This window comes from Flavobacterium endoglycinae (assembly GCF_017352115.1).
Lineage (GTDB): Bacteria > Bacteroidota > Bacteroidia > Flavobacteriales > Flavobacteriaceae > Flavobacterium > Flavobacterium endoglycinae.
In genome coordinates, this window is sequence record NZ_CP071448.1 from 1,671,028 (window position 1) to 1,728,698 (window position 57,671).

The window sequence follows — 57,671 nt, forward strand, 5'->3', positions numbered from 1 at the left end:
CCGATAAATAATCCGAATAAACTGGAATTCCTTCCTGTGAATAAGAATAAAAAGAACAAATTAAAAAAATGAATAAAACCCTAGTTTTAAATTTCATAAAGGCAATTTTGTATTTGTATAATTTTCACTCTTGCAATTTAATACGAATTATTTGAGAAGAGTCTTAATTATTTCATTAAAAAATCAAATATAGGTATTAGTAGAAAATAACTTTAGTAAATTTGCAAAAAATTACTACCATGACAAAAATCACTATAAAAGAGACTCAAAATCCAACTATCTTAAAGTTCGAATTTGAGGACTTTATTACTCAGAATCAAAGTTTTGAATTCAAAAATATCGACGAAGCACAGGCTTCTCCGCTGGCGCAGCAATTGTTTTATCTGCCATTTGTAAAAACAGTTTACATTTCAGGAAATTTTATCGCAATTGAACGATACAGTATTGTTGATTGGGATGATGTAAAAGATGCAGTTGCGGAACAAATTACTGCATTTGTAGACAAAGGAGGCGTTATTGTTAAAGTTGATGAAAACAAACCTAAAAAGCAGCCTATTACGGTTTATGGAGAAACTACTCCAAATCCAGCGGCTTTAAAATTTGTAGTGAGCAGAATGCTTACCAGAACAGCTGTTGAATACAAAAATATCGATCAGACAGCTTCTTCTCCACTGGCACAGGAATTATTTAAATTCCCGTATGTAAAAGAAATCTTTATCGATGAAAATTATATTTCGGTAACGAAATACGAAATCAACGACTGGCAGGAAATCACATTGGAATTAAGAACGTTTATTAAGCAGTTTATTGAAAACGGCGGAACTGTTCTTGATGAAAGTTTGATCCAGACTACAGCCAAAAATGACACTGCAAAAGATGAAGCTTTTGACAAGCTTGATGTAACTTCTCAGCAGATTATTAATATTCTAGAAGAATACGTAAAACCAGCCGTAGCTGCTGATGGTGGAAATATTGCTTTTGATTCTTATAATGAAGATGATAAAACAGTAAAAGTAATTCTTCAGGGAGCTTGCAGCGGATGTCCATCTTCTACATTTACTTTAAAAAGTGGTATCGAAAATATGCTGAAAAGCATGTTAAACGATGAAGCTATCAAAGTAGAAGCTTTAAATGCATAAATACATTTTGTATTATATTGAAAAAGCATCTCTAAAAGAGGTGCTTTTTTTATTTCCTTATTTTATTAGTTATCAATTATTTATTTTAAAATTAAAATTGTTTTTCAGCAAAAACTGTTAATATTGTAATCTCAACTAATACACCAAAAACATGGGATTAACGTCATTTTTTAAGAATTTATTTGGTCCTGCCAAAGAAACAGCAGAAGATTTAGCGGATAAAGCAGAAACTACTGCGGAAGAAACAATTACTAAAATTAAAGAAGTTGCAGAACCTATCTTGGAAACCGCAGCCGACTTTGCAAATGAAACAAAAGATGCGATTATCGACTATGCAGACAAAGCTTCCGACGTAATAGAAGACATCATTGATTCAATAATCGATGATGCAGATACTCACAAAACAGCTGCAGAAACCGTCTTTGATGTAAGCGAGGAATCTGTAACAGAACTTAGTGAAGAATCTGACAAGTAAAGACGATTCGTATACTTCGAAAAACAAATTATTTTTATATTTGCAGCACTAATATACCTTCTCTTTTGAGAAGGTTTTTTTATTCGAAATAACATGGACATGAATCCGGATCAGCTGGGTAATTACGCTACAACATTTATCAATGTTTTAATTGATTATTCGCCTAAATTAATCTCTGCATTCCTAATATTATTTATTGGATTGTACGCTATTCGATTAATAAATCGAATTATTAGAAAAATAATGGTTAAGAGAAATCTTGACCCAACTTTAAGGAATTTCCTTGCCGATATTTTGCTTTGGGCATTACGAATTTTATTGTTTGTAACCTTCATTTCAAAACTCGGAATCGAAACTTCGTCATTCGTTGCCATTTTGGGAGCAATGGGTCTTGCTGTTGGTTTATCATTACAAGGATCACTTTCTAACTTTGCAGGAGGAATGCTGATTATTGTTTTTAAACCTTTTAAAGTTGGCGACACTATCGAGGCTCAGGGAGTTGTTGCTACCGTTTTAGAAATTCAGATTTTTGTAACCAAAATGCTAACAGGAAACAATCAGACTGTTTTTGTGCCAAATGGCGCTTTATCAAACGGAACTATTATTAATTACTCGATGCAGGGAGAAAGAAGAGCCGATTTGACTTTTTCAATTTCGTATGATTCCGATATTAAAAAAGCAAAAGATATTCTTTTAGAGGTTTTACATAAAAACCCAAAAGTACTTGAAAATCCCGCACCTGAAGTTTTTGTAAAAAACCTATCAGCAAGTTCTGTAGATTTTGCAGTACGTCCGTGGGCTAAAAATGCTAATTATGGAGCTGTTTTTTCTGAAACACTTGAAAATTGTAAAGCAGCTTTAGACGAAGCAGGAATTTCGGTTCAGCCGTTTACAATTCAAAAATAAACTTATTGTTTTTTTGATGGCGTTGTCATCATAAAATCTTTTAAATAATAAGGCTCAAAATAAGCGACATCTACAGTGTCGCTTTTTTGATATTTATCATAACTGATTTTACTCATTTCATTTGCCGAAGGAAATTTGATATCTTCTAAAAACACGAAATTATCTTTGGTTAAAACTGATTTGCATTTCTCTGCACAATCTCCCACAAAATAGATTTTTTCAGTGTATTCAGAAAATGAATCTTCTGTAATAATTTCTGCTTCAATAGCTCTTTCTACTTCTAAATTGGCATTAAAAACCTCGCTGTAAACTTCCATTCTTCGGGCATCAAGCATTGGAATAATTTTACCTTCAGAAACAGCTGCTTTTGAAGCTAATGTTTGTAAAGTATCAACGGCAATTAACGGAATATTTAAAGCATAACACAATCCTTTTGCCGCTGAAACACCAATTCGTAAACCCGTATAAGAACCTGGTCCCTGACTTACAGCAACAGCATTTAAATCCTGTACTGATATTCCTGATTCAGCAATTACTTCTTCAATAAAAACGTGAAGTTTTTCGGCATGCGAATATCCTTCTTCAGCGATTTCTTTACACAAAATAGTTTCTCCGTTTTTTGCAATGGATACTGAACAATTTTTGGTTGCTGTTTCGATGTTTAGAATGAAAGACAATGTGTGTAATTTTAAAATTTAATATAAAAAGAAGTTATTTTTTAGAAGTCTCAGCTGTTTTAAGTTTTACTTTATCTCCTGAATTCAGGTCTTTAGAAACAGTGGTATAAGGCCCAGTAATTACCACATCGCCTGGTTTTAATCCTGACATTACTTCAATATTAGTATCGTCTTGAATTCCAGTTTTAATGATTCTGATTTTAGCTTTATCACCAACTTTTACAAAAACGCATTCGAATTTCTTATCGCTTTTCGGAGCTGCTTTTTTCTCATTTGGATCGTCAACTTTAAAATCTTTTACAGCAGTTGTGTCTGATTTCACGACAACCGAACTAATCGGCACTGCCAAAACATTTGATTTAGTTTTTGTAATGATATCAACTGTAGCCGTCATTCCAGGTCGGAATGGTGAATACGCTTCTGGTTTTCCTTCTAATAAATCTTGATACGATTCTTTCAGGATTCTCACTTTAACTTTAAAATTCGTTACCTGATCTGAGGTTAATGTTGTACTTGCCGAATTTGAAATACTGGTTACTACACCTCTAAATTTCTTTTTTAGATAAGCATCAACTTCAACATTGGCTTCGTCTCCAATTTTAATTTTTACAATGTCGTTTTCGTTTACATCAACTTCAACTTCCATGTTATTAAGATTGGCTACTCGCAAAAGTTCTGTTCCCGCCATTTGCTGCGTTCCCAAAACACGTTCTCCTAATTCTACATTTAATACTGAAATTGTACCATCTGCAGGAGAATAAATAGTAGTTCGTCCTAAATTGTCTCTGGCTTCTGTAACAGATGCCGAAGCACTTTCAACATTATAATAAGCGCTTTGTTTGGTTGCTTTTGCGACTTCATACGTAGAAATGGCTTTATCCCAGTCAGATCTTGAAATTACGCCTTTATCGTATAACGTTTTATTACGTTCATAATTTGCTTTTGCTTCTTTAAAACTGGCATCTGATTGTGTCAAACTAGCTTTGGTTCCGGCCAGATTAGCTACAGAACGTTCTAATCCAGAAGTATATAAATCAGGATTTATCTTTACTAATAAATCTCCTTTTTTTACAACTTGACCTTCTTTTACGTTTAGCGCGATAATTTCGCCGGAAACCATAGATGAAAGTTTTACTTCTATCTCAGGCTGAATTTTACCTGTTGCCGAAACAGTTTCGATAATAGTCGAAGCCGTTACTTTTGAGATTTCTACTTCTTTCCCTTTATCTTTATTTCCTAATGCTCCAGTTTTGGAAAGAATTAATAAAACAATAATAAGAAATACTGCGGCAGATAAGAAGTAAACTAATTTTTTTGACATAATAAATTATTTTGCAATAATTGGTACAATTGGAATTCCAAAATAGAATTCAAGTATTTTTATTTTGAACATGTAATCGTACTTTGTTCTAATAACGTCTGATTGTGCGTTTGTAAGCAATGTTTGCGCCTGTGTAAAATCAAATGAATTCATCAAGCCTACATCATACTTTTCTTTAGCATAATTGTAAGCCTGTTGTCTCGCTTCTAGCGTAACAGTCGCTGATTCATATGTATTTAAAGATGCTTTTGCATCTGTAAATGCTGTGTAAACATTACGCTGCAAATCTAAACTTTTTTGCTCTAAATCTATTTTAGATTTCTCTAAAGTTACTTTATTTCTTTCAACGTTATTTTTTGCCGAGAAACCATTAAAGATAGGAACACTTAACTGAAATCCAAAATTATGTCCTTTGTTATCACTAAACTGATCAAAAACCGGATTTGGCCCTGCATAAATTGGATTTCCTCCAGCATCAGTTCCAATTAATCTGTCGCTATAACTCGCACTTGTACTAAATTGATAAAATCCTCTAAGTGTTGGCTGATACGCACCTTTTGCAATGGTAACGTTTTTTTCCGCTATTTCCAGATTGGTCTGTGCTAATTTTAATTCCGTTCTGGTTTCTTTTGCTTTATTGTAAATATCAACTGGACTTTGAGCCATGATATTATTTTCGTCTTTTGCATTTGTGTCATCAACAACATCAAAATCTGCAAATTCTTTTAATTGAAGAAGCTGTGCCAAACTTAATTTAGAAATTAATAAGTTGTTTTCAGAAACTGCAATATTTTGTTTGTCAGTCGCAACAGTTGCTTTTAAATCAAATAAATCACCACGCGGAATTGTTCCTGCACTTACCATTTCTTCAGAACGTGCGTAACGTTTTTCATCAATAGCAAGTTGTTCTTTCTTCACTTTTAAATCTTCTTTATTAGATAAAATTTGAAGGAAAGCATTCGCCACGTTCAAAGAAATATCTTCCTGCATTTTTAACAATTGGTATTTTGAAGCCACAATAGAAAGCTGTGATCTACGATATGCATTTTGATTTTGAAGACCTTTGTAAATATCAACATTTGCATTTACGGCTACAGAAGAATATTGTGTAGTTTGAGTAGTCGCAATGTTGGTAACAGGGTTAACGTTCAAACCGATATTCCATGAATGCGATGCATTTCCATTTACTGTTGGAAGAAAGCTTCCTAAAGCACCTCTTTTGTCAATAGTAGCCGTTTTTACATCTAACTCTGACAGTTTTATGGTGATGTTATTATCTAATGCATATCTCACACATTCTTCTAAAGTCCATTGTTTTGTTTGTGCCTGACTGGTTAATCCAAAACCGAATAGCATGGCAAAAACAAGGGTATTATATTTATTTATTTTCATATATTTTTAATAAAGTGCGGTTTGTGAATTACGCAAATTTAACATTTTTTAAAAACCAAAAAACTCTTACAATTTTAATTTTCTTTTTTATCCTTCTCGTCAATTAAACCTTGATTCCAGATTTTAATTTTATCTGTGTTTTTAAGACCGCTTTTTACCTGAATGTAAATTCCGTCGCTTACCCCTAAAACCAAATCTCTTCTTTGGAATTTTTGAGGAGTTGTTTCTACCTCAACGTAAGGTTTTTGTGTTTTCTTATCAAATTGAACCAATGATTCTTTGATAGCCATAACTTTTTCGGCTTTTTCAAGAATGATAGAAGCGTTGGCACTTAAACCTGCTCTAATAAATGTTTCATCTCTATTTTGAAGTGAAGCTTTTATTTCAAACTGGATTGCTCCATTTTCTGTAACTCCTTTCGGCGCGATATCGGTTAAAACAGCATCGAATTTTTTATTTTCAATAGCTCCTACTGTGATTTCAATAGGCATTTTTTCTTTAATTTTTCCAACTTCAGACTCATCTATTTTTCCAATAAAAATCATTCTTCCCACATCGGCAACGCTTGCAATTGTAGTTCCTTCGTTAAAGTTGTTACTTTCAATAACCTGATTTCCAACTTTTACAGGAACAGCCAGAACCATTCCGTTAACTGTTGAACGGATTAAAGTATTTGCATAGCTTCCTAATGAAGAAGTTGTTCCTGTTTTTACGATATCCAAACTTTGCAGTGCCGCTTGGTAATTTTGTTTTGCTTGTTTGTAAGCTAATTGTGCCGCATCAAAATCATTAGCAGAAATTACATCTTTGTCAAAAAGCGTTTTTTGTCTCTGATAGATTTTTTCCTGATTGTCTAAAGCAATTTTTGCAGTCTGTACTTGATTTTGTGTACTACTTACATTTGATACGTTTGCTACTACTCTAATTTTAGCAATCATATCTCCCGCTTTGATTTTTTCTCCAGCTTTAATATAAACTTGCTCAATAATTCCTGAAATGTTTGGTTTGATTAAGACCTCTTCGTCAGGCTGAATATTTCCGGTAGCGATCGTATTTTTTACGATTGTTTTAATTTCCGATTTTTCTGTTTTAAAAACAACTGGCGACTCTTGATTCTTTGCGTACAAATAGTAAAGTGCGCCAAAAAAAATGATGGCAATAAAAATTAAAATGGTTACGGTTATTCCTTTTTTCATTTGTTTTTGGTTTAATCGATTATTTTTTTGATTGATAATTTATTCTGATCGTAAAGCATCTACAGGCTTCACACTTATTGCGGTTTGCGCTGGGATAAATCCTGCCAGCAAACCAGATCCAACTAATATTATTAAGGCAACAAATACCACTCGCAGATCGACACTTGGATTAGCAAACATCGTGTCACTTCCCGGCGGCATCGATTCTAAAGCCATATTTAAAAGTGCAATTACTCCTGTTGCGAAAGCAATTCCTAACATCCCTGAAACGATCGTTAAAAAGATAGATTCTGTTAAAATTTGTCCGCGGATTGCTGCTGGTGTCGCTCCTAAAGCTCTTCTGATTCCGATTTCTTTAGTACGTTCTTTCACCACAATCAGCATAATATTTGAAATCCCGATTACTCCCGAAATCAAAACTAATGATCCTACGAAGTAAGCAATTACATTTAAAATATTAAACAAACTTTGTACTTTGTTGAATTGTTCATACAAGTCAAAATTTCCAACGGCTCTGTCATCACTTGGATGTATAGAGTGCAATGACTTAATAATTTCAAGGATTTTTGGTTTTAAATCAGTAATAGAAGTTTCATCTTTTGCTGTAATCGCCATCCATCCTACTTTATCTCCATAGTTGAAAGCCTGTTGAAATGTAGTAAACGGAATAAAGATATTTTTCTGCTCCTGTTCTGCATTTCCTCCCTGTTGTTTGGATTTATAAACACCGACCACCATAAAATTGATGCCGTTTATTTTGATGTAAGTTCCTATTACTTCTTCCTCTTTTCCGTATAATTCGCTGATAACTCCTTTACCAATCACCGCTACTTTTCGTTTTTCCTGAATATCCTGCTGGTTCATAAACCTTCCTTTTTCTATATCCATCGGCTGCTGTTTGATTAGCTCTGGATAATCGCCATAAATAGTAAAAGAAGAAGTTTTAGTACCACGAACGACGTTATTAGTTCCATTAAAATCCCCCAATTGATTTCTTGGTGAAACGTATAATAAATCTGGAAGTGCGGCTTTTAAAGCTGCCACATCGCTGTTTCTAAAATCATAACGTCGTGTTTTTGGCAAACCTTTATAGGCTTTAGAAGTTGTCTGGCTCCACATAAACATGGTATTTGTGGCAATTCCGTCAAATCCTTTTTTTACACCGTTTTCCAATCCTTTTCCAGCTGCCAGCAATATTACCAAAATAAATATGCCCCAGAACACTCCAAATGCAGTCAGAATGGTTCTGAATACATTGGCCGTCAATGCCTGTAAAATCTCGTCCCAATTATCTTTACTAAACATAATTTATTCGTCTCTAAGTGCTACAATAGGTTTAATTTTGGCTGCTCTGTAGGCAGGGAAAAATCCGGCTGCGGCTCCAGCAAACACTAACAAAAAGAGTGTTGTTAAAGCCACACTGAAATCAACTTCTGGATTTCTAAAATATTCACTCTGAACCATCGGTCCCACAAATTCCAAAAGCATTAAACTAGCTAAAAGACCTGTAAATCCAGCAATTGTCGTAATAAAAATAGATTCGTGAAGTATCATTGAAATAATCGAAAACGGAGAAGCTCCCAATGCTTTTCTAATTCCGATTTCTTTTGTTCTTTCTTTTACAATAATCAACATAATGTTACTCACTCCAACCACTCCGGCAATGATGGTACAAATACCCACCCACCAGAAAAACAATCGGATATACAAGTTCAAATCATAAAACTGCTTAGCGTCTTTAACCGAATTATAAACTCCTACGCCACTGTCATCATCAGGCGCCACAACGTTTTTACTTTTTAATAAGTCTTTTAAATCTTGTGTAAATTTTTCCGACTGAGCCAGCGCTTCATCGTAATTATCGGTCTTTTTTAGTGTGAAAAACAAATTGCTGATTTTGTCTCCGCCTCCAAAAGTTTTCTGTACAGTTGTTAAAGGTAAATAAGCACGCGTTTCTTCTCTTTCTCCACCTGGATCAGTAAAAACTCCAATTACTTTGAAACTAATATTGTTAATTAAGATTTCTTCTCCTATCGCTTCTTTATCTTTCAGTAAGTCGGTTTTTAATTTCATTCCGATAACAGCCACTTTAGCATTGCTTTCCAAATCTTTGGCATTCACGAAACGTCCCTGAACTATAGTTAAGTTTTCTATTCCTCCATAATCAGGATCAACTCCTCTATATTGGTAACTTCCTGATTCTTTTCCATACGAAAAAGGTTGTCCCCAATAGTTTTGAGTAGAAGCTCTTAAATCTAATTTGTCTTCAAATTTTTGAACCGACTGTGAATAATCACTGTTTCGAAACTGGATTTGTCTTCCCGGATTCAATCCTTTGTACTGTTTGGTGGTGGTACCTGACCACACTTCGATGATTCCGGCTGCGTCACGTTCAAATTGTTTTTCAATTCCGTTCTGAAGTCCTTTTCCAGCTCCTAACAAAATCACAAGAATAAAAATTCCGGATGCCACAGAAACTCCTGTTAGAAAAGTTCTAAGCCGATTCTTTGAAATTGCTTCAAAGATTTCCTGCCAGCGTTCTATATTAAACATAAGATGAAGCTCTAACTTGTTCAACCATTTTATCGTCAATAATTAATCCGTCTTTCAGGACTACATTTCTCTTGCACATTGCAGCAATATCAGGTTCGTGTGTTACAATTAAAATGGTTTTGCCTTCATCGTTAATTCCCTGAATAAGTTCCATAACCTCATATGAAGTTTTAGTATCTAAAGCTCCTGTTGGTTCATCGGCCAATAAAACTTTTGGATTAGAAGCCAGAGCTCTTGCAATGGCCACACGTTGTTTTTGTCCTCCCGAAAGTTCATTTGGTAAATGATGCGAATGCGAACCTAAACCTACTTTCTCCAGATATTTTTTGGCAATTTCATATCGCTCTTTTCGTTTCACACCTTGATAGTACAAAGGCATTGCCACATTGTCGAGCGCGCTTTTATAATTGATAAGATTGAACGACTGAAAAACGAAACCTAAAAATTTATTTCGGTATTTTGAAGCCAGCGTTTCGTTTAATTTTTTAATTGGAGTTTTGTCTAAAATATAACTGCCAGAATCGGCTTCATCCAGAATTCCTAAAATATTAAGAAGAGTTGATTTTCCAGATCCAGATGATCCCATGATCGCTACTAATTCTCCTTCAGCTATATTAAAATTTATTCCTTTTAACACATGCAGCTGTGAACTTCCCATTTTATAGGATTTGTGTAAATCTTTGATTTCGATCATGGTATTATTAAATTATTTGGACAATAATAATGCTTTTTATAAGTAATTTATGATAATAAAACGTTAATAGTTTTGCTTTACTATTTAAATAAGACGGAGTTTGTTATCAAATGTTACACTTTTTCAGAATAAATTAATAGTTTTCTTAATTTTGCTTCACTTAAAAAATCATCAATTATGAAGTTCTCTTCAACAATCTCTTTGTTTGCGGTAATCGCAACATTTTTAAGCTGTTCTTCTACTCAAAAAATAGACACACTTAAACCTGAACCAGATGATGCAAGTCCGTTGGTTTATGATGCAAATCCTTCTTTTATAAATCTTCCAATAACTGTAAAACTGAGCGATATTGAATCGCAGACAAATACTTTGCTAAATGGATTGATTTATGAAGACAACAATATCGAAGATGATGATATTGAGATGAAAATCTGGAAACAGGCTCCCATAAAGATTCAGAACGATCCGGCAAATCCTGATAAGAGAATTAAGACCATTCTTCCTTTAAAGGCTACTATTAAATATAGAATTGGTACTAAAAAATTAGGAGTTGAACTTTACGATACGAGAGAATTCAACCTTAATGGTGTGATTACTTTATCGAGTGAAACGGCACTGACAAATTGGAAATTAAGCACAAAAACGGAATTCAAATCTTTAGACTGGAACGAAAGTCCAACGATGACCATTTTTGGAAAAAATATGCCGATTACGTATTTGATTAATCCTGCGATTTCAATTTTCAAATCTAAACTAGAGCACAAAATTGACGAAGCAATTGAAAAATCAATGGATTTTAAGCCGAATGTTTTAAGTGCTTTGGAAAAAATCTGCACTCCTTTTCAAATGAGCGACACGTATGAAAGCTGGTTAAGAATTGTTCCAGTTGAAATTTATTCGACAAATGCCAAATTGAAAAATGATTCTTTTTTAATGGAAATGGGTATGAAGTGCAACATGGAAACCATAGTTGGAAAACAGCCTGAATCGAAATTTAATGCCAGTAAAATTACTTTAAAACCAGTGACCAAAATTCCGAATCAGATTTCTGCCAATATTGCAGCGATATCAAGTTATGTGGATGCTTCTAAAATTATGACGAAGAATTTTGCCGGCCAAGAATTTGGATCAGGAAGTAAAAAAGTAACCGTAAAGAATGTTTCAATCTGGCATAAAGACGGCAAAATGGTTATCGCGCTTGATGTGTTAGGCTCAATAAACGGAACGCTTTATTTAAATGGATTTCCGCAATACAATCCACAAACAAAAGAAATTTATTTTGACAAACTGGATTACGTATTAGATACCAAAAGTAAGTTGATGCGTACCGCAAACTGGCTGGCGCAAGGATATGTTTTAAGAAAGATGGAAGAAAGCTGCCGTTATTCTATACAGCCTAATCTGGAAGAAGGCAAAAAAAGCATGGCCACGTATTTAAAAAATTATTCACCAATGCCAGGTGTTTTTGTAAACGGGAAAATGGAGGATATTCAGTTCGACAAAATACAATTAACCAATCAGGCTATTATTGCATTTATAAAAATCAACGGGACTGTAAATGTTTCTGTAAATGGGTTAAAATAAGTATTTAAATGATTCGTTTAAAATAAAAAACAAAAATGGAAAATGTATTTATTTTAGAACATACTTATGAACTTGACGATATAGAAGAAACTAAATTTATTGGAGTTTATACCTCAGAAATTCTTGCAAAAGAAGCCATTGAAAGATTAAAATCGAAGCCTGGTTTTTGCAGTAGACCAGAAAATTTTGTCATTTCTAAACAGCAATTAAATCAAGATTCTTGGACAGAAGGTTTTTCTACAATGACTATAATCATGATATCCAATAAGAACAAACAATGGCAACCAGTCCAAGCCGAAATATTAGATAATGAAAATTATAAAATATTTGAATTGTACGACAACGATTCTTTGGATGAATTCAAGCATTTAGACATTGTAAAGTGTGAAGAAAGAGATGGAATACTATATGCAGTACAAAAAAAGGCAGAATAATTATTCTGCCTTTTTTGTTTTAGAACGGTACATCTTATAAATAAGAAAACCTATTATGGCTACTAGTAAATACGGAATCACCATTAGAAAAACAATTCCGTCGTTTACAGCTTCAGCTTTTTTTACGTTTGAATCTCCTGCAAGTGCAGCACGGCACATAGCACATTGTGCATTGGAAGAAATCCCTATTAGGAAAAGACAAATCCCAAAAAATATATTTTGAAATTTCGAATTTGAGTCTTTGATTTTATTTTTAGTAAACATAATAAGGCGAAATCATTAAATAAACTATAACTCCTGTAACCGCTACATACAACCAAAGCGGAAAAGTTATTTTAGCAATTTTTCTATGTTTGTCAAAACGTTGAGCGAGCGCTCTAACATATGTAACCAATACAAATGGTATAATAACAATTGATAAGATAATATGCGTAATTAAAATGAAAGCATAAACATATCTAATAGCTCCTACTTTTGCTTTTTCAACTGCATCTAAAATTCCGTCATGATTAACATCACCAAATTTAGTTGAGTCAGCTGTCATATGATAAGCAACATACATACCCAAAAATGCTAATGACAAAGCTATTGCAAAAGTCATTAAACGTTCGTGCAATTTTAATTTTCCATTTTTAACAGCTATTACTGCTGCGATCAAAACGATCGCAGTAATACCATTTGTAGCAGAATAAATTGGAGGTAAAAATGAAAGCGGCTCTACGTGTATTCCAAAGTCTTTTAATTTTACCGCAAACAAAATCCCCACAAGTAACGGTACTATAATCGAAACGGCTATAATATATTTATTGTATTTTTTTTCTAATGATTGATCTTCCATTTTTATTCTTCTAATAGTATTTTAATATCTTCCTGAATCTCTCTAACGCCTTTTTTATCTAAACCGTCGTAATAAATATTTGGGTTTCCAAATTCATCTTTTCGACAGCGTATATTTCCGTCTTTATCAATTAAAGCAAATAATCCCGAATGTTCAAAACCTCCGCTTACTTTTGAATTTTCTCCAGCATACAAGTTAAATCCTTTGTTTGACAAATCCATAATAGTTTGTCGGTCTCCAGTTAAGAAATTCCAGTTTGATGATTTTACACCTAACAATTTAGCGTGATCTTTTAAAACCTGTGGAGTATCATGAACTGGATCGATTGTGATAGAAACAATTCCGAAATTAGGATTTCCGAAGAATGTTTTTTCAATTTCCAGCATACTCAAATTCATCTTTGGACAGATTGAGGGACAGGTTGTAAAGAAAAATTCCAAAACATATACTTTTCCTTTATACGTTTCATTTGAAATTTTAACGTTGTCTTGATTGGTTAATTCAAATTTTGGAGCTTTCCCAATCGTAATTAATTTAGTGTCCGATTTTGAGTTTTTAGAACCTACGTTATCTAAACGATTTCCTTTTACTACATCATCATTTTTGATTCTATCAACAATTTTTGGCACTGCATAAATTCCGAAAATCAAAATAATAAACGAAATCCCGATATAAGATTTATTTTTAAACATGTGAAGTAATTTTAAAGTTGTTTAGTAGCGTTGTGGTTCTTCTTTAAGGCAGCGCGGTATTCATACAAAACGATTTTGAAATCATCCAGCATTTCATTGCTCAATTCAGATGGATGGAAAGTATCGTATCCTTCTTTATAATCTTTCTCTTCATTTCTGCCTCTCAGATTTCTTTCTTTGTCAACAATAAAAACATTTGAAGTTCCCAAATTATCATTCAGCTTTCCTTTTAAATGCATCTGATTGTAAAATGCCTGAATTTGATCTGGTGATGCAAAAATAAAATTCCATCCAGAAACATCTGTAAAAGGTTTTAAGGCGTCTACTAATTTCTGTGCGTCAGCTTCTGTTCCTAACGGACAAACAACAACAAACTGAAGATCTTCAAATCCGTGGTAACGTTTGTATATTTTTTCATTAAGATTAAAGTAATTTCCTCTGTTCGCTAAAATATCTGAACCGGAAAAACCTAAAACTGTTATTTTATTATTGAGAGAAACTTTTTTACCATCTAAGGATTTCCAATCGCCAAAGTCGGCAATTTTAGGAGTAATTACGGGAAGTTTTGTAAAACTGTTTACACCCGAGGCAAAAAATAAATAGGCAACAATTGGCAAAACAAAAAGTGCAAAAAGAACTATATTTTTTTTCATTGTTTTAACGGAAGTTTGGAGGTACAAAAATAAAAAAAGCTCCGTTAACCGGAGCTTTTTTTCGAATTAATATCATGTTAAAAATTCCATTTAATAGTAGAATCTTTAAAAACCCCATAAATATAGTGTCCTTCTGTTAACAGGATGAACAATAAATATAATACTAGGAAAATAACTGGTGATACAACAGACCATCTAAGGCTGCTTTTTTCACCTTCCATGTGCATAAATGCCCATACAATATAATAAGCTTTGAATATTGTTAAAATATAAAATATCCAGTTTAATAAGTTTAAACCAACAAAATGATTAAACTCTAATACTCCCGGTTTATAGATACCTAAAATAACTTCTACTGTAGTTACTACCGATAGTAATCCAAAAACAAACCAGATTCTTTTTGTATTTGATGCGTGCTCGTGTGACATAATAATTAAATTCTAAAAATTAAACTAGGTAGAAAACTGTAAATACAAATACCCAAACTAAATCTACGAAGTGCCAGTATAAACCAACTTTCTCTACCATTTCGTAGCTTCTTCTTTTCTCGTAAGTTCCTAATAATACATTAAAGAAAATAATGATGTTAATGATAACTCCAGAGAATACGTGGAATCCGTGGAATCCTGTAATGAAAAAGAAGAAATCAGCGAATAATTTACTACCATATTCATTTCTGATTAGGTTCGCACCTTCTACTACATATTTTGCGTCTGCTAAACGAGCTTCAGATTCTTGTCTTGAAAGAACTGTTTTTTTCTTTTCAGCAGTAAGTTTTTCTGTTCTGATTAATAATTCAGGGTGTGCTTTAAAACCAGCTTGTACTTCTGCTACAGAATAAGTTGGTAATGATTGTGCATCTTCCATGAACCATGTTGTTTTGCTTCTTGTTAAAGCTTCTCTTTGTTCTGGCAATTTTACTGCAAATTCTTCAAGAGCTACTCTTTTACCATCTTTATCAACAAACTGCAATAAACTTCCTCCTGCTGTTTCTACTGCACCATATTCTCCTTTAATGAAGTTTTTCCATTCCCAAGCTTGAGAACCAACGAAAATTAAACCTCCAATAATAGTTAAGAACATGTAAACAGCCACTTTTGTTTTCTTTAATTGGTGACCTGCATCAACAGCTAAAACCATTGTTACAGATGAGAAAATCAAGATAAAAGTCATTAAGGCTACATAATACATTGGAGCCGCAACACCATGCATAAAAGGAAAGTGAGTAAACACTTCATCAGCCAATGGCCAAGTTTCAATAAATTTAAATCTAGAAAAACCATAAGCTCCTAAGAATCCAGAGAATGTTAAGGCATCTGATACGATAAAAAACCACATCATCATTTTACCATAACTTGATCCTAACGGCTGGATTTCATGACCGCCTCCCCAAGTTTTTTCGTCGTTGTTTGCAGTAGTAACTGTCGCTTCCATAAAAGATATTCGTTAAAAAGTTCCCAAATTTACGTTTTTTTCTTATTTAAAGAAATATAAAAACAAAAATAATAACACCCACAAAAGGTCTAAAAAGTGCCAATACATTGCACCTAGTTCTATTCCAAGAGTTTGAGTCGAATTGTATTTTTGTTTAAAATGATTATAAATTATAAATAAAAGTGAAATTAAGCCCCCTAAAAGGTGCAGTAAGTGCATAACCGCGATTACATACAGAAAAGTTGTAGTAATTGAACTACCTTGTCCTGTCATGTAATAACCGCTTTCGATGATTTGACCAAATCCTCTGAATTGTAAAAACACAAATAGAACACCTAACACTAATGTTGCTAAAAGAAAAGATGTTGTAGCGCTTCTGTTTCCGTTTGAAATTGCTTTTTTAGCAAGATAAAAAGTAACACTGCAACCAATAATTACTGCAGTACTAAAGAAAAAAGCACTTGGTATTTGAAAATCCTTCAACCAGTCTGCTCTTGATTTACTTACTACAAATGCGCTGGTAAGTCCAGCAAACATCATGGTCATACTTACCATTGCGAATAACAGAATCAGCTTGGCCGACTTTGATTTTCTTACTTGCTCTTCGCTTGTTGTTATTGTCATTTCCATAACTATCTTAAAAATTTATCTACTATAAATACAATCTGCAGTAAAGAAATATACGAAACACTAACTAACATTAATGTTCTAGCTGCTTTTGCAGTTCGTAATTGATACAAACGAACGGCATAAAACAACATCCATAATCCTAACAAAAATACTAAAACCGCAGCGATTGGCGATATAAACAATTGTCCTGTATACCCTAAAACCGGAAGCAATGATGCTATAATCAGCCAGATGGTGTACAAAATTACCTGTAATGCGGTGCCGTTATCTTTTTTACCTGTTGGCAGCATAAAGATTCCTGCTTTCTCATAATCTTCATATAAAAACCAGCCAATTGACCAGAAATGAGGAAACTGCCAGAAAAACTGAATTAAAAATAAGGTTCCTGCCTCGATACCAAATTCTCCTGTAGCCGCAACCCATCCTAACATAAATGGAATTGCACCTGGAAAAGCTCCCACAAAAACAGATAAGGAAGTAACTGTTTTTAGCGGTGTATAGATACTGGTGTAAAGAAAAATCGAAATTGCAGCAAACATTGCTGACTTTGCATTGATTGTATACAGCAATACTATACCTATTACAGTAAGAAGACTGGCAACAATAAGTGCTGTTATTTTAGACATACGCCCAGAAGCAACAGGACGATTTTTAGTGCGATCCATTAAAGAATCGATATCTTTTTCAATTACCTGATTAAAGGCATTTGAAGCACCAACCATACAGTAACCGCCAATTGCTAAAACAATCAGAACATTCCATTTAAATGGATTTTCGTCATTAACACCTAATAAATATCCGGCTATTGAAGAGAACAAAACACTAATAGCTAAACCAGCCTTAGTAATCTCTTTGAAATCCAGAAATATTGATTTTATTGAAAATGTATTTTTAGCAGCGTTCAATACCGTAGTCTTTGTGATTTTTTTTGAGTGCTGCAAATGTACAAATTAGATTGTAGAATTTAAGCCTATAAAATTAGATTTTTTTCAATAAACCCTTTATAGAATAAGAACTTGCCAATCTTTAACACTATTATTTTGAAAAATCTTATTAAAAATCCTAGTAATCAAAATACCAATTAAAGATATCAGAACGCAATCCGATAGTAAACCATGTGGTACTTTGTTTAAAAGTAGTGGCTGTTTCCTGAGTTGGATCAAAATTTCTATAGATAAAGCTTCCAAAAAGCTTCAAATTTGTAATTGGATTTATCAAATATCCTCCTTGAATATCCGCAATAAAAACACTTGTTTTATTTCCCTGCCCTACTTTTACGCCTTTATCATACGGGCGGTTATCGTCGTAGCTTTTATAAATATTCCCGCCATAATTATAACTGTCTTCTGCAGTATCAAAATCAAGACCGCGTGTTCCCGCAGTAAATTTAGCATCGGCAAAAAGACGTCCTTTATGGTAACGGCCAATAAGAATTAATTCATTAAAGTTTCCTCCCCACTGGTGCCCAATACTTTGGTTATTGTGCCCATAATTGGTAATAACAGCACTATGCGAATACACATAAGGACGAACGCGATTGTACTCTAACTGCAAAAGAAGATCCTTAACTTCAAATGCATTATAGTATTTCGCTCCTAATTGATATCCAAATTTATTTCTCCAGCTTTTCTCTCCTGCGCCCATGTCGCTTACTGAAAATTCATCCAATAAAAACTGTCCGTAGATATTAATACTGTTATTCCATTTGTATTTTGCTGTAGCTCCCAAAAGTGCGTTTCCACTTCTTGAAGATGATGAAAACTCTACAGAACGGTAAAATATAATTGGGTTTACAAAGTTGATATCAAATCCTCTATTATTGCTATCCGTCCAAACTACAGATTCAAAAAATCCTAAATTCAATCGGTTCGATACGTTCCAGCTCAAATAGTGATTCGCCATAAATTTAGTAGCGTACGTTCTGTCAACTGTTACATCAGGACGGACATCTTTCAGCCACATATAAGTATTGGTATACTTTATTTTCCAAAAATTCGTATTGATTTTAAAGTAAGGATATGGACTTGCCCCGTCACTTTCTAATAACGAACGATATCCATCACCAATAAAATTTCTGCCGTATCCTAACTGAAAATCAAATATTTTACTTGGAGCAAATGTAATATTGGCTTCTGCCAAAGGGAAATCGTACGCATCAGTATTAAATCGTTTTGCAATTCCCATTCCTGGAATAATCGCTGGATTTCCTCCTGAAGGCTTTAAGGTTTCTGCATATGTATTGTAATATCCCGCAAATCGTCCCTGACTTTCAAAAACAGTCGTTGTAAAGTTGATTTGTTTTCCTAATCCTCCTCTAAAATTAAGGGCACGTGTATTTACATAGGAATACGATGCGTCAAGATCCGAAGCTTTTCCTAATTGAAGATCGACAATTGGGTTTAATGCCAGCCAATAATCTTCACCTTGAATCTGCACCATATTTTCATTCCACCATTTTCTTCCCAACCAGCTCGAAACATTTTTCTGCAACGATTGGTTTACGGCTTTTAAATTGTAATATTTTGAAACCTCAGCATATGTATAAGGCTTAGAAGCTGTGTGGTTGTTACTTCCAATCTGGTTCATAGCTCCATCAAACTGTGCGTAGTAACTGTGTGAAAATGGAATATTTAAATGACTATCAAATTCTGGCATATTGTATTTTTTATACACAATACTGTCTAATTCTGTCATTGGTTTTTCTATCGGCTTTAAAATTTCGGCTGCAGCCAAAGCTTCTGCTTCAATTTGATCGGCAGTTTTTAAAGGTATATCAATTGTAATAGTATATTTTGAATACGTCGGCCTTCCGTTATAAGTCGATGGTTTTATTTTTGGGAATTTGCCAAAAGTACGTTTTGCTTCTTCTACCAATTCATCATTTACAGCATTTACATAAATCACTTTGAATTCACCATTGGCATCAACTTCAAAAAGCACTCTTACCTCGCCTTTGTAATTGTTTTGTTTAAGATTTGCTGGAACTTCAAAATTATTATACACAAAATCCTGAACTTCTCTGTAGAAACATTTTTCCAATTCTTTTGCCTGAAGATTTTCGCATTTTGGAAAAACCGGAAATTGTTCTGAAATAAAACCAGGTTTTACACTTGTTTCCTGGCTAAAAACAAGTAATGGTAAAATGATAACAAATGATAAAAAAAACTTATTCACGTAATTTAGGGCTTTTATTTAATATTGATTTGAGGTATTCTTTCCGTCTGCAATGGTTTTTGCTGCAGATGTTCCAATTCTTTTGACTCCTAAACGAATCATTTCTACGGCGTCTTCATATGAACGAACTCCTCCGGCTGCTTTTACAGGCAGCGGCGAAGCATTTTCTAACATCATAATTATAGATGGAATGGTGGCTCCGTTTGGCAGATTGTTTTCTGTTTTGTAGAAACCGGTAGAAGATTTCACAAAAACAGAAGCATAATCATCTTCTTTAAAATGAGAAATAATCACATTTTTAATCAATGCCGACAGTTGAATAATTTCTTTATCGGTCAAAGCGGCAACTTCGATTATCCATTTAACGGTTTTATTTTTTGCCAGTCCAATCTGAGTTCCTATTAAAACTTCTTCTTTTACCAACGAAATATCTCCGTTTTTAAAAGCTTCATAATTACATACGAAATCAAGATCGTCTGCTCCGTTTTCAATAGCTTCGTTGGCTTCTTTTATTTTAGTTTCCAAACTTGAAGTCCCCTGCGGAAAATCGATAACGGTGCCAACCAGCAAAGTTGAATCTGCTTTCAAAATCATTTCTTTGGCTAAAGCCACATATTCTGGGCGAATCATGATAAGCTTAAATTGTTCTTTGATCGCTTCAGCAATTGCATTTTTAACCACAACGGTATTTTCTTCTTCAGAAATTCCAGCCTGAGAAGCCGTTTTTAAATATGTGGAATCTAAGTATTGCTTGATATTCATGATTTTGAAATTGAATCGAATGGGGCAAAAATACGTTTAAATTCAGAAAAAAACCTATTGTATTTCCTGATTTTTAGGCAATAAAAAACCCACCGAAGTGGGTTATTGTATTCTTATATTTTATTAATCTGCTTTTTAAAGGCTATCGCCAGAAAAACTGCTGAAACTGCTCCTAATGCATTTGCCAAAACATCACTTACATCTGATGCTCTGGTAACGGTTAAAACTCCCTGTAGAATTTCGATTGTTATTCCGAAAAAAACAGAAAATATAAACGAAACCAAATACGCTTTATAATCTTCAGATTCTACTCCTTTAAGCTCTTTTTTAAAGAATAATATCCAAGAAATTGTAAACCCGAAATGGAAACAAAAATGTACAATTTTGTCTACGCTCGGAAAATTAACTTTTGGAATATTACTTGAATCCGTCAAACAAAGGTAAGCGATAATTCCAGAACAGATTACTGCCCAGATTAACAATAGTTGTTTAGGCACCGATAAGTTCTTTGTAAGCTTCGTCAGACAATAAAGTATCGATTTCTTCTGGATTTGAGATTTTAACTTTAATCATCCATCCCTCTCCATAAGGATCAGAGTTTACGGTTTCAGGAGCACTTTCTAAATCTTCATTAAAAGCAATAATTTCTCCAGTTAAAGGCAAGAACAAATCTGAAACTGTTTTTACTGCTTCAACTGTTCCAAAAACCTCATCTTTATCAAGTGTCTGATCTAAAGTTTCTACTTCAACATACACGATATCTCCTAACTCTTTTTGTGCAAAATGAGTGATTCCTACTGTTGCAACATCTCCTTCAATGCTAACCCATTCGTGATCTTTTGTGTACTTTAAATTTGCTGGTATGCTCATAATTGTGTGTTTGAAAAATTGATATTTTGATAATTTAGTGACAAATGTAACAATCTTCTAATAAAATTTCGTTTGAAAACCTAAATTTAATTTCCGAAATTATAACGAAGTGTAAAGCCCGATCTAATGTTTGTTATTGGAAACGATGTCGAAATAACTGCTTTTGAGAACGAATGATCGTAATAGAAAATTGCCGTTAGGTTTTTACTGAATGAATAATCAGCAGTTAACTTTAACGCCCAGATATTCTGACCTGCCGCCAGCTGATTATTGTCGTAATCTAAATAACGCACTAGAGTTTGATTATTTCTAAATGAGAAATCGGCTTTTATATTAATATCACTTTTAATAATTCCTGTTGGATTGTCTGCCAGTCTTGATGAGAAAATTACATCTTTGAAACGATATCCTAATCCAACTATGTATTCCATTCCTTTTACTTCTGTCAATAAGTTATTATCAAAACTCATCGATAATGCTCTGTCTTTTTTAATTTCCGAAAGAACACGAAGAGAACTTTTCAATTCAAAATCCATTCTAATTAATGGACTGAATTGTTCTACTAAATTGACATTCGACATGATGATCGAATTATAGAAATTGGTATTTACGTCTTGTACTTTTGGCGAGTCGTTGTAATCGAAATTCGATCTAAACTGATTTATAGTATAAGAGGCTCTATAATTATGCTGTAATGAGAAACGTTTAAATTTATCTTTGAAATATTTGTAACGCATTAATCCGTTGTATTTAATACTCCAGTTTGGTATTGGGAAACTTCTAAACACACCTGTTGACGAATTTGACGCATCTGCACCTGTATAGGCCGCTACGAAAGCAGGCAATAATACCGCCTGATTGCTTTTGCTGTAACCAATAGGATATCCTTGATTGGAAACGTAGATATTGTAATTAGGATCTGTTTCAGCCGGAATTGGGTTATTTGCATCTCCATATCTTGGAATCACAACTCCAGATCCGTAATGTTGTTCTGCGAGACGGTTTGCAATTATTAAACGATTATTTCTGAATTCATCAAATGCTGCAGATTCATTTTCGTTACTAGTTGAAAATGCTGTTTTAATTAACACAGTCGAAATTGAGAACATTCCGTAGGTATACGGAGACAATGGCAGATACTCACGTGTTGTGGGATCAACGCTATATTGTTCTGAAGTATTTTCGGAATACGAACGATCCATTGTCAAATCGATTTTTAAATCAGGGAACAAATCAACATTTGCTGTAACTTTTAAAAGTTTATTGGTTACCTGTGTAAAATTCTGGTTGAAATCCTGATACGTAGTCAGCCATCCATTCTTAGCGGCTTCGTAACGAACATCATCCTGACTTCCGAATACAAATCCTAAACTTGGTTTTGAAGTTCCAAAGAAACCAACACCCGGCGTATAACCTGGTAAAACGGTTCCGCTGTTTTTAGTATAGTTAATTTGAACATTTTTAATACTTGTCAATACACCCATCAATCCATCGTAGAACGGACTGCTGGCTGTAACTGGTTTTGCCGTATTTACAATTTTTTCTCCCGGTTTTGGCGGTGCTGCTTGTTTTGGTTTGGCCTGTGCTTTTGCTCCCGGCGTTAATCCTAAATACTTATACAGCGTACCCATATTTAACGTTGTGGTAAGCGTATTAGAATTTGCATTTTGAATTGTATTTCCTAAGTCATACACATTACCGCTATCATCAACATATTCTGAAAATGCTGTTGAAGAACGCTGCCAGCTGTAATCTGCCGTATACGAATAACTTGCTTTTACGAAACTAAAAATTGGGATTTTGTTAATTGGAATTTCATAGTTCAGCACTAATTGTTGTACGTGCTGGTTTGGTGTTCCAATATCCCAATAATCATCCCAAATATTAAAATCTTCTTTTGGCGTATTATCGTTGTTTAAGAAGTTTCTAACAATATTGTTTGAAGCTGCTGTATAATTCAACTTTAATGATTTGGTTAAATTAAAACCAAAACCATATTGATAGTTGAATGCAAAGTTACGTCTGTAAAGCGGATCAAGTCCGATTCCTTCTACATCAACTTGTCTGTATTGCTGACGATTGCTTTGTCTTAAAATATTAGTATTGAAAGAAATATTTGAAGGCAGGTAATTAAAGTTGAAATCGCTTAGCAATTTCCAGTAATCACTTTTCTTCATAAATTTCGTATTCTTCAAAGGAGTTACTTCTTTTGGCTGAAAAGTATATGCATAATTGACAGCAGTATTAGACTGTTCGTCATTGTAATTTTCAACTTCATAATCATGTCTTTCTACTTGATTGTACGATTGTGAAAATGTAAAATTCTCTACATCATATACATGCGGTTTTTGCTCCGGCGCGCGGTCTTTTCTAACTCCAATAAAGTTAATACTTCTGCGTTTTGTATAATCTACAGCACGAGTTCTAATGTTGTCTTTCTCTGCTTGATCTGTTGTTTCTCTTATCAACTGATCTAATTTAATATCCTGATTGAAAGGGTCGTACTCTGGAGTAATTACTTCTTCACCAATTGCATAATTAAATGGCAGGTTGATTCCCCATTTTTTAGGCAGTAATTTTCCTAAATTCAAATTGGTAACAATATTATACTGCTGAACATCTTCTCGATCGCGTTCATTAGCTCCTTGTTCTAAAGACCCGAAACCAATAGTACTTTTTCTTCCTGTTGCCGAAACAGTAGCAAAATCAGCCATATTGGTATCAACATTTAATATCGCTGCCATACCGCCTTTGTTCTCAAGATCGGCTAAACGAAGTTCATTGAACCAAACTTCTCCTTTAATATCTTTATGATCTGCACGGCTTTTTACACCCACCATTAAATTTCGAACTAAACCAAAGTTTGGATTACCCTTAATACCTAAAGTTAATTTACTATCACCATCACCACCGCTTACATCTGGATCATTATCTGGATAGTAAATACCATTCGCATCTCTTTTACTAGAATTGATATCTATGCTCATGGCTTTGATTTTCATTTTAGTAAGCAATTCAAGAGCTAAATCAATATCATTATCTTCTCTCCAAACCTGATCTGCACTTATTGTACATGAACCTCCTGTTGTGGTAACTTTTAATGGAATCTCAATTTGATAGAAGTTTTGCGTAAAGTCATTTCCAATACGAATGAATCCCACCATCTCGTCATCTAATAATGTATTTTCGTTTGGTAAGGATTCTGCGTGAAGGAACATTTTCAGTTTTTTATACTGACGCATATCCACACTTACATTTTTGAAAACCCCTTTTGCATTTTGATACTGTAAACCACTACCTCCTACTCTAACTGCCAACGCCTGTTCATTCTGATTGATAACGGTATTGTTATTATACAATTGTTCTCTTCGAACTCCCGGAGGCATTACATAATTAACCGGACATTTGGTTCCGTTTTCCTGAATGTTTACAGCTGCAACATCAAACTCAACTCCATCAGTAGTTGGATTTTGATAATTAGCATCTAATACTCCTGTATATTTTCTCCATTCTCCTCTTACTAAATCTAAAGCCCCAAAACGCATTGTCATTTGTCCGTTAAATCCAGTCATAAACATACGCATGAAACGAATAGATCTAAAATCGGTAATATTTCCAACTGTATTTTTAGGCTGCGAAACTGGTATTTTAAACTGAATCCATCTTGCATTTGTAGTTCCTCCGTTAGGAAGTTCAACATTACTTACTTCACGAATATCTGTAATATAGTTTTCCCCAACCTGCATTCCCGGTTTTACATCAATACTGTATTCATAATATGCATTAATAGTACTCATCGTATTATCACGGTTGATGTCCTCAACATCTGGAAGTGTAGTCGAACCACGATTAGGATCACTTATACTTACGGCTGAGTTTCCTTCTGTACCATTATAGTTTTTATAACGTTCTAAAACACCGCCATCAGTATTTAAATAATAGGTATAATCATCTGCCGCTGGATCAGATTCTCCTGCATAGTTTGTATACACAGAACCTTCTCTTGAGCTTGGAAGTCCATCTAAACCAACGTCCTGATTTTTTCTATTATCAGCATTGGTATCAAATGCATAAATCAAAGATTGCGATGCTGGAACATCTCCCCAAATAGGCTGTGGATTTACCATTACCTGATCAGGTCCTAATCCATTTTCGTATTGTTTTCTTCCATCTTTCAAAATATCTTCAGAGATTTCACCTAAGTTGAAGTATATTTTACCTGTATTATTACCCGCCGCCTGCGAATTTCCCACATAAGGATCAAGTACCCAAAACTGGATATACTCTACATTTCCCTGCTCAAAATTGGTTGAATTTAAAGCACGCATAATACCTCCAAAATTAGTTGAAGGATCACTCGATCCAAAACTTGGATTATTATTATATGGTCCTCTTTCAGATGGATAATACGTTAAATCAAGTGTATTGACCACTTGAATTTGCCCTTGTGCAATATCGGTATTTGGATATAACTCACGACTATAAATCCGTCTTGTAGTATTTAGAGACAAATCATCGTTTGAAATTCCAGAAGGTTTTGAAGAATAAAAAACAGGGTCAATGGTATACCATGATAGTTTCGCTCTCTTAAAACCATAATCTAAAGTGCTGAAATTTCCATTAAAGGTATTATCATTTATATTACCTACTAATGGCGTAGATGACAAACTCCAAGCATACGCCGAACGCATATCGATAGTAGACTGTGATCCTTCAAAATCATCTACATAAATAGTAGCTTCTCCTTGAAAGTCACTTGCCTTTGGAGCATCTGGTTTTAAAAATGCAACTTCTCCTCTAATTGAAAGGTTAGAAGGAACATCGGTATCTATATTTGGAAGTTTATTTGCTAATCTGGTTAAGAAAGGAACTTCTGTTGAATAATTTCCGTTAAATCCAAAAATCGTATTGTTTACTGATTCCTGACCATAAGTCGATTTTTGAGTAAACGGTCTTTCGGTCATTTTTAAATAAGTACCACCAACTACAAATTTATCGGAAATTTTGTGCTCAACATTGAATCCCATAAATCTTCGGGTTTGTTGTCCAAAAATTGAATTATTTTCCAACGAAACTTCAATTGGCGTATTTGATGCTTGTAAAGAAGGATCCAAAATCTGAACTCTTCCTAACTGATAATCGACACTATAATCAATTCCTTCTACCAGCACTCTTCCTGCCGCTGTTACAACAACAGATCCCTGCGGTACATTGAATGCTCCAATTGGAATACCGTTACTTCCTGATGATTTGTATTTTCCTCTCAGTAAGTATTTGTTTTTATCACTGTCTTGTAAAGCTCCCGACTGGGTGTTACGATACATGTTTCTAAACACATATTTTCTCTGGTTTGCATTGTAGGTACCTGGATCGTTATAGGATTGTCCAGCACCATCTTGTAACTTATTAAAGATAAGCTCTCCAAAAGGCTCTTTTGTGGTAAAGATAATACGTCCGTTTTGTACATCGACTGTAATTCCCGGAACATAATCGAAGAAACCGTCTCCGCCCGTCTGTGGATCATTATTGTAATTTAAGCGATCCAGATTAAAGACATTCAACAAAGGGGTATCTGTCAATTTCATGTCTGGTGCAGGATTTGTTGGAAAAGTAGATCCCTGAACCGGAGTAATATAATTTATAGGTGAAGGATCTGTATATAAAATGTTCAGCCTAAAATCGTCTTGTTTTAATTGATATGCCTGTGGAATTTGGTAAACGTTTTTCATCATCAGGTTCCAAACCGGATTGGTTACGTTTGTCAAGTTACTTTTCAGCATTTTTAATACTAAACTTTGAGAAATAACCGCCTGATTTCCGTTGCCATTTCCTGTTACCACGGTTGCATCGGCACCATTGCTGGCAAATTCCCCAACTTGGTATACTTTTCCTCCAACTGTATATTCAAAGGCAACTGCTAGAATTTCATCATTTGCCAAACGTTGCTGCAAAGAGATATATCCTAACTGTGCATTAAAGGTATATTCGTTTGTGGTTAATTTACGGGCATTTTCTAAAATAGAGTAATCGGTTGCTTCGCTGATATTAGCAATATTAAAACCAGATTTTGCTGTTGCAATTTCTCTAATATTTGAATTTAAATACGATCCTGATTGACCAATTGTTGTGGGATCGTATTTGTTGTTGTTATTATTCGTTGGCGAATCAATTGGGTTATTGAAAAATCCCGCTGTTGTACCAATAACAACGACTTCATTATCTGGAATTCCTGTAATCTGGGCTTCTCCTAAATCCTGAAGTGCTATAATGTTTCGTAAGTTGTTGCTTGTTGTAGTTACACGGTTTTGTTTATTGGTTACCCAGACTTCAAGTCTCGTTATCTGTACACGGCTATCAATAAACGGATAGTTTCTTAATGAGTTGTCGTATTTGTTTCTAAAATACTGCGAAAGGAAAAAGTGTCGGTCGTTGTCATAGTCTAAGGCATAGAGGTCAAAGTTCTGAACTGTACCTCCATTTTCTGCCACAACACTTTTAGTTTGTGATTTTTGTTCTGAGAAAACCCCTGTAATGGTTGTTCTTCCAAATTGCAATTGTGTTTTTACCCCAAATAAACTCTGCGCTCCGCGAATTAAGGTACTGTTAAGCGGCATGCTTACGTTACCAACCTCAACTTTTTGAATAATATCGTCTTCTGAAGGTGTATAAGCCAGTTTGAATAGGTTTTGGAAGGCAAATGTTGATTGGGTGTCGTAATTGGCATTCACTTCTAAACGTGTACCAATTTTCCCCATTAAACTCATACTGATACGCTGATCGAAGTCGAAAGTAAGACTTGAACGGTTACGTGGTGAGAATGCGGGATTATCTTGTTTGGTATAACGCAAACCTAAGTCCATTTCTACGGAACCAGTAGGTTTTACATCGATTGTATTGCTTCCGAAGATGCTTTCAAAGAGACTTGAGTTGATATAATATCTTGGTAATAAGTCTTTTTTGGCTGCTGCGGTATTGTTTTTCTTTCCGTCGATTGCATCAGATTTTTTTCTGAAATAATCTCTTCTTGCTTCTTTCAGAACTAAATTTTCATATTCCTGTCTTGTTAATACAAGCGGATAATCAATTGAAAAGCCATCAACTGATTTTGTGTAAATGTATCGATCTGTAGCGGGATCATATTTATAACCTGAAAGTACGCTTGGAGGATTTTCCAATTCCAATTTCCCAACAGAAAACTGAGTCTTGGTTGTATCTTGAACCGCTGGATTTACTTGTGATCGTATAACATTACCACAAAATAAAACCAGTAAAAAAATACAAATTTTACGCATACAATTGGTTATCAAAAGTGAGTTTATAAGCTTTTCAAAGCCTTTTTAATGATCGTTTCGACAGTAGCTTCCGGATCTTCTTTTACGATTCTTTCCACTACTTTTTCAGAAGTTTTTCTAACAAATCCTAAAACTTCCAAAGCAGATAACGCTTCATCTCGATTTGTATTGTTTTGAACTATAGAAACTTCGTCTAAATCATACAATTTTAACACTTTTTCTTTCAGATCAAGTATTACTCTTTGTGCGGTTTTGTTTCCAATTCCTTTTATAGACTGGATTATACCAACATCGCCTGATGCGATTGCATTAATTATTTGTTTGGGTTCTATTGAAGAAAGCATTGTTCGTGCAATACCTGCTCCTATTCCTGAAACCGAAATAAGCATTCTAAATATCTCTCGTTCAGACTTTTCTACAAAACCATATAAAGTATGCGCATCTTCTTTTATTTGAAGATGCGTATACAGTTTTATATAATCAGCATTCGGAATTAATGAAAAAGTATGTAAAGAAATATTTACGTGGTATCCCACCCCGCCGCAATCAATTACAACTTCTGTGGGATTTTTTTCAACTAATTTCCCCTGCAAATGTGCTATCATAGTATAAATTATAAAGATCAAATATAATAAAAATGCAATAAAATTAAGACAATATTAATTGATCCTTATTTTATTTGTACTATTGCGCTAATTTGTTCTTTTTATTCTCTTTTTCCTGAGCGTCAATAACAGCAATAGCTGCCATGTTTACCATTTCTTCAACGCTTGCTCCTAATTGGAAAATGTGGACTGGTTTACCCATTCCCATCATAATTGGCCCAATAGAAGCTGATTTGTTCAATTCTTTCATCAACTTATAGGTGATGTTAGCCGACTCTAAATTAGGGAATATCAGTGTATTTACTTTTTTACCTGCTAACTTAGAGAATGGGAATTTTTCTTGAAGCATTTCAGAATTTAATGCAAAGTCTGCTTGAATTTCACCATCTACGACCATCTCTGGGTGATTTTTGTGTAAATAAGCAACTGCATCTCTCACTTTCGCTGCATTCTGATGGGTAGATGATCCAAAGTTTGAGTACGAAACCATTGCAATTACAGGCTCAATTCCGAACATTTTTGCTGTTTTAGCGGTCATAAGTGCAATGTTTACTAAATCTTCAGATGAAGGATTGATGTTGATTGCAGTGTCTGACAAGAACATTGGTCCACGAGTTGTAAGCATCATATTGGCAGTTGCTACAAGTGAAGCTCCGTGTGCTTTTTCAATTAACTGAAGCATTGGTTTTACCACACTTGGATAACTTCTTGAATAACCTGTAACTACAGCATCAGCCTCTCCTTCGTTTACCATCATAGCTGCGTAATAGTTTCTTTCGCGCATAAATTTCTCTGCGTCAAGTTTAGAAACACCTCTGCGTCCTCTTGATTCCCAGAATGATTGTGCAAATCTATTACGTCTTTCTTCTTCGCTATCTGTTTTTGGATCGATGATTTCCAGTTCAGCATCAAAACCTAATTCAGCTTTTAATTCTAAAATAGTATCTCTGTTTCCTAATAAAATAGGGAAACCAATTCCGTCTTCGTAAACGATTTGGGCTGCTTTTAATACATTTAACTGATCTGCTTCAGCAAAAACAACTCGTTTAGGATCTAACTTAGCACGGTTTGTAATTAAACGCACCATTTTGTTGTCGTTACCCATGCGCTCGCGAAGTGTATCTTCGTAAGCGGCCCAGTCTGTAATAGGATTTTTTGCTACTCCAGATTCCATTGCTGCTTTTGCAACTGCAGGTGCTACAACGGTAATCAATCTAGGATCGAATGGTTTTGGAATGATATATTCTTGTCCGAAACCAAGTTTTGTGGCTCCATAAGCTACGTTAACTTGTTCTGGCACTGGTTCTTTTGCTAAAATGGCCAAAGCTTTTACAGCAGCCATTTTCATTTCTTCGTTAATTTTGCTGGCACGAACGTCTAAAGCTCCTCTAAAAATATATGGGAAACCAAGAACGTTGTTTACCTGATTAGGAAAATCTGAACGTCCCGTAGCCATAATAACGTCTTTACGAGTTTCTACAGCCAGATTATAATCGATTTCAGGATTTGGATTTGCCATTGCGAAAACGATAGGATTATCGTTCATCGTTAGTAACATTTCTGGAGATAAAATATTTCCTGAAGATAATCCGATGAAAACATCTGATCCTTTTACAGCATCTGCTAGAGCAATTTGGCCGCCTTCAACAGCGTATTTTAATTGTAAATCAGAAAGTGAAGGATTGTCTTTTGTTAAAAGTCCTTTACTGTTGTACATTAAGATGTTTTCTACTTTTACACCTAATGAAACGTATAAATCAGTACAAGCGATTGCTGCAGATCCTGCTCCTGAAACTACCATTTTTACATCTTCGGCTTTTTTTCCTGCTAATTCTAAAGCATTGATTAAGGCTGCAGAAGAAATAATTGCAGTTCCGTGCTGATCGTCGTGCATTACCGGAATGTTTAATTCTTCGATAAGTCTTCTTTCGATTTCGAAAGATTCCGGTGCTTTGATATCTTCAAGATTGATTCCTCCAAAAGTTGGAGCAATATTTTTTACAGTCTGAATGAATTCTTCCACGTTTTTAGTATCGATTTCGATATCAAAAACGTCAATATCAGAGAATATCTTAAACAATAAACCTTTTCCCTCCATTACAGGTTTTCCTGCTTCAGGGCCTATGTCTCCCAGACCTAAAACAGCTGTACCGTTTGAAATTACGGCAACTAAATTCCCTTTTGCAGTATATTTATAAACATCTTCAATGTTTTCTGCAATTGCTAAACAAGGCTCTGCAACTCCTGGCGAATATGCCAACGATAAGTCTCTCTGGGTTGCGTATTTTTTTGTTGGAACTACCTGAATTTTTCCTGGAGTTGGCTCTGCGTGATACAGTAATGCCTCTCTTTTTTTACTCTCTTTGTTCATTATTTTAGCTTTTATTCTAGCTTACAAAGATATAAGTCTTACTTTAAAAAGGGACTTTTTATTGATGCTTTCTTTTGTTAAAATATATTATAGAAGTCTATTCAAAAAAAATAGTCCCGCTAAATACGGGACCATTTTTAATGTTAGTATTCAATATCTCTATTGAGAAATGTAAGAATTTAAATGTTGGATGGTATCTTTTTGAATTTCAATGATTGCCTTAACAACGTCGCTAATCGAAATTATACCTACTACAATTCCATCTTCTAAAACAGGTAAATGTCGGATTCGTTTAGAACTCATGAGTTCCATGCAGTCATCAATATTATTTGACAATCCTACAGAAAAAACATTGCTTTCCATGATTTCGCTTACATAAGTTTCTTTTGAAGATTTGTCTTTTAAAACAATTTTTCGCGCATAATCTCTTTCAGACAAAATCCCTTTTAAATCGGTTCCGTCGATAATGAGAATGGCTCCAATGTTTTTTTCGCCCATTACTTTTAAAGCTTCATAAACGGTTGTAGTTGTACGTACCGAATAAACATTTTTCCCTTTTGCTTTTAGTATTTGATCTACAGTCATATCTGAAAAATTTTATTTTCATAAAGTTAAAACAAAAAGAAATACGATTCGCAACGAAATCGATTTTTTAAAACATAACACATTCATTTTAAACATTATAACGAATATCTAAAATTTCAAAAAACATCTTCTAAAAAAAGAAAACATTTACAAGGTTTTTTTATGAAAAATTAGATTTTTTAACTTTTAAATGTTTTTTGTAAATAATATTTGAATTTATGTAGTCCCTACGGGACAAATGTGAGGGATAGATTTGTGTTATGGTTTTTGTGGATATATTTTTTTTTCTACCGATATATAATCTCTACGAGATATTCCGATAGGAACTTAATATCGGTAGAAAAATAATATTCCTCCATTTTAAAATACCCCGTAGGGATTATGTAGATATTTGGATTTTATTTTTTTAATCTGAAAATAAATTATTGATTTTCTGAAAATATTTGACCTATTAAAGTACCAGCTTCTATTTTCAATGAATCAGCTATTGAAAAAAGTAAACTAATGGTAATATTTTGTTCTCCTTTTTCAATTCGTTGAATAGTTCTTACATCAACATTGCATAATGTTGACAATTGTTCTTGCGTAATATTTTCTTTTCCTCTGAGTTGTTTTATCAATAAACCTAATCTGATAATCTCTAACTCGTATTTGTTATTTTCCACAAATCAAATCTATTAAACAGCGAAAAAAAACGGCACGACATATATGTCGTGTTTAAAATATAATCATACATTTGCCAAAAAAATATCATGAAAACCAATGAAATTCAAAATTTAGAACACCTTAGAAAATTGATTAACATCTATTTCCGTAAACTAAAATCATCTCATGACCAATCAGGAAATAATATTGCTGAAATTAAATTTGTCAATTATTATGAATTGGGTTGTGTTATAACCAATTTGCTAAAAATGTGCATTTTGGCATTGGATCATGAACCTGCTAAAAAACAATCTATTAATGTGTCTTTAATTTTAGAAACGGTTTTAGAAATGTTTCCGTTAGATGAATTTGAGTTTTTGAGCGAAATAAGTGAAATGTACATTTCGGATTCTAATGGTATTGAATAATATGTTTTCAGAATAAAAAATCAATTTAACAAAAAAGGACTGTATTTCGATACAGTCCTTTTTTATATTACATACTAACGATTATGAATTCGCTTCGTCTGTTTTGCTGATGTTCTTTTTCGGTACATTTTACACCATCGGCACATTTATTTACCAATTGTGTTTCTCCGTATCCTTTTGCTGTTAAACGTCCTGCATCGATTCCTTTGCTTATCAGCCAGTCTTTTGTAGATTGTGCTCTTTTGTCTGATAAAATCTGATTGCTTTCAGTTGATGAACGGCTGTCGGTATGCGAACGAATATCTACTTTTATGGTTGGATATTGTTTTAGCATATCTACCATTTTTTGCAATTTAGGTTCTGAATCTTTTCTGATTGTTGCTTTTCCTAAATCGAAAAAGTTCATTGGTATGTTTAACAGTTTTGCTAAATCGGTTCCAATCGTGATATTGACTTTAACTGGTTTGATTGAATTTGCTTTTATTACTACCGGCATTGCTTTTACAATTGGTTTTGGTTTCTTCTCTAAAGCAATTGGCATTACCACTGAACCGGTAGATTTTTTAACGGCAAATGAAACTTCTTTTGGCAGATATTCATCTTTCGAACTTCTAATGAAATATTTTTTACCACATTTTACATTCAAGAAAATATAATTTCCGTTTGCATCTGTTTTTGCTTCTACTGGAGTTACTTTTCCTGCTTCATCAAATAAAACCAAAGTTACATTTGCAAGTACCTCGCCTGTTTCTTGATCTGTAACAGTTCCTGAAACTTGCTGCTCGCAGATTAATCTTCTGTTTTCTGTAAAACGGTAAACATCGTCTAATCCGTGTCCACCGTCTCTGTTTGAAGAGAAAAATCCGTTTCTGTTTTTGCTGTTAATCATAAAAGCAAAATCATCTTGTTTGCTGTTTATTGGTTCTCCAACATTTTGTACTTCTTCAAAAGTTCCTTCTTTAGAAATTTTCGAAACGTAAATATCAAGTCCACCAAGTCCAGGTCTTCCGTCGGTTGCGAAATACAGTTCGTTTTCTTCTGAAATAAATGGGAAAGTTTCTCTTCCTTCTGTATTAATTTCCGATCCTAAATTTTCTGGTGTGCTATACGTTCCGTCGGCTAGAATATTCACTTTAAATAAATCTGAAAGTCCTAACGTTCCCGGCATATCTGATGCAAAGTACAATATTTTTTCATCTGTACTTAATGCCGGATGTGCTACACTATATTCGTCGCTATTGAAAGGAAGTTCTTGAATATCTTTCCATTCACCATCAATAAATGTCGCTTTGTATAGTTTTAAAAATGTAATTTTATTTTCATTTTGTCTTCTTTTACCGTTTACAGAATTGTTTCGGGTAAAGTACATTGTTTTTCCATCTTTTGTAAAAACTGGAGTCGACTGGTTAAGGTTTACTTCTAGGTTTCTCTTATGAAAAAATACGGGTTCATCAATACTTCCGTCGTTATTAAGCTTAACGGTATACAAAGTCGAAATGGCTTTATTAGTCCATTTGAAATTTTTCTTAACAATCGAACCTGTATCTCTGGCTGATGTAAAAACTAATTTATTGTCTAAAATAGTGCTTCCGTAATCAGAATCGGCAGAGTTAACTCCGGCATCTGCAATATCAAAACGGCCTGAGTTTCCTTTGATATCTTCAAGGTAGCTTTTGTTTTTTAAGAATAAAATGGCTCTTGAATCCTGCGGTGCTTTTTGGCTGAATTTATCTAGAGCTTCGTCTGCTCTAGTGTAATTTCCGTCTGCTTTTAAACACTGTGAATATTTGTATAAATACTCGGCTTCTTGGTTTTCATTTATATTGAATAACTCTTTATAGTATACAAGGGCTTGTTTTAATTCGCCAATGAAGTAGTAAGAATTTCCAAGTCTTTGAAATATTCTTTCTTCCTTAACTCCTTTTTTTACTAGCTTTTCATATGCGTTTATAGCATCTGCGTAAGCGTAACTATCGTATTTTTTGTCTGCACTTTCTATACTTGCTGTTTGGGCATTTGCATTGAAGAAAAAGCAAAAGAACAAAAAGAAATAAAGTAATTTTTTCATCTTCATATTTTAATCGATTAAAAGAATCTTGGTGAAGTAAGTTTGTTATAGTTATTGAAGAAATCAAAACGAAGGAAAACTTCATGCGATCCTGAATTGTATCTTCTTAACTGTGTCGTTTCGTGATCATAACCATATCCTATATACATTCCTCTTGAAACTTGAAATCCTGCCATTGCACTAACCGATGCACTCCAACGATAGGCCACACCTACTACAAATTTGTCGTTGAACATGAAGTTTCCTGAAACGTCTACTTGAAGCGGCGCTCCTTCTACCATTTTGGTTAATAAAGCTGGTTTGAATTTTATGTATTCTAAGTGATCTAAATTGAACACATAACCTGCCATGAAATAGTAGTTTATTTTTTCTTTGAAAATAGCTGTATCATTATCATCGTAACGGCTTGTTTCGATAAAATTAGGAACTGATAATCCTAAATACGCACGGTCTGAATGCCAGTAAATACCAGCACCAATATTTGGTGTAAACTTGTTTTTTAAATCTTGAAACTGCGGATCGTCTTGATCTTCATAACTCAATTTATTAGCATCAAGGTTAAACATGTTTGCCGTTGCCTTAATACCAAACGATAGTTTAAATGATTCTGAAGTTGGAACGCTATACGATAAATCTGCCGACAAAGTGTTTTCATTTGTTGGTCCGATTTTATCATTTACCAGCGAAACTCCTAATCCTAAATTACTGTTGTTTAAAGGAGTATTTATCGAAAAGGTGCTTGTTTTTGGAGCTCCGTCAAGTCCAATCCATTGGGTACGATACAATCCGAAAGCACTTAATACACCGCGTGAACCTGCGTAAGCGGGATTGATTTCGATTGTGTTATACATGTATTGTGTGAATTGGGCATCTTGCTGCGCTGAACACACTACTGTAAAAAACATGAAAATTAAAACTAATTTTTTCATTTATAAGAGTTTTAAAAACGGCCTAGCTTTTACTAAGCCGTTTGTATTTTTTTTATTTATTGATATATAAATAACCTGATTTTTCGTGAGCGTTAGAACCGCTGTCTTTATATTTTAGGATATAGAAATAAGTTCCTACCGGCAATCCTTCCGATTGTTTCATAGTGGTACGTCCTTCAGAATATCCTTTAAATACTCTATCTTCATTGTTATAACCGTCTTTTTCGAAAACCAGAACTCCCCAACGGTTGTAAATTTCTACCGTGTTATCAGGGTAACATCCAATTCCCTGAATGTAGAATCGTTCGTTTTTCTGATCGCCATTTGGAGAGAAAGCATTTAGAACTCTAATCTCACATCCTTTCAATGAAGTTACTGTTGGTTTGTCTCCATTTAAACCTTCATCATCTGAGATATCTTCTACAACAACTCCTCTTGCACTGTTTCCTTTAACACTAGCTTGGTTAGTAACTTTTTCGTTGTTAATATCCGTTTGTGTTATTTTATAAACTGCACTAAAGTTTGTATTGTTTGATTCTCCGACTGCTAAATCAATTGCATCTCCAGAAACTTTTACTCCTGGAAGAGGATCGCTGATTGTTACTCCTTTTAATGGTACATTTCCTGTATTGGTTACTTCAAATTTGTAAGTAATCGTTTCTCCTGGATCTGCATTATTATTATTGTTCTCGTCATTAAATACTGCCGTCTTAATGATTGCAATTGCTGGAACTTCTACAAATACATGCACAACTGCTGTACTACAGTTCGTTGGATTTGCTTTTTCGCAAACTTGATACACTAGATCGTATGTTTTGCCTGGTGTATTTGGTTTAACATTTACTGTTCCATCTGCATTAAACTCGAAATTTGAATCGCCTGATAGGTTTGTGATAATTACATCGATTGGATTAATCGGTTGTCCGTTTAATAAGTCATTATCCAGAACATTTACAAATTCAAGTGATCCGTTTATACCATCTACTGATACCAGAACGTCATCTGTTAAGACAAGCGGCAATGTCGGGTTAACCGGAGTGCCAGAGTTTTGCACTACCACATTTACAGTTGCCTGACTACAGTTTGATGTATTAGCAGCTTCGCAAATTTGGTATGTTAACTGATACATTCCAGAAGGTGTTCCTGCTTTTACATCTACAGTACCATCTGCATTTAAGATCAGATTTGCATTTGGAAGGACTGTACTTAAAATGACGTCTGCTGGGTTAACTTTAACTCCGTTTAAGGTATCATTATTAAATACATTTATTCCTGTGCTTAGTCCTTTTGTAGCGTCTACTGCTGCTGCAGAATCATTATTAGCCTGAATGGTAAAAGTTGGTTTCGCATTACATTGTCCCGATGGCAATGGATAGGTTACAGAAACAGTTTCTGTTGGGTTTAATGAAAACTCCATTCTAACTGCTGGTCTTGTATTTTCGAATCCATCTGCACCTTCTGCCCATTGACCGTTTGTTAATACCCATCCTGGCCAGTCTGTTCCATTTCCGTTTGCATCTACTGTTGCTCCCGGCCATAAAATAGTACCGCTTAACGGTTGGTTTACCTGAGTTGCTACTACATTATTTGCACTATCAATCCATTTAATGGTTAATAGATTTGCTGCTGTAAAGTTATCCGGCACAACACTGTAATTAACATAAGGAACGTTGTTTGAACAATAACTATTTGCTGTTATTGTCATAGTTGGTTCTTCAACTGTTACTTTTACTGAAGCTGAACTACAATTTGATGGATTTGCTTTTTCACAAATCTGATATACCAATTCGTACGTTCCTCTTGGCGTGTTTGGCGCTAATGTAACTGTTCCATCAGGGTTTAATGTTAAATAGCCCGTTGGATCTGGTGTTATTATAGTAAGATTCACATCAGCTGGTACTAATGGTAATCCATTATTTAAGTCGTTATTAAAAATGTTGATAACAGTCTGCGGCTGATTGATTCCAACAACTGATGCTACTACATCTGGAACTGCTTGTAAAGTTCCTCCTGCTGGAGCATTTACTACAACTTTTGAAATCGCAGTATCGCAATTTGTTGGATTTGTAATTTCACAAATGCTGTATTGAATATCATAAATTCCAGCTGGTGTGTTTGGTCCTACTGTTACAGTTCCGTCTGCGTTTAATGTGAAACCTGCCGGAATATTTATTCCTGTTAATTTCACCTGTCCGTTGTTTGTTCCAATAACTGCCTGAACTCCGTTTAAGGTATCGCCTGCAATTACAGAACTTGTTGTTGTACCTCCTGTACTTCCACTAATTGATGGCGCAAGTGTTTCGGCTACAGCGTCAATTACCGGCGGTGCAACTGTTACCGTTACTGTGTTTGAACTGCAATTTCCTGGGTTCAGTTTTTCACAGATTGTATATGTAAGTTCGTAAGTTCCTGCTGGTGCATTAGCTCCAAGAGTTAATGTTCCGTCGGGGTTCAATGTTAAATATCCTTTTGGATCCGGAGTTGAAACTGCCAGCGTTACATCTGAAGGATTTAAAGCCGTTCCGTTTTTAGTATCATTCGTAAATACATTTGTTCCTAATGTCTGCGGTGTATTTGATCCTGTAACCGATGGAATAATATCGGCATTCGCAATCAATGTTCCTGCCGAAACCGGCACTGTTGAAATCACGGCATCACAGTTTGAAGGATTTGTAATTTCACAGATGCTGTATTCAACACTGTAATTTCCTGCCGGCGTGTTTGGTGCCACTGTTACAGTTCCGTCTGCATTTAGAGTTAATCCTGAAGGAACTGAAATTCCAGTTAATTTCACATTTCCAGCTGCTGTTCCGATTACAACAGGGTTTCCGTTTAAAGTGTCATTTGCTGTTAATGAAGCTGTCGTGCCTCCTGCATTTCCGTTTACCGCTGCTGTAGTTTCGGTTACTGCATCAATTACAGGCGCACCAACAGTTACCGTTACAGTATTTGAACTGCAGTTTCCTGGGTTCAGTTTTTCACAGATCGTGTATGTTAATTCATAAGTTCCAGCCGGAGGATTTGCTCCAAGAGTTAATGTTCCGTCAGGGTTCAATATTAAATATCCTTTTGGATCCGGAGTTGAAACTGCCAGCGTTATATCTGACGGATTTAAAGCCGTTCCGTTTTTAGTATCATTTGTAAATACATTTGTTCCTAATGTCTGCGGTGTATTTGATCCTGTAACCGATGGAATAATATCAGCATTCGCAATCAATGTTCCTGCCGAAACCGGTACTGTTGAAATCACGGCATCACAGTTTGAAGGATTCGTAATTTCGCAGATCTGGTATTCCACATCGTATGTTCCCGAAGGCGTGTTTGGTGCAACTGTTACCGTTCCGTCTGCGTTTAGTGTTAATCCTGAAGGTACATTTACCGCTGTTAATTTTACATTCCCGGCTGCTGTTCCAATCACAATAGGATTTCCGTTTAAAGTGTCATTTGCTGTAAGCGGAGCTGTCGTTCCTCCTGTATTTCCGTTTACTGATGCTGTAGTTTCAGTTACTGCATCAATTACAGGCGCACCAACAGTTACCGTTACAGTATTTGAACTGCAGTTTCCTGGGTTCAGTTTTTCACAGATCGTGTATGTTAATTCATAAGTTCCAGCCGGAGGATTTGCTCCAAGAGTTAATGTTCCGTCCGGGTTCAATGTTAAATATCCTTTTGGATCCGGAGTTGAAACTGCCAGAGTTACATCTGACGGATTTAAAGCCGTTCCGTTTTTAGTATCATTCGTAAATACATTTGTTCCTAATGTCTGCGGTGTATTTGATCCTGTAACTGATGGAATAATATCAGCATTCGCAATCAATGTTCCTGCAGAAACCGGTACTGTTGAAATCACGGCATCACAGTTTGAAGGATTCGTAATTTCACAGATGCTGTATTCAATACTGTAATTTCCTGCCGGCGTGTTTGGTGCTACTGTTACCGTTCCGTCTGCGTTTAGTGTTAATCCTGAAGGAACTGAAATTCCAGTTAATTTTACATTCCCGGCTGCTGTTCCGATTACAACAGGGTTTCCGTTTAAAGTGTCATTTGCTGTAAGCGGAGCTGTTGTTCCTCCTGTATTTCCGTTTACTGATGCTGTAGTTTCGGTTACTGCATCGATCACTGCGGCGTCCACAACCACTTTTGAGACCACGGCATCACAGTTTGAAGGATTCGTAATTTCGCAGATGCTGTATTCCACATCGTATGTTCCCGCAGGCGTGTTCGCTGCCACTGTTACCGTTCCGTCTGCGTTTAGTGTTAATCCTGAAGGTACATTTACCACAGTTAATTTTACATTTCCGGCTGCTGTCCCGATCACAACAGGATTTCCATTTAAGGTGTCATTTGCTGTTAATGAAGCCGTTGTACCTCCAGTGTTTCCGTTTACCGCTGCTGTAGTTTCGGTTACTGCATCGATCACTGCTGCGTCCACAACCACTTTTGAGATTACGGCATCACAGTTTGAAGGATTCATAATTTCACAGATGCTGTATTCCACATCATATGTTCCCGCAGGCGTGTTTGGTGCCACTGTTACCGTTCCGTCTGCGTTTAGTGTTAATCCTGAAGGTACATTTACCGCTGTTAATTTTACATTCCCGGCTGCTGTTCCGATTACAACAGGGTTTCCGTTTAAGGTGTCATTTGCTGTTAATGAAGCTGTCGTTCCTCCTGTATTTCCGTTTACCGCTGCTGTAGTTTCGGTTACTGCATCGATCACTGCTGCGTCCACAACCACTTTTGAGATTACGGCATCACAGTTTGAAGGATTCGTAATTTCACAGATGCTGTATTCCACATCGTATGTTCCCGCAGGCGTGTTTGGTGCCACTGTTACCGTTCCGTCTGCATTTAAGGTTAATCCTGATGGTACATTTACCGCAGTTAATTTTACATTTCCGGCTGCTGTTCCTATCACAACAGGATTTCCGTTTAAGGTGTCATTTGCTGTTAATGAAGCCGTTGTGCCTCCAGTGTTTCCGTTTACGGATACTGTAGTTTCAGTTACTGCATCAATCACTGCTGCGTCCACTACTACTTTTGAGACCACGGCATCACAGTTTGAAGGATTCGTAATTTCGCAGATGCTGTATTCCACATCGTATGTTCCCGCAGGCGTGTTCGCTGCCACTGTTACCGTTCCGTCTGCGTTTAGTGTTAATCCTGAAGGAACTGAAATTCCGTTTAATTTTACATTCCCGGCTGCTGTCCCGATCACAACAGGATTTCCGTTTAAGGTGTCATTTGCTGTTAATGAAGCTGTCGTGCCTCCAGTGTTTCCGTTTACTGCTGCTGTAGTTTCAGTTACTGCATCGATCACTGCTGCGTCCACAACCACTTTTGAGATTACGGCATCACAGTTTGAAGGATTCGTAATTTCACAGATGCTGTATTCCACATCGTATGTTCCCGCAGGCGTGTTTGGTGCCACTGTTACCGTTCCGTCTGCATTTAAGGTTAATCCTGATGGTACATTTACCGCAGTTAATTTTACATTTCCGGCTGCTGTTCCGATTACAACAGGATTTCCGTTTAAAGTGTCATTTACTGTTAATGAAGCTGTCGTTCCTCCTGCATTTCCGTTTACTGCTGCTGTAGTTTCGGTTACTGCATCAATAACTGCTGCGTCCACAACCACTTTTGAGATTACGGCATCACAGTTTGAAGGATTCGTAATTTCGCAGATCTGGTATTCCACATCGTATGTTCCCGAAGGCGTGTTTGGTGCAACTGTTACCGTTCCGTCTGCGTTTAGTGTTAATCCTGAAGGTACATTTACCGCTGTTAATTTTACATTCCCGGCTGCTGTTCCGATTACAACAGGGTTTCCGTTTAAGGTGTCATTTACTGTTAATGAAGCTGTCGTTCCTCCTGTATTTCCGTTTACCGCTGCTGTAGTTTCAGTTACTGCATCAATTACAGGCGCACCAACAGTTACCGTTACAGTATTTGAACTGCAGTTTCCTGGGTTCAGTTTTTCACAGATCGTGTATGTTAATTCATAAGTTCCAGCCGGAGGATTTGCTCCAATAGTCAGTGTTCCGTCTGGGTTCAATGTTAAATATCCTTTTGGATCCGGAGTTGAAACTGCCAGAGTTACATCTGACGGATTTAAAGCCGTTCCGTTTTTAGTATCATTTGTAAATACATTTGTTCCTAATGTCTGCGGTGTATTTAATCCTGTAACTGATGGAATAATATCAGCATTCGCAATCAATGTTCCTGCCGAAACCAGCACTGTTGAAATCACGGCATCACAGTTTGAAGGATTGGTAATTTCGCAGATGCTGTATTCAACACTGTAATTTCCTTCAGGCGTGTTCGGTGCCACTGTTACCGTTCCGTCTGCGTTTAGTGTTAATCCTGAAGGAACTGAAATTCCAGTTAATTTTACATTTCCGGCTGCTGTTCCGATCACAGCAGGATTTCCGTTTAAGGTGTCATTTACTGTTAATGAAGCTGTTGTGCCTCCCGTATTTCCGTTTACTGATGCTGTAGTTTCAGTTACCGCATCGATCACTGCTGCGTCCACAACTACTTGTGAGACCACGGCATCACAGTTTGAAGGATTCGTAATTTCGCAGATCTGGTATTCCACATCGTATGTTCCCGCAGGCGTGTTTGGTGCCGCTGTTACCGTTCCGTGTGCATTTAGTGTTAATCCTGATGGAACTGAAATTCCGGTTAATTTTACATTCCCGGCTGCTGTCCCGATTACAACAGGGTTTCCGTTTAAGGTGTCATTTGCTGTTAATGAAGCTGTCGTTCCTCCTGTATTTCCGTTTACCGCTGCTGTAGTTTCAGTTACTGCATCGATCACTGCTGCGTCCACAACCACTTTTGAGATTACGGCATCACAGTTTGAAGGATTCGTAATTTCACAGATGCTGTATTCCACATCGTATGTTCCCGCAGGCGTGTTTGGTGCCGCTGTTACCGTTCCGTCTGCGTTTAGTGTTAATCCTGATGGAACTGAAATTCCGGTTAATTTTACATTCCCGGCTGCTGTCCCGATCACAACAGGGTTTCCGTTTAAAGTGTCATTTGCTGTAAGCGGAGCCGTTGTTCCTCCTGCATTTCCGTTTACTGATGCTGTAGTTTCGGTTACCGCATCAATCACTGCGGCGTCCACAACCACTTTTGAGATTACGGCATCACAGTTTGAAGGATTCGTAATTTCACAGATGCTGTATTCCACGTCGTATATTCCCGCAGGCGTGTTCGCTGCAACTGTTACCGTTCCGTCTGCATTTAGTGTTAATCCTGATGGAACTGAAATTCCGGTTAATTTTACATTCCCGGCTGCTGTTCCAATCACAGCAGGGTTTCCGTTTAAGGTGTCATTTGCTGTAAGCGGAGCTGTAGTTCCTCCTGTATTTCCGTTTACTGATGCTGTAGTTTCAGTTACCGCATCAATCACTGGTGTATCCACAGTCACTCTCACAACATTTGAACTGCAGTTTGATGTTGCGAATTTTTCACAAATCGTATAAGTAAGTTCGTAAGTATCTGCTGGTGCATTTGCTCCAAGAGTTACTGTTCCGTCTGCATTTAATGTTAAATATCCTTTTGGATCTGCAACAGATGTAGTTAGATTTACATCTGACGGATTTAAAGCAGTTCCATTTTTTGTATCATTTGTAAATACATTAATGGCTAATGTTTGAGATATGTTTGATGCCAAAATTGAACTTACTGTATCAATATTTGCAATTAAATTATTTTTTACTTCAACTGTAGCATCAGCTGTTTTGCAATTTGCAGGATTTGCTCCTGTTTCGCAAATTTCATACGTAATTGTATAGGTGCCAGATACAGTATTTGCCGCAAGAGTCAATACTCCATCTGCATCAACACTTAATGGGCCAGTTGTTTTTGGTGTTACATCAGTATTCGTAGAAGTAACTGCTGCGCCATTTAAAGTATCATTTGTTGTTACATTTCCAACAGTAATAATTGTTGAACCAGATGCTTGTTGTGCGTAACTGTTATCTGTATTAGCACATAAAATAGAGTTAACAACAATAGTAGTACTTCCCGAAGTACAGCCGTTTGCTGATGCTGTAAGTGTATAGCTTCCTGCAGGTGCTGTTACTGTATTTCCGGTGCGCGTCACTCCTGCTGACGGAGTAACTGTATAAGTATTATTTGAATCGTAATTCGTAATAGTAAAACTTCCCGTTGCTGTCGAGCAGGTAGGCTGTGTAACTGAACTCAGCGTCGGCACTGCCGGTGTAGCAGGCTGTGCATTAACTACAGCTGACGAAGAAGATGAAGAAGTACAGCCGTTTGCTGATGCTGTAAGTGTATAGCTTCCTGCCGGCGCTGTAACTGTATTTCCGGTGCGCGTCACTCCTGCTGACGGAGTAACTGTATAAGTATTATTTGAATCGTAATTCGTAATAGTAAAACTTCCCGTTGCTGTCGAGCAGGTAGGCTGTGTAACTGAACTCAGCGTCGGCACTGCCGGTGTAGCAGGCTGTGCATTAACTGCAGCTACTGAAGAAGATGACGAAGTACAGCCGTTTGTCGATGCTGTAAGTGTATAGCTTCCTGCAGGTGCTGTAACTGTATTTCCTGTGCGTGTCACTCCTGCTGAAGGAGTAACTGTATAAGTATTATTTGAATCGTAATTCGTAATAGTAAAACTTCCCGTTGCTGTCGAGCAGGTAGGCTGTGTAACTGAACTCAGCGTCGGCACTGCCGGTGTAGCAGGCTGTGCATTAACTGCAGCTGCCGAAGAAGATGACGAAGTACAGCCGTTTGCTGATGCTGTAAGTGTATAGCTTCCTGCAGGTGCTGTAACTGTATTTCCAGTGCGCGTCACTCCTGCTGAAGGAGTAACTGTATAAGTATTATTTGAATCGTAATTCGTAATAGTAAAACTTCCCGTTGCTGTCGAGCAGGTAGGCTGTGTAACTGAACTCAGCGTCGGCACTGCCGGTGTAGCAGGCTGTGCATTAACTGCAGCTGCCGAAGAAGATGACGAAGTACAGCCGTTTGCTGATGCTGTAAGTGTATAGCTTCCTGCCGGTGCTGTAACTGTATTTCCTGTGCGCGTCACTCCTGCTGACGGAGTAACCGCATAAGTATTATTTGAATCGTAGTTGGTAATAGTAAAACTTCCTGTAGCTGTCGAACAGGTAGGCTGTGTAACTGAACTCAGCGTCGGAACAGCCGGTGTAGCAGGCTGTGCATTAACTACAGCTGCCGAAGAAGATGACGAAGTACAGCCGTTTGCTGATGCTGTAATTGTATAACTTCCTGCCGGTGCTGTAACTGTATTTCCGGTGCGCGTCACTCCTGCTGACGGAGTAACCGCATAAGTATTATTTGAATCGTAGTTCGTAATAGTAAAACTTCCTGTTGCTGTCGAACAGGTAGGCTGGGTTACTGAACTCAGCGTCGGCACTGCCGGTGTAGCAGGCTGTGCATTAACTACAGCTGCCGAAGAAGATGACGAAGTACAGCCGTTTGCTGATGCTGTAAGTGTGTAGCTTCCTGCTGGTGCTGTTACTGTATTTCCGGTGCGTGTTACGCCTGCTGACGGAGTAACCGCATAAGTATTATTTGAATCGTAGTTGGTAATAGTAAAACTTCCTGTTGCTGTCGAGCAGGTAGGCTGTGTAACTGAACTTAATGTTGGAGTAACTGGATTTGCTTTAGTGCTAACATTAACAGTATTACTAGTAGCTGTACAATTTGCAGCATTAGTTGCAATTACATAATAACCATTTGCAGCTGTAAGACCAGACCATGTTAATGCTGCTCCAGTACCAGATTTAGACGCTTGAACTGCTGTATTTGATGCATTAAATAATTGGTAATTTACACCACTAACAGAAGTTGAAGAGGTAATTGTTCCATCTCCTCCAGGAGAAACACAAATAGTACTTCCTGTTAATCCCAATGCAGTTGGATTTGCAGTTGTAGCAACATTTACTGTATTACTTGTAGAAGAACAGCTAGTTGAAGTGTTAGTTCCAATAACATAGTAACCTGTTCCTGCTGCAAGACCTGACCACGTTAAAGCTGATCCAGTTCCTGCTTTTGCAGTTTGTACAACTGTATTACTTGAATTATATAATTGATAATTTACACCACTAGCAGAAGTTGATGATGTAATTGTTCCATTACCTCCTGGTGATACACAAATGGTACTTCCTGTCAAGGCAAGAGCAACTGTTATCGCTTTAGGAGTTGTAGATACACTTGCTGAGTTATTTGCTGTATTACTATCTGGAGTAGAAGCTGGTAAAGAAGCAGTAGTATTATGCGATCCCGTTGCATTTACTGTTGCAATAATTTTTAATGTAGCAACAGCAGAAGGATCTAAATCCCCAATACTCCATACTCCTGTAGTCGAATTATAGGCTCCTACTGAAACTGTTGAACTTGAATAAGTATAACCTGAAGGCAGTAGATCATTTAAAGAAACCCCAGTAGCATTATTCAAACCTAAATTACTGACTTTAACAGTAAATTCAACGTTAGAATTTACACATGGCGTAGCATTATCTACTGTATTAGTCACACCTAAGTCAGTACATAATGTTACCGAAACTGGTTTAGACTGTGTCAATGATCCACATGCTAATGTCGAAGATACTGAATAAGATCCTGTTTTAGTAGCTGTATAAGTATCGGAATTAGCACCAGTGATGGCTGTTCCGTTATAATACCATTGATATGGAGCAAATCCAGAAGGAGTAGTTAAAGTTGCTGAACTATTAGTACATCCTCCGCCAGAAATATAAGTTACGGTTGGATCTTCAGGCTGTACGGCAAAATTTGAGAAAAAACCCGCCATTGAGAATCCTCCAGATTGCTGTACTATCGAAACAGTAAGCTTAGAATTACTTGCAATTGAAAGTACATTTGGACTTCCGATTTGTACACTATTAAAATTTATTAAATACCAACCTGTTGAACCTACTTGATAACGAGCTCCAACGCCAGATATAGTAGCAATGTTAGTTCCATTTACAGTAACAACATCTGTAGCACTTCTTAAGAGTATGTATCCAAAATAATCTAATGTTCCTGAATTGTAATCTCTAAATTTTGCTGTTTCAATAAAATTAGATCCTCCACATTCAGAAACGGGTGCAATTGTTGATATATCAACTTCACAATTTTGTGCCGTTCCTGAGTATACCGCTACTCTTTTATCAGCAATGATATGAGATGCTGTAAAATTGGTATTAGAAACACCATTCACGAAAGTGTAAAAATTTCCTGCTTGCGCAAGAGTAATCGTGTTTGTAGACGATAAAGTTCCAGTTGTAGTGTAACTTTCTATCGTTACAGTTGTATTATCTTTTGTAGCTACAACTGTAGTCTGCTCCGCTGTATTATTTCCAGTTCCTCTTTCTAAAAAATATTCTGTTCCTAAAACTGCTTCAGGAGGAAGCTGATTATAAGCACTATCTCCACAACCACCAGGAGTATCAATCGCTGCCGATGTATTCATTACGGCTGGATTTGATGATTCGACCAATGTTCCAATTGCGGCTTTAAACAAATAACTTTGTCCCGCATTTAAGGTAGCTGTAACCACATTATTTATCTTAACTACTGTATTATTAACAGTAGCCATAATGCTGTAAATAGGTCTTTGATCACCAAGACCACCAAAATTTCCAAGCGAACCATCTCTATAATATCCTACTCTAAATCGTATCCCAAGTCCTGCATCACCAAAACTTGTTAAGGCTGCATTACCTTTAATATCTTGATCACTACCGTCTCCGCCCAAGGCATCAGATGCAACGTTTCTTAAGTTTATAGATACTGGAGCAGTTCCTGTTACAATTAAACCAGCCGCATTTAAAACGGTGTTTAGTGCAAATGGTTTCGCTGCACTTGGAAGTCCGGTAAATCTGTAAACAGCAGGAGTACCTTTTACTGCCGTTAAATTTGCAACTACTGTTCCATCACTTTTAGCCAGAACAATGTTTACTGTTGAAGTTGAATTAGTTGCTATTACAATTTCATTTGCTTTACTAAAATATTGCCACGGTGCTGGAGCAATATAATGCTTAGTATAAAATTGCGCTGAGGCGGTAAAGCCTAATAGCAAGAAAAATAAAACAAGAAAATTAGGTTTAGACGATTTAAACCAACTAAAAGTAAAGTTACGCATAGACAACTTGAGTTTGTGGAACAGAAATTTTATTTGCTAAAAAACATACAAAAGTTTTCAGCATATTGGTGAGATACGAAATAATTAAAAGATTGGGTTTTAGATAATTGAAAAAAGTTTTTTCAAAATCATAAAAAAAGAAATGTATAGTTTGGACCATAGTGTTTATGTAGGTTCAAAGACACTTATTTTTGTCTTAGGTTAGATTCGTAGCTTTTAGGAGCGGCGAAAATATACAAACACCTCAATACTAACCACTTTCTTCGATAAACTACTCGGAAAAACGTTGAAATACACTTTTCATAACAATAAAATAACTTTGAAAAGCAATGAATAGTGCAGATTTGATAACAAAACAGTAGAATTTTCTTAATTTTTTAGAAAAAATTCATTTTATTTAAAAAAATCAAACGAAATAGCAATATTATCCTACAATAAAAACAATGATAAAATCATAAAATATCTGATAATCAACATATTAATAAAAATATATCAAATGCCAAAAAAGTAAGAAAAAGAGAATCACTTTAGAAAAGAAATATTACGGGTAAGACCCTCAAATTTTGTTCTTTTAATAGGAGAATTTTTAAAAACTTTTCGAAAAGTTTCCTCCGTAATTTCTGTCCAATCCTTCTTAGAAAAAGAAAGTAAATCAGGATTTGGATCAAATAAAGGTTCTGAATGCGGCTTAGAAAATCTATTCCATGGACATACGTCCTGACAAGTGTCGCAGCCAAACATCCACTCATCGAATTTACCCTTCATTTCAACTGGAATATTTTCTTTGAGTTCTATAGTATAATAGGAAATGCATTTGCTTCCATCAACAATGTAAGGGGCTAATATGGCCTGAGTAGGACAAGCATCTATACAGGCTGTACACGAACCGCAATGATCGGTTACAGAATGATCATATTCTAAATCTAAATCTAGAATTAATTCGGCAATAAAATAAAACGACCCCACTTTTTGTGTTATCAAATTACTATTTTTTCCAATCCATCCTAAACCACTTTTAGCCGCCCAGGCTTTGTCTAAAACAGGCGCCGAATCTACAAAAGCACGACCTGAAACTTCTCCTATATTTTCCTCAATGGAATGAAGTAATTCTTTTAATTTTTCTTTAATAACAAAATGATAATCCTGGCCGTAGGCATACTTCGATATCTTAAAACTTTCGCTATTTTGAGTTTCAGATGGAAAATAATTTAATAACAAAGAAACCACACTCTTGGCATCATCGACCAACAAAGTCGGATCCAAACGTTTATCAAAATGGTTTTCCATATATGCCATTTGGCCATTATGGTTATTATTCAGCCATTTTTCCAAACGAGGTGCTTCTTCTTCCAAAAAACCAGCTTTAGATATTCCACAAGAAATAAAACCTAGTCTTTTGGCTTCTTCTTTTATAAACTTTGAATATGTCTCTTTCGAATTAATACTCATCTTTTTGAAAATGAAACTTCAATATTAACTGGTTTTAAAGTCACTAAAGGATTAAATTTGACTGTTTCGTTTTTAGTCTTAATCTCATATTTTTTTACAATCTGCGATATTGCCAAACACATTTCATAAATAGCAAAACCTGTCCCAATACACATTCTTGGACCAGCACCAAAAGGATAAAAGTATTGCATTGACTTTTTCTTTTGTTCGCCTAAAAATCTTTCTGGAATGAATTGATCTGGATTATCCCAATATTTAGGATTACGGTGTAATTCATAAAAAGATATTCCAATTAATGTATTCTTTTTGATCTTAAATCCTGCCAAAGAATCATCTTCAACATTTTCTCTATCTGTAATCCAAGCGGGTGGACACAAACGCATTGATTCGTTTAAAACTGCATTTATATAAGTCATTTTCTGAAGCTGTTCAATAACATTATCCGTGTGAGATTCTATCTCTGTGATTTCATCAAAAATCTTTTGTTGGACTTCTGGATATCTTCCTAGAAAATGAAGAGTAAAAGTCAGAGCATTGGCAGTTGTTTCATGACCTGCAATAAATAAAACCTTTATTTCGTCAATTAATTGCTGCATAGACATTCCCTCTCCCGTATCTTCATAACGGGTTTCCATAAGCATATTAAGAAGGTCATTAAATTCTTCATTTGAAGCATTTCTACTTTCAATTATTTCTTGAATAATCTTATTGTTTTCTGCTGCTAGATTTAAATGTTTTCTCACCTGTCCGCTTAATGAAAACCAAAATGCCTTATGCGGAAGTCTGATTTCTTTAACTAAAAACTTCTGAACTTCTTCTATTATGAATTTTATTCTATGTAGTTTTTCTTCCGAAATTGAAAATTCAAATAATGACTTCGCTACGACATTAAACGCAAGCTGGCTCATTGCAGGGAAAACATCGAAAAATTTATCTTCCTCTAAATTATCAATTTCAGTGATAATTGTTTTATTCATATTATCAACCAGCTGATTCATCTTTTGTTTATGAAAAGCAGGCTGAATAAGACGTCTTTGCTTTAACCAAAAATCACCATCACTCGTTAAAAGTCCTTTTCCCAGATATTTTGAAAGATATACGGATTGAAATTTGGACTTGTTGTAATTTCTTTGATTTTTAACTAAAATGTATTGGGCTATCTCATTGTCTCTTGATAAAATTATATATCTGGTTAAACCGATTCTAATAGAAAAAGAATCCCCAAATTTCTCAAAATATCTTTTATGAAAAGGAATTGGATTCCTTCGAACGCCTTCAGCATCTTTAAAGAATCTTAGTATTGAAAGTCTTGTGGGATAACTATAATTTGTATTTTCAGACATTTTGTATAGAATTAAAACAAGACTATAAACAACAGCGTTTGTTTTGCTTATTAATCAATTTACTTATTGTGCTGTGTAATCCATTCTGTAATATCTTTTATATTCTGAATTTCTGTGTCAGGTGTATTCATTCCAACATCATGTCCTTTACCCTCTCTAATAATTAATTTTGTTTCTACACCTTTTCTTTTTAATTCATTATAAAGATTTTGAGATTGACTAACATTAACTATATTATCTGTATCACCATGAATTAACAATGTTGGTATATTTGAAATATTACTAAACGGACTTATCATAGTTAATGCACTATTGTCTCCACTTGAATCTATTCTAGTTCCAGCTAATTTTTCAATAATATCAAGACGGCCATTTTTTTTCATAAACTCTAAAACTTCAGGAGAATCTAACCTTGAGGGTGCACACAAAGCCGTTATAGATTTTATATTCTTGTAAGTGTAACCATATAGTAATGATAAATGAGCACCTGCACTAATTCCAACGATATGATATCCTTTTTTAACATATCCATATTTACTAGAATTTTTAGAAACATAAGTAATAGCGGCATCAATATCTGCTAATAAATCTTTAGCAGAAATCGTATCATTTATATAACGGTAATCAACATTTGCAACAACAAATCCCTTATTCGCAATATCCTGAGCATGCTTTTGAGTATATTCAAGTCCTCCCATTGACCAAGATCCTCCATGAATAAGAATCACCACAGGTACATCTTTCAAACTCCCTTTTGGAACATACAGATCCAAAATTTGTTGAGATGATTTACCATAGGCAAGATGAGGAAAATAATTTGTCTGACTAAACGAACTATAACAAACAAGCCATAAAAATAAAAAGTAACGTTTCATAAAATATTTTTTAGAATAATCCTCCTTGAATATTTGTATTAACTTTTCCTAGATGTTTGTATGCTTTTTCTGTTACTTCACGACCACGTGGTGTACGCATAATAAATCCTTCCTGAATCAAAAAAGGTTCATAAACTTCTTCAATGGTTTCACTGCTTTCTGAAACTGCGGTTGCCAAAGTAGAAAGACCTACAGGTCCGCCTTTAAATTTATTAATAATTGTCAACAGAATTTTGTTGTCCATTTCATCTAATCCGTGTGCATCTACATTTAATGCTTTTAAAGCATATTTTGAGATTTCCAGATCGATTCTTCCATTTCCTTTTATTTGGGCAAAATCACGAACACGTCGCAATAATGCATTTGCAATACGAGGCGTACCTCGGCTTCTTCCTGCAATTTCAATAGCTGCTTCTAAATCAATAGGCATTTTTAATATCGAAGCACTTCTTTCTACAATTGTAGTTAAAAGTTCTGTGGTATAATATTGTAAACGTGAAGAAATTCCAAAACGTGCTCTCATCGGAGCAGTTAACAATCCTGAACGTGTAGTAGCCCCAATAAGTGTAAACGGATTCAAATTAATCTGAACTGTTCTTGCATTAGGTCCTGATTCAATCATAATATCGATTTTGAAGTCTTCCATTGCCGAATATAAATATTCTTCCACAACGGGACTTAATCGGTGAATCTCATCTATAAATAGAACATCTCTCTCATCTAAATTAGTCAATAAGCCAGCCAAGTCACCTGGCTTATCTAATACAGGTCCTGAAGTGATCTTAATCCCAACCTGAAGTTCATTAGCCAATATATTGGCTAAAGTAGTTTTACCTAACCCCGGAGGACCATGAAAAAGAGCATGATCAAGTGCTTCACCACGCTGGTTAGCAGCGGCAACAAAGACTTTCAAATTTTCCAAAACCTGATCTTGCCCAGCGAAGTCATCAAATGAGAGCGGACGTAATCTTTTTTCAAGATCTAATTCTTCTGAGTTATATCCTTTAGTAGTAGGATCTAGATTTTCATTCATCCTGCAAAGATATAGAAAGTAATCAGTTTGTAAAATAGTAAAACTGAACGTTTAAAACTTTAACTAAACAAAAAGGCTGTCATTTCTGACAGCCTTTTAATTTATTTTTAGTGGTGTAAAACTTCTTCACCTTCTTTCATTGGTACATTTTGAGGAACAAAATCTACATCGTGATTAGGGTTACTATAGTCATACGGCCAACGGTATACGTGAGGAATTTCTCCCGGCCAGTTTCCGTGAATATGTTCTACTGGAGTTGTCCACTCTAAAGTTGTAGATTTCCATGGATTCTGAACCGCTTTCTTACCGTAGAAAATACTACTAAAGAAGTTGTATAAGAATACTAATTGGAACGCACCTCCTACAAGAGCAAATGTTGTAATTAAAACATTCACATTTTGTAAATCATCAAATAATGGGAAGTTTGTGTTTGTATAATAACGTCTTGGAAGACCAGCTAATCCAATAAAGTGCATTGGGAAGAATACTCCATAAGCACAAACAGCTGTAACCCAGAAGTGGATATAACCTAAGTTTTTGTTTAACATTCTTCCATACATTTTAGGGAACCAATGGTAAATACCAGCGAACATTCCGTAAAGTGCAGAGATACCCATTACTAAGTGAAAGTGAGCAATTACGAAGTAAGTATCATGAACGTTAATATCTAGAGTACTATCTCCTAAAATGATTCCAGTTAAACCTCCAGTGATGAAAGTAGAAACCATTCCAATAGAGAATAACATTGCAGGGTTAAATTGTAAATTACCTTTCCATAAAGTTGTAATCCAGTTGAAAGCTTTAACAGCTGATGGAATTGCAATCAATAAAGTTGTAAAAGTAAATACAGATCCTAAGAAAGGATTCATACCTGAAATAAACATGTGGTGACCCCAAACAATAGTAGATAAGAATGCAATTGCAAGAACTGACATAATCATCGCTCTGTATCCGAAAATTGGTTTACGGGCATTCGTAGCCATAATTTCAGAAACAAGTCCCATTGCAGGCAAGATTACGATATAAACTTCAGGGTGTCCTAAGAACCAAAATAAGTGCTCAAACAATACAGGAGATCCACCTTGGTAGTGTAAAACTTCACCAGCAATATAAATATCAGATAAGAAGAATGAAGTACCAAAACTTCTATCAAAGATCAATAATAATGCTGCAGATAATAATACCGGGAACGAAATAACACCAATAATAGCTGTTACAAAGAATGTCCAGATAGTAAGAGGAAGTCTAGTCATAGACATCCCTTTTGTTCTTAAGTTAATTACAGTAACAATGTAATTTAAAGATCCCATCAAAGAAGATGCAATGAAAATAGCCATTGAAACTAACCATAAAGTCATACCAGTTCCAGAACCAGGAATAGCCTGTGGTAATGCACTTAATGGAGGATAAATTGTCCAACCTGCAGAAGCTGGTCCAGCTTCAACAAATAATGAACATAACATTACTACAGCTGATAAGAAAAACAACCAGTATGAAATCATATTCATAAATCCGGAAGCCATATCTCGTGCACCAATTTGAAGCGGAATAAGTAAGTTACTAAAAGTTCCACTCAAACCAGCCGTTAGTACAAAGAATACCATGATGGTACCGTGAATTGTAACTAAAGCTAGATAAATATCATTAGCCATAACCCCGTCTGGTGCAAATTTATCTCCTAATAAAACATTGAATATTTTGAAAGATTCTTCTGGCCAGGCTAATTGCATTCTGAAAAGCAAGGACATTGCAATCCCAATTACTCCCATAACAATACCAGTAATTAAGTATTGTTTAGCAATCATTTTGTGATCAATACTAAAAATATATTTAGTAATGAACGTGTCTTTATGATGATGTTCGTGCTCGTGATCGTGTCCGTGATCGTGACCGTGCGCTTCTGCTGACATATATGTGTACTTTAAATTTTCTTAATAATATTATTTCATCGCAACTTTAGCTACAGCTGCTTTAACAGTATCAACTACCGCTTTTACGGTATCTTTTACTTTTGCAGTAGTATCTGTAGTTGGAGCAGCTCCTTCAGCTGGTTTTTCAGCCGCTTTTGCTGCAGCAATATCTTGAGCTAAAGTAGTTTTCTCACTTAACCATTTTTTATAATCTTCTGGAGTATCAACCACTACTTTCATTTGCATGTTGTAGTGAGAAGCTCCACAAATTTTATTACATAACAATAAGTAATCAAATGTATAAGGATCTAAAGCTGTACCTCCTTTTGCAACTAGCTCAACGCTTTTTTCAGCTCTAAGTTTGTTGATGTGAGCAACTTTTTCTTTCATAAAATCCAACTCTCTGTATTCAGCAGTCGTATAAGTAGGAATAAATGCAAACTCAGTAACCATTCCAGGAACACAGTTCATCTGCGCTCTAAAATGAGGCATGTAAGCTGAGTGCAAAACGTCTTGAGAACGCATTTTAAAGTGTACTTTTTTACCTTTAGGGATATGTAATTCAGAAACTACGATATCATCTTGAGAATTAGGATCTGACATATCAACACCTAAAGTGTTAACTCCTTCGATTAATCTTACATTCGCTTTTCCTAAAGTATTATCAGCACCAGCATATCTTGCAGTCCATTTAAACTGTTGAGCATATAATTCGATTTCAATTACATCTTCGTCTTTGTCAACAAACATAATGTTGTTCCAAGCGTATAATCCGTAAAGAATTAAACAAGCCAAAACCACAGATGGAATGATACTCCAAATTGCTTCTAGTTTATTACTGTCTGCAAAAAACAATGCTTTTCTGTCTTTGTGTCCTCTATTTTTAAAAGAAAACCAATATAATAAACCTTGAGTAATAACTTGAACTGTAAAAATTAAAACCCAAGTAATATTCATTAAACTATCTACTAAAGTACCGTGCTCAGAAGCAGGAGTATGAAGTGCCAAATTACCCCATTTTAGCAAACCATAAATCGTAAATATATAAATGAAAGCTAAAAAGCCAAACAAAATATATCCTTGAATGTTATTATCATTATCTGATGCAACTTGAGAATCGTCCGAAGAAGCACCTACTTGAGTAAGATCAAATATCTTCGTCAATTGCCATAATGCAACTGCTAATAAAACTAAAACTATAATTACCAACAAACTTGTCATCTGTTTACTTCTTTAAATATTAATAATGAAAATGTTTACTTTCTTCAATGAAAGGGTTTCTTTTTGCAAGCAGAGGAGATTTAGTCAATGCAGTAAATACAACAAAAATAAATAAACCTAAGAAGAAAAGAATAGATGCAATTTCAGGAACTCCGATAAACCATTTGTCTCCAACTGTACCAGGCATAATCATATTAAAGAAATCAACATAATGACCTAATAATATTACAATACCAGCCATAACTACAACCCAGTTAAGACGTTTGAAATCTGTATTGATTAATATTAATAATGGGAAAACAAAGTTCATAACAACCGCTCCAAAGAAAGGAAGGTTATATAATTGAATTCTTGTTACAAAATAAGTTACCTCTTCAGGAATGTTTGCGTACCAAATCAACATGAACTGAGAGAACCATAAGTAAGTCCAGAAAACGCTGATACCAAACATGAATTTAGCTAAATCATGAATATGGCTTGTATTTACGTACTCTAAATATCCTTTAGATTTTAGGTAAATTGTTACCAATGCAATTGTTGTAATACCACTTACAAAGAAAGAAGCAAATACATACCATGCAAATAAAGTACTGAACCAGTGTGGATCAAATGACATAATCCAATCCCAAGCCATAATAGACTCAGAAACAATAAAGAATACTAAGAATCCAGCAGATGCTTTAAAATTCTTTTTGTAGTAAAGATCATCATTTGTTTCATCTTGTGCTAAACAGTTTTTTCTTGAAAAGTGACGGTAAATGTTCCATCCTAATAAAAAGATAAAAGCTCTTACAATCCAGAAAGGGAAGTTCAAATAACCCGATTTACCAGCAATAATAGCGTCATAGTTTGCGCTCTTTGGATCAGTTACTCCTTCACCCAACCAAACAAAAATATGATTAAAGTGTAGTCCACATAAAACTAAGATTATAAAGAAAATAACAGAACCCGCAGGTAAATAAGCTGTTATACCTTGCATAACTCTGAATAAAACTGGAGACCATCCAGCTTGAGCCACTTGTTGAATAGCGTAAAATGCTAAAACTCCCATAGAAAGCAATAAGAAGAAAATACAAGCCACATATACAGCTGACCATGGTTTGTTTTGCAATTGGTGCAATACATGAGTCAAATGTTCAGTATGTTCATCAGCAGCATTAACTTTTGCGTGCTCGCCTCCTTTGTGCTCTTCATGTGAAGCTTCTGCAGCTTCATGATGTCCAGCTTCTTTGTGAGAAGCTTCTGCAGCTTCTCCATGTGCAGCACCATGAGAACCATGAGCATCTGCAGCTAGTAATTTTTCAACTTCTTGAATATCTTTAGGTGCACTTAAAAAACCATACCCAAT

At 35.4% G+C, this 57,671-nt stretch carries 41 protein-coding genes (2 of these 41 only partly in view); 6 read left to right on the top strand and 35 right to left on the bottom strand.

Annotation, left to right across the window (positions count from 1 at the left end; all coding sequences use genetic code 11):
• On the bottom strand, positions 1–97 hold the beginning of the coding sequence (locus J0383_RS07200; RefSeq protein ID WP_207297741.1) for a PorP/SprF family type IX secretion system membrane protein. Its footprint begins 896 nt before the window's first position; 97 of the gene's 993 nt are visible here — the first part of the coding sequence; it begins with the start codon at positions 95–97; the stop codon falls past the left edge of the window.
• A 142-nt stretch (positions 98–239) separates the two neighbouring features.
• Here J0383_RS07200 and J0383_RS07205 point away from each other — a divergent pair, with 142 nt between their 5' ends.
• The 3 genes from J0383_RS07205 (at position 240) to J0383_RS07215 (ending at position 2,520) form a co-directional block, all read left to right on the top strand.
• Positions 240–1,139: a NifU family protein gene (locus J0383_RS07205; RefSeq protein ID WP_207297742.1), complete on the top strand. Its 900-nt coding sequence runs from the start codon at positions 240–242 to the stop codon at positions 1,137–1,139.
• A gap of 151 nt (positions 1,140–1,290) precedes the next feature.
• A complete protein-coding gene (locus tag J0383_RS07210) occupies positions 1,291–1,614 on the top strand; it encodes a YtxH domain-containing protein (RefSeq protein ID WP_207297743.1) in 324 nt (107 codons plus the stop codon).
• A 93-nt stretch (positions 1,615–1,707) separates the two neighbouring features.
• Positions 1,708–2,520, top strand: coding sequence for a mechanosensitive ion channel family protein (locus J0383_RS07215; protein ID WP_207297744.1), 813 nt, complete (start codon positions 1,708–1,710; stop codon positions 2,518–2,520).
• A gap of 2 nt (positions 2,521–2,522) precedes the next feature.
• Here the strand turns inward: J0383_RS07215 and tsaB are convergent, their stop codons facing one another.
• From tsaB to J0383_RS07250, 7 genes are all read right to left on the bottom strand, one after another.
• Entirely contained in the window at positions 2,523–3,197 is a 675-nt protein-coding gene (gene tsaB, locus J0383_RS07220) for a tRNA (adenosine(37)-N6)-threonylcarbamoyltransferase complex dimerization subunit type 1 TsaB (RefSeq protein WP_207297745.1), read from the bottom strand.
• A 34-nt stretch (positions 3,198–3,231) separates the two neighbouring features.
• Positions 3,232–4,518, bottom strand: coding sequence for an efflux RND transporter periplasmic adaptor subunit (locus tag J0383_RS07225; protein ID WP_207297746.1), 1,287 nt, complete (start codon positions 4,516–4,518; stop codon positions 3,232–3,234).
• Between the two features lie 6 nt (positions 4,519–4,524).
• On the bottom strand, positions 4,525–5,910 hold the full coding sequence (locus J0383_RS07230) for a TolC family protein (protein ID WP_207297747.1): 1,386 nt from the start codon (positions 5,908–5,910) through the stop codon (positions 4,525–4,527).
• A gap of 74 nt (positions 5,911–5,984) precedes the next feature.
• Positions 5,985–7,106 (bottom strand): efflux RND transporter periplasmic adaptor subunit, encoded by a 1,122-nt coding sequence (locus J0383_RS07235; protein ID WP_207297748.1) that lies wholly within the window; start codon positions 7,104–7,106, stop codon positions 5,985–5,987.
• A gap of 39 nt (positions 7,107–7,145) precedes the next feature.
• Positions 7,146–8,411: an ABC transporter permease gene (locus J0383_RS07240; protein ID WP_207297749.1), complete on the bottom strand. Its 1,266-nt coding sequence runs from the start codon at positions 8,409–8,411 to the stop codon at positions 7,146–7,148.
• A 3-nt stretch (positions 8,412–8,414) separates the two neighbouring features.
• Complete coding sequence (locus tag J0383_RS07245; RefSeq protein WP_207297750.1) at positions 8,415–9,659, bottom strand: ABC transporter permease; 1,245 nt, start codon at positions 9,657–9,659, stop codon at positions 8,415–8,417.
• The gene (locus J0383_RS07250; RefSeq protein ID WP_207297751.1) at positions 9,652–10,353 is read right to left on the bottom strand and encodes an ABC transporter ATP-binding protein; all 702 of its coding nucleotides are present in this window, start codon (positions 10,351–10,353) and stop codon (positions 9,652–9,654) included. Before J0383_RS07250 ends, J0383_RS07245 begins: the two co-directional genes overlap by 8 nt.
• 177 nt (positions 10,354–10,530) lie before the next feature.
• Between J0383_RS07250 and J0383_RS07255 the strand changes: the two genes are divergently transcribed.
• Together J0383_RS07255 and J0383_RS07260 are read left to right on the top strand one after the other, a co-directional pair.
• Complete coding sequence (locus J0383_RS07255; protein ID WP_207297752.1) at positions 10,531–11,937, top strand: DUF4403 family protein; 1,407 nt, start codon at positions 10,531–10,533, stop codon at positions 11,935–11,937.
• Between the two features lie 35 nt (positions 11,938–11,972).
• Positions 11,973–12,371 (top strand): DUF7336 domain-containing protein, encoded by a 399-nt coding sequence (locus tag J0383_RS07260; protein WP_207297753.1) that lies wholly within the window; start codon positions 11,973–11,975, stop codon positions 12,369–12,371.
• On the opposite strand, the gene J0383_RS07265 is transcribed toward J0383_RS07260, so the two are convergent.
• From J0383_RS07265 to J0383_RS07345, 17 genes are all read right to left on the bottom strand, one after another.
• Positions 12,372–12,635: a hypothetical protein gene (locus tag J0383_RS07265; protein WP_207297754.1), complete on the bottom strand. Its 264-nt coding sequence runs from the start codon at positions 12,633–12,635 to the stop codon at positions 12,372–12,374.
• Positions 12,625–13,209: a DUF420 domain-containing protein gene (locus J0383_RS07270; protein ID WP_207297755.1), complete on the bottom strand. Its 585-nt coding sequence runs from the start codon at positions 13,207–13,209 to the stop codon at positions 12,625–12,627. The genes J0383_RS07265 and J0383_RS07270 overlap by 11 nt, the downstream gene beginning before the upstream one ends.
• 2 nt (positions 13,210–13,211) lie before the next feature.
• Positions 13,212–13,901, bottom strand: a complete 690-nt coding sequence (locus J0383_RS07275) for an SCO family protein (protein ID WP_207297756.1) — start codon at positions 13,899–13,901, stop codon at positions 13,212–13,214.
• Positions 13,902–13,912: 11 nt separating this feature from the next.
• Complete coding sequence (locus J0383_RS07280; protein WP_207297757.1) at positions 13,913–14,554, bottom strand: hypothetical protein; 642 nt, start codon at positions 14,552–14,554, stop codon at positions 13,913–13,915.
• Between the two features lie 77 nt (positions 14,555–14,631).
• Positions 14,632–14,982 (bottom strand): cytochrome C oxidase subunit IV family protein, encoded by a 351-nt coding sequence (locus tag J0383_RS07285; RefSeq protein ID WP_207297758.1) that lies wholly within the window; start codon positions 14,980–14,982, stop codon positions 14,632–14,634.
• A gap of 19 nt (positions 14,983–15,001) precedes the next feature.
• A complete protein-coding gene (locus J0383_RS07290) occupies positions 15,002–15,988 on the bottom strand; it encodes a cytochrome c oxidase subunit 3 (RefSeq protein WP_207297759.1) in 987 nt (328 codons plus the stop codon).
• Between the two features lie 42 nt (positions 15,989–16,030).
• Complete coding sequence (locus tag J0383_RS07295) at positions 16,031–16,618, bottom strand: cytochrome c oxidase subunit 3 (protein WP_207297760.1); 588 nt, start codon at positions 16,616–16,618, stop codon at positions 16,031–16,033.
• Between the two features lie 2 nt (positions 16,619–16,620).
• Positions 16,621–17,523: a heme o synthase gene (gene cyoE, locus J0383_RS07300; RefSeq protein WP_207297761.1), complete on the bottom strand. Its 903-nt coding sequence runs from the start codon at positions 17,521–17,523 to the stop codon at positions 16,621–16,623.
• Between the two features lie 157 nt (positions 17,524–17,680).
• Entirely contained in the window at positions 17,681–19,792 is a 2,112-nt protein-coding gene (locus tag J0383_RS07305) for an energy transducer TonB (RefSeq protein WP_207297762.1), read from the bottom strand.
• Positions 19,793–19,810: 18 nt separating this feature from the next.
• Complete coding sequence (gene deoC / locus J0383_RS07310) at positions 19,811–20,554, bottom strand: deoxyribose-phosphate aldolase (protein ID WP_207297763.1); 744 nt, start codon at positions 20,552–20,554, stop codon at positions 19,811–19,813.
• A 113-nt stretch (positions 20,555–20,667) separates the two neighbouring features.
• A complete protein-coding gene (locus J0383_RS07315) occupies positions 20,668–21,051 on the bottom strand; it encodes a VanZ family protein (RefSeq protein WP_207297764.1) in 384 nt (127 codons plus the stop codon).
• Positions 21,044–21,424, bottom strand: coding sequence for a glycine cleavage system protein GcvH (gcvH, locus tag J0383_RS07320; protein ID WP_207297765.1), 381 nt, complete (start codon positions 21,422–21,424; stop codon positions 21,044–21,046). The genes J0383_RS07315 and gcvH overlap by 8 nt, the downstream gene beginning before the upstream one ends.
• Positions 21,425–21,510: 86 nt before the next feature.
• Positions 21,511–28,716: a T9SS outer membrane translocon Sov/SprA gene (sov, locus tag J0383_RS07325; RefSeq protein ID WP_207297766.1), complete on the bottom strand. Its 7,206-nt coding sequence runs from the start codon at positions 28,714–28,716 to the stop codon at positions 21,511–21,513.
• A 23-nt stretch (positions 28,717–28,739) separates the two neighbouring features.
• Positions 28,740–29,321 carry a Holliday junction branch migration protein RuvA gene (gene ruvA / locus J0383_RS07330; RefSeq protein ID WP_207297767.1) on the bottom strand — a complete coding sequence of 194 codons (582 nt, stop codon included), beginning with the start codon at positions 29,319–29,321 and terminating at the stop codon, positions 28,740–28,742.
• A gap of 79 nt (positions 29,322–29,400) precedes the next feature.
• Positions 29,401–31,692, bottom strand: coding sequence for an NADP-dependent malic enzyme (locus J0383_RS07335; RefSeq protein WP_207297768.1), 2,292 nt, complete (start codon positions 31,690–31,692; stop codon positions 29,401–29,403).
• A 159-nt stretch (positions 31,693–31,851) separates the two neighbouring features.
• Positions 31,852–32,277 carry a CBS domain-containing protein gene (locus J0383_RS07340; RefSeq protein WP_207297769.1) on the bottom strand — a complete coding sequence of 142 codons (426 nt, stop codon included), beginning with the start codon at positions 32,275–32,277 and terminating at the stop codon, positions 31,852–31,854.
• 422 nt (positions 32,278–32,699) lie between these two features.
• The gene (locus tag J0383_RS07345) at positions 32,700–32,942 is read right to left on the bottom strand and encodes a helix-turn-helix domain-containing protein (protein WP_207297770.1); all 243 of its coding nucleotides are present in this window, start codon (positions 32,940–32,942) and stop codon (positions 32,700–32,702) included.
• An 87-nt stretch (positions 32,943–33,029) separates the two neighbouring features.
• Here J0383_RS07345 and J0383_RS07350 point away from each other — a divergent pair, with 87 nt between their 5' ends.
• On the top strand, positions 33,030–33,350 hold the full coding sequence (locus J0383_RS07350) for a hypothetical protein (RefSeq protein WP_207297771.1): 321 nt from the start codon (positions 33,030–33,032) through the stop codon (positions 33,348–33,350).
• Between the two features lie 67 nt (positions 33,351–33,417).
• On the opposite strand, the gene J0383_RS07355 is transcribed toward J0383_RS07350, so the two are convergent.
• The 10 genes from J0383_RS07355 to J0383_RS07400 all read right to left on the bottom strand — a co-directional run.
• The gene (locus J0383_RS07355; protein ID WP_207297772.1) at positions 33,418–35,424 is read right to left on the bottom strand and encodes an OmpA family protein; all 2,007 of its coding nucleotides are present in this window, start codon (positions 35,422–35,424) and stop codon (positions 33,418–33,420) included.
• 11 nt (positions 35,425–35,435) lie between these two features.
• Positions 35,436–36,347, bottom strand: coding sequence for a PorP/SprF family type IX secretion system membrane protein (locus tag J0383_RS07360; RefSeq protein WP_207297773.1), 912 nt, complete (start codon positions 36,345–36,347; stop codon positions 35,436–35,438).
• 52 nt (positions 36,348–36,399) lie between these two features.
• Positions 36,400–48,492, bottom strand: a complete 12,093-nt coding sequence (locus tag J0383_RS07365) for a T9SS type B sorting domain-containing protein (protein ID WP_207297774.1) — start codon at positions 48,490–48,492, stop codon at positions 36,400–36,402.
• Positions 48,493–49,014: 522 nt separating this feature from the next.
• Positions 49,015–49,941, bottom strand: a complete 927-nt coding sequence (queG, locus tag J0383_RS07370; RefSeq protein ID WP_207297775.1) for a tRNA epoxyqueuosine(34) reductase QueG — start codon at positions 49,939–49,941, stop codon at positions 49,015–49,017.
• The gene (locus J0383_RS07375; RefSeq protein WP_207297776.1) at positions 49,938–51,284 is read right to left on the bottom strand and encodes a cytochrome P450; all 1,347 of its coding nucleotides are present in this window, start codon (positions 51,282–51,284) and stop codon (positions 49,938–49,940) included. The genes queG and J0383_RS07375 overlap by 4 nt, the downstream gene beginning before the upstream one ends.
• Positions 51,285–51,343: 59 nt before the next feature.
• Positions 51,344–52,159 carry a prolyl oligopeptidase family serine peptidase gene (locus J0383_RS07380; protein WP_207297777.1) on the bottom strand — a complete coding sequence of 272 codons (816 nt, stop codon included), beginning with the start codon at positions 52,157–52,159 and terminating at the stop codon, positions 51,344–51,346.
• Positions 52,160–52,169: 10 nt separating this feature from the next.
• On the bottom strand, positions 52,170–53,192 hold the full coding sequence (ruvB, locus tag J0383_RS07385; RefSeq protein WP_207297778.1) for a Holliday junction branch migration DNA helicase RuvB: 1,023 nt from the start codon (positions 53,190–53,192) through the stop codon (positions 52,170–52,172).
• A 107-nt stretch (positions 53,193–53,299) separates the two neighbouring features.
• Positions 53,300–55,102, bottom strand: a complete 1,803-nt coding sequence (locus tag J0383_RS07390) for a cytochrome c oxidase subunit I (protein ID WP_207297779.1) — start codon at positions 55,100–55,102, stop codon at positions 53,300–53,302.
• 30 nt (positions 55,103–55,132) lie between these two features.
• Positions 55,133–56,323 carry a cytochrome c oxidase subunit II gene (locus J0383_RS07395; protein WP_207297780.1) on the bottom strand — a complete coding sequence of 397 codons (1,191 nt, stop codon included), beginning with the start codon at positions 56,321–56,323 and terminating at the stop codon, positions 55,133–55,135.
• Between the two features lie 19 nt (positions 56,324–56,342).
• Positions 56,343–57,671: the 3' portion of a quinol:cytochrome C oxidoreductase gene (locus J0383_RS07400; RefSeq protein WP_207297781.1), read on the bottom strand. It continues 66 nt past the right edge of the window; only the last 1,329 of its 1,395 coding nucleotides appear in the window; the start codon falls outside the window, past its right edge; its stop codon occupies positions 56,343–56,345.

What these genes read in the sequence shown, in the direction of transcription:
- J0383_RS07205 (WP_207297742.1), top strand. Translation starts at nt 240, where the DNA reads ATGACAAAAATCACTATAAAAGAGACTCAAAATCCAACTATCTTAAAG.
- J0383_RS07210 (WP_207297743.1), top strand. Translation starts at nt 1,291, where the DNA reads ATGGGATTAACGTCATTTTTTAAGAATTTATTTGGTCCTGCCAAAGAA.
- J0383_RS07215 (WP_207297744.1), top strand. Translation starts at nt 1,708, where the DNA reads ATGGACATGAATCCGGATCAGCTGGGTAATTACGCTACAACATTTATC.
- J0383_RS07225 (WP_207297746.1), bottom strand. Translation starts at nt 4,518, where the DNA reads ATGTCAAAAAAATTAGTTTACTTCTTATCTGCCGCAGTATTTCTTATT.
- J0383_RS07230 (WP_207297747.1), bottom strand. Translation starts at nt 5,910, where the DNA reads ATGAAAATAAATAAATATAATACCCTTGTTTTTGCCATGCTATTCGGT.
- J0383_RS07235 (WP_207297748.1), bottom strand. Translation starts at nt 7,106, where the DNA reads ATGAAAAAAGGAATAACCGTAACCATTTTAATTTTTATTGCCATCATT.
- J0383_RS07240 (WP_207297749.1), bottom strand. Translation starts at nt 8,411, where the DNA reads ATGTTTAGTAAAGATAATTGGGACGAGATTTTACAGGCATTGACGGCC.
- J0383_RS07245 (WP_207297750.1), bottom strand. Translation starts at nt 9,659, where the DNA reads ATGTTTAATATAGAACGCTGGCAGGAAATCTTTGAAGCAATTTCAAAG.
- J0383_RS07250 (WP_207297751.1), bottom strand. Translation starts at nt 10,353, where the DNA reads ATGATCGAAATCAAAGATTTACACAAATCCTATAAAATGGGAAGTTCA.
- J0383_RS07255 (WP_207297752.1), top strand. Translation starts at nt 10,531, where the DNA reads ATGAAGTTCTCTTCAACAATCTCTTTGTTTGCGGTAATCGCAACATTT.
- J0383_RS07260 (WP_207297753.1), top strand. Translation starts at nt 11,973, where the DNA reads ATGGAAAATGTATTTATTTTAGAACATACTTATGAACTTGACGATATA.
- J0383_RS07265 (WP_207297754.1), bottom strand. Translation starts at nt 12,635, where the DNA reads ATGTTTACTAAAAATAAAATCAAAGACTCAAATTCGAAATTTCAAAAT.
- J0383_RS07270 (WP_207297755.1), bottom strand. Translation starts at nt 13,209, where the DNA reads ATGGAAGATCAATCATTAGAAAAAAAATACAATAAATATATTATAGCC.
- J0383_RS07275 (WP_207297756.1), bottom strand. Translation starts at nt 13,901, where the DNA reads ATGTTTAAAAATAAATCTTATATCGGGATTTCGTTTATTATTTTGATT.
- J0383_RS07280 (WP_207297757.1), bottom strand. Translation starts at nt 14,554, where the DNA reads ATGAAAAAAAATATAGTTCTTTTTGCACTTTTTGTTTTGCCAATTGTT.
- J0383_RS07285 (WP_207297758.1), bottom strand. Translation starts at nt 14,982, where the DNA reads ATGTCACACGAGCACGCATCAAATACAAAAAGAATCTGGTTTGTTTTT.
- J0383_RS07290 (WP_207297759.1), bottom strand. Translation starts at nt 15,988, where the DNA reads ATGGAAGCGACAGTTACTACTGCAAACAACGACGAAAAAACTTGGGGA.
- J0383_RS07295 (WP_207297760.1), bottom strand. Translation starts at nt 16,618, where the DNA reads ATGGAAATGACAATAACAACAAGCGAAGAGCAAGTAAGAAAATCAAAG.
- deoC (WP_207297763.1), bottom strand. Translation starts at nt 20,554, where the DNA reads ATGAATATCAAGCAATACTTAGATTCCACATATTTAAAAACGGCTTCT.
- gcvH (WP_207297765.1), bottom strand. Translation starts at nt 21,424, where the DNA reads ATGAGCATACCAGCAAATTTAAAGTACACAAAAGATCACGAATGGGTT.
- sov (WP_207297766.1), bottom strand. Translation starts at nt 28,716, where the DNA reads ATGCGTAAAATTTGTATTTTTTTACTGGTTTTATTTTGTGGTAATGTT.
- ruvA (WP_207297767.1), bottom strand. Translation starts at nt 29,321, where the DNA reads ATGATAGCACATTTGCAGGGGAAATTAGTTGAAAAAAATCCCACAGAA.
- J0383_RS07335 (WP_207297768.1), bottom strand. Translation starts at nt 31,692, where the DNA reads ATGAACAAAGAGAGTAAAAAAAGAGAGGCATTACTGTATCACGCAGAG.
- J0383_RS07340 (WP_207297769.1), bottom strand. Translation starts at nt 32,277, where the DNA reads ATGACTGTAGATCAAATACTAAAAGCAAAAGGGAAAAATGTTTATTCG.
- J0383_RS07350 (WP_207297771.1), top strand. Translation starts at nt 33,030, where the DNA reads ATGAAAACCAATGAAATTCAAAATTTAGAACACCTTAGAAAATTGATT.
- J0383_RS07355 (WP_207297772.1), bottom strand. Translation starts at nt 35,424, where the DNA reads ATGAAGATGAAAAAATTACTTTATTTCTTTTTGTTCTTTTGCTTTTTC.
- J0383_RS07360 (WP_207297773.1), bottom strand. Translation starts at nt 36,347, where the DNA reads ATGAAAAAATTAGTTTTAATTTTCATGTTTTTTACAGTAGTGTGTTCA.
- J0383_RS07365 (WP_207297774.1), bottom strand. Translation starts at nt 48,492, where the DNA reads ATGCGTAACTTTACTTTTAGTTGGTTTAAATCGTCTAAACCTAATTTT.
- queG (WP_207297775.1), bottom strand. Translation starts at nt 49,941, where the DNA reads ATGAGTATTAATTCGAAAGAGACATATTCAAAGTTTATAAAAGAAGAA.
- J0383_RS07375 (WP_207297776.1), bottom strand. Translation starts at nt 51,284, where the DNA reads ATGTCTGAAAATACAAATTATAGTTATCCCACAAGACTTTCAATACTA.
- J0383_RS07380 (WP_207297777.1), bottom strand. Translation starts at nt 52,159, where the DNA reads ATGAAACGTTACTTTTTATTTTTATGGCTTGTTTGTTATAGTTCGTTT.
- ruvB (WP_207297778.1), bottom strand. Translation starts at nt 53,192, where the DNA reads ATGAATGAAAATCTAGATCCTACTACTAAAGGATATAACTCAGAAGAA.
- J0383_RS07390 (WP_207297779.1), bottom strand. Translation starts at nt 55,102, where the DNA reads ATGTCAGCAGAAGCGCACGGTCACGATCACGGACACGATCACGAGCAC.
- J0383_RS07395 (WP_207297780.1), bottom strand. Translation starts at nt 56,323, where the DNA reads ATGACAAGTTTGTTGGTAATTATAGTTTTAGTTTTATTAGCAGTTGCA.